The sequence below is a fragment of the Pseudoxanthomonas sp. J35 genome (assembly GCF_000513995.1).
Classification (GTDB): domain Bacteria; phylum Pseudomonadota; class Gammaproteobacteria; order Xanthomonadales; family Xanthomonadaceae; genus Pseudoxanthomonas.
Map to the genome: position 1 here is coordinate 1 of NZ_KI911335.1, position 56491 is coordinate 56491.

At 71.1% G+C, this 56491-nt stretch carries 49 protein-coding genes and 1 pseudogene (1 of these 50 cut by a window edge); 30 read left to right on the forward strand and 20 right to left on the reverse strand.

What is annotated here, in order from left to right; all coding sequences use genetic code 11:
- The first annotated feature begins 337 nt into the window (after positions 1-337).
- Positions 338-1108, forward strand: coding sequence for a rhomboid family intramembrane serine protease (locus PSEJ35_RS0113785; protein ID WP_028918282.1), 771 nt, complete (start codon positions 338-340; stop codon positions 1106-1108).
- 127 nt (positions 1109-1235) lie between these two features.
- Positions 1236-2099, forward strand: coding sequence for a phosphatase PAP2 family protein (locus PSEJ35_RS0113790; protein ID WP_028918283.1), 864 nt, complete (start codon positions 1236-1238; stop codon positions 2097-2099).
- A 15-nt stretch (positions 2100-2114) separates the two neighbouring features.
- Here PSEJ35_RS0113790 and PSEJ35_RS17065 read toward each other — a convergent pair whose 3' ends face one another.
- Together PSEJ35_RS17065 and PSEJ35_RS0113805 are read right to left on the reverse strand one after the other, a co-directional pair.
- Positions 2115-2888 carry a cupin domain-containing protein gene (locus PSEJ35_RS17065; protein WP_084635563.1) on the reverse strand — a complete coding sequence of 258 codons (774 nt, stop codon included), beginning with the start codon at positions 2886-2888 and terminating at the stop codon, positions 2115-2117.
- A 140-nt stretch (positions 2889-3028) separates the two neighbouring features.
- Positions 3029-3505, reverse strand: a complete 477-nt coding sequence (locus tag PSEJ35_RS0113805) for an Lrp/AsnC family transcriptional regulator (protein ID WP_028918284.1) — start codon at positions 3503-3505, stop codon at positions 3029-3031.
- Between the two features lie 125 nt (positions 3506-3630).
- Here PSEJ35_RS0113805 and phhA point away from each other — a divergent pair, with 125 nt between their 5' ends.
- From phhA to PSEJ35_RS0113830, 5 genes are all read left to right on the forward strand, one after another.
- The gene (gene phhA, locus PSEJ35_RS0113810) at positions 3631-4527 is read left to right on the forward strand and encodes a phenylalanine 4-monooxygenase (RefSeq protein WP_028918285.1); all 897 of its coding nucleotides are present in this window, start codon (positions 3631-3633) and stop codon (positions 4525-4527) included.
- A gap of 45 nt (positions 4528-4572) precedes the next feature.
- The gene (locus tag PSEJ35_RS0113815) at positions 4573-6678 is read left to right on the forward strand and encodes a TonB-dependent receptor (RefSeq protein WP_051412700.1); all 2106 of its coding nucleotides are present in this window, start codon (positions 4573-4575) and stop codon (positions 6676-6678) included.
- 89 nt (positions 6679-6767) lie between these two features.
- Positions 6768-7007, forward strand: coding sequence for a hypothetical protein (locus tag PSEJ35_RS0113820; RefSeq protein ID WP_028918287.1), 240 nt, complete (start codon positions 6768-6770; stop codon positions 7005-7007).
- A 48-nt stretch (positions 7008-7055) separates the two neighbouring features.
- Complete coding sequence (locus tag PSEJ35_RS17355) at positions 7056-7640, forward strand: hypothetical protein (protein ID WP_156924825.1); 585 nt, start codon at positions 7056-7058, stop codon at positions 7638-7640.
- Positions 7586-8788: an amino acid aminotransferase gene (locus PSEJ35_RS0113830; protein ID WP_024868434.1), complete on the forward strand. Its 1203-nt coding sequence runs from the start codon at positions 7586-7588 to the stop codon at positions 8786-8788. Before PSEJ35_RS17355 ends, PSEJ35_RS0113830 begins: the two co-directional genes overlap by 55 nt.
- 76 nt (positions 8789-8864) lie before the next feature.
- On the opposite strand, the gene PSEJ35_RS0113835 is transcribed toward PSEJ35_RS0113830, so the two are convergent.
- The gene (locus PSEJ35_RS0113835; protein ID WP_028918288.1) at positions 8865-9047 is read right to left on the reverse strand and encodes a hypothetical protein; all 183 of its coding nucleotides are present in this window, start codon (positions 9045-9047) and stop codon (positions 8865-8867) included.
- Between the two features lie 148 nt (positions 9048-9195).
- Between PSEJ35_RS0113835 and PSEJ35_RS0113840 the strand changes: the two genes are divergently transcribed.
- The 4 genes and pseudogenes from PSEJ35_RS0113840 (at position 9196) to PSEJ35_RS0113855 (ending at position 12975) form a co-directional block, all read left to right on the forward strand.
- Positions 9196-10131 carry a Ku protein gene (locus PSEJ35_RS0113840; protein WP_028918289.1) on the forward strand — a complete coding sequence of 312 codons (936 nt, stop codon included), beginning with the start codon at positions 9196-9198 and terminating at the stop codon, positions 10129-10131.
- Between the two features lie 165 nt (positions 10132-10296).
- Positions 10297-11154 (forward strand): annotated as a pseudogene (gene ligD, locus PSEJ35_RS0113845) (non-homologous end-joining DNA ligase); the annotation flags it as partial.
- A gap of 85 nt (positions 11155-11239) precedes the next feature.
- Entirely contained in the window at positions 11240-12346 is a 1107-nt protein-coding gene (locus tag PSEJ35_RS0113850) for a histidine kinase (protein ID WP_028918291.1), read from the forward strand.
- The gene (locus tag PSEJ35_RS0113855; protein ID WP_028918292.1) at positions 12343-12975 is read left to right on the forward strand and encodes a response regulator transcription factor; all 633 of its coding nucleotides are present in this window, start codon (positions 12343-12345) and stop codon (positions 12973-12975) included. The genes PSEJ35_RS0113850 and PSEJ35_RS0113855 overlap by 4 nt, the downstream gene beginning before the upstream one ends.
- A 279-nt stretch (positions 12976-13254) precedes the next feature.
- Here the strand turns inward: PSEJ35_RS0113855 and PSEJ35_RS0113860 are convergent, their stop codons facing one another.
- Both PSEJ35_RS0113860 and PSEJ35_RS0113865 read right to left on the reverse strand, forming a co-directional pair.
- Positions 13255-13923: a glutathione S-transferase family protein gene (locus PSEJ35_RS0113860; protein ID WP_028918293.1), complete on the reverse strand. Its 669-nt coding sequence runs from the start codon at positions 13921-13923 to the stop codon at positions 13255-13257.
- A 153-nt stretch (positions 13924-14076) separates the two neighbouring features.
- Positions 14077-15093: a sugar kinase gene (locus PSEJ35_RS0113865; RefSeq protein WP_028918294.1), complete on the reverse strand. Its 1017-nt coding sequence runs from the start codon at positions 15091-15093 to the stop codon at positions 14077-14079.
- A gap of 249 nt (positions 15094-15342) precedes the next feature.
- Here PSEJ35_RS0113865 and PSEJ35_RS0113870 point away from each other — a divergent pair, with 249 nt between their 5' ends.
- From PSEJ35_RS0113870 to PSEJ35_RS0113890, 5 genes are all read left to right on the forward strand, one after another.
- Positions 15343-18105 (forward strand): TonB-dependent receptor, encoded by a 2763-nt coding sequence (locus PSEJ35_RS0113870; RefSeq protein ID WP_028918295.1) that lies wholly within the window; start codon positions 15343-15345, stop codon positions 18103-18105.
- A 218-nt stretch (positions 18106-18323) separates the two neighbouring features.
- On the forward strand, positions 18324-21488 hold the full coding sequence (locus PSEJ35_RS0113875) for a TonB-dependent receptor (protein ID WP_028918296.1): 3165 nt from the start codon (positions 18324-18326) through the stop codon (positions 21486-21488).
- A gap of 178 nt (positions 21489-21666) precedes the next feature.
- Complete coding sequence (locus tag PSEJ35_RS0113880) at positions 21667-22542, forward strand: pectinesterase family protein (RefSeq protein WP_232207675.1); 876 nt, start codon at positions 21667-21669, stop codon at positions 22540-22542.
- Entirely contained in the window at positions 22539-23645 is a 1107-nt protein-coding gene (gene pelA / locus PSEJ35_RS16380; RefSeq protein ID WP_084635566.1) for a pectate lyase, read from the forward strand. Before PSEJ35_RS0113880 ends, pelA begins: the two co-directional genes overlap by 4 nt.
- On the forward strand, positions 23642-27463 hold the full coding sequence (locus PSEJ35_RS0113890; protein WP_028918298.1) for a LamG-like jellyroll fold domain-containing protein: 3822 nt from the start codon (positions 23642-23644) through the stop codon (positions 27461-27463). Before pelA ends, PSEJ35_RS0113890 begins: the two co-directional genes overlap by 4 nt.
- 92 nt (positions 27464-27555) lie before the next feature.
- On the opposite strand, the gene PSEJ35_RS0113895 is transcribed toward PSEJ35_RS0113890, so the two are convergent.
- Together PSEJ35_RS0113895 and PSEJ35_RS0113900 are read right to left on the reverse strand one after the other, a co-directional pair.
- Positions 27556-27816, reverse strand: coding sequence for a hypothetical protein (locus PSEJ35_RS0113895; protein WP_026010249.1), 261 nt, complete (start codon positions 27814-27816; stop codon positions 27556-27558).
- Positions 27817-27870: 54 nt separating this feature from the next.
- On the reverse strand, positions 27871-28725 hold the full coding sequence (locus PSEJ35_RS0113900; RefSeq protein ID WP_019397408.1) for a rhamnogalacturonan acetylesterase: 855 nt from the start codon (positions 28723-28725) through the stop codon (positions 27871-27873).
- 267 nt (positions 28726-28992) lie between these two features.
- Between PSEJ35_RS0113900 and PSEJ35_RS0113905 the strand changes: the two genes are divergently transcribed.
- Both PSEJ35_RS0113905 and PSEJ35_RS16385 read left to right on the forward strand, forming a co-directional pair.
- On the forward strand, positions 28993-30594 hold the full coding sequence (locus PSEJ35_RS0113905; protein ID WP_028918300.1) for a family 43 glycosylhydrolase: 1602 nt from the start codon (positions 28993-28995) through the stop codon (positions 30592-30594).
- A 23-nt stretch (positions 30595-30617) separates the two neighbouring features.
- Positions 30618-31835 (forward strand): sialidase family protein, encoded by a 1218-nt coding sequence (locus tag PSEJ35_RS16385; RefSeq protein WP_037083420.1) that lies wholly within the window; start codon positions 30618-30620, stop codon positions 31833-31835.
- Positions 31836-31871: 36 nt separating this feature from the next.
- Here PSEJ35_RS16385 and PSEJ35_RS0113915 read toward each other — a convergent pair whose 3' ends face one another.
- Positions 31872-33425, reverse strand: coding sequence for a carboxylesterase/lipase family protein (locus tag PSEJ35_RS0113915; protein ID WP_232207680.1), 1554 nt, complete (start codon positions 33423-33425; stop codon positions 31872-31874).
- A 110-nt stretch (positions 33426-33535) separates the two neighbouring features.
- Complete coding sequence (locus PSEJ35_RS16390) at positions 33536-34552, reverse strand: alpha/beta hydrolase (RefSeq protein ID WP_037083425.1); 1017 nt, start codon at positions 34550-34552, stop codon at positions 33536-33538.
- A 148-nt stretch (positions 34553-34700) separates the two neighbouring features.
- On the opposite strand from PSEJ35_RS16390, the gene PSEJ35_RS0113925 reads away from it, so the two are divergent.
- From PSEJ35_RS0113925 to PSEJ35_RS0113965, 9 genes are all read left to right on the forward strand, one after another.
- Complete coding sequence (locus PSEJ35_RS0113925) at positions 34701-35540, forward strand: 2-keto-4-pentenoate hydratase (RefSeq protein WP_198014193.1); 840 nt, start codon at positions 34701-34703, stop codon at positions 35538-35540.
- Complete coding sequence (locus PSEJ35_RS0113930) at positions 35537-36556, forward strand: TRAP transporter substrate-binding protein (protein WP_028918303.1); 1020 nt, start codon at positions 35537-35539, stop codon at positions 36554-36556. Before PSEJ35_RS0113925 ends, PSEJ35_RS0113930 begins: the two co-directional genes overlap by 4 nt.
- 10 nt (positions 36557-36566) lie before the next feature.
- Entirely contained in the window at positions 36567-37115 is a 549-nt protein-coding gene (locus PSEJ35_RS0113935) for a TRAP transporter small permease (RefSeq protein ID WP_028918304.1), read from the forward strand.
- A 1-nt stretch (position 37116) separates the two neighbouring features.
- Positions 37117-38397 carry a TRAP transporter large permease gene (locus PSEJ35_RS0113940; protein WP_028918305.1) on the forward strand — a complete coding sequence of 427 codons (1281 nt, stop codon included), beginning with the start codon at positions 37117-37119 and terminating at the stop codon, positions 38395-38397.
- A gap of 83 nt (positions 38398-38480) precedes the next feature.
- Positions 38481-39536 carry a LacI family DNA-binding transcriptional regulator gene (locus PSEJ35_RS0113945; protein ID WP_028918306.1) on the forward strand — a complete coding sequence of 352 codons (1056 nt, stop codon included), beginning with the start codon at positions 38481-38483 and terminating at the stop codon, positions 39534-39536.
- A 149-nt stretch (positions 39537-39685) separates the two neighbouring features.
- Complete coding sequence (gene kduI, locus PSEJ35_RS0113950) at positions 39686-40534, forward strand: 5-dehydro-4-deoxy-D-glucuronate isomerase (protein WP_028918307.1); 849 nt, start codon at positions 39686-39688, stop codon at positions 40532-40534.
- A 140-nt stretch (positions 40535-40674) separates the two neighbouring features.
- On the forward strand, positions 40675-41433 hold the full coding sequence (gene kduD / locus PSEJ35_RS0113955; RefSeq protein ID WP_028918308.1) for a 2-dehydro-3-deoxy-D-gluconate 5-dehydrogenase KduD: 759 nt from the start codon (positions 40675-40677) through the stop codon (positions 41431-41433).
- A gap of 147 nt (positions 41434-41580) precedes the next feature.
- Positions 41581-42711, forward strand: a complete 1131-nt coding sequence (locus tag PSEJ35_RS0113960) for a GDSL-type esterase/lipase family protein (protein WP_028918309.1) — start codon at positions 41581-41583, stop codon at positions 42709-42711.
- A 370-nt stretch (positions 42712-43081) separates the two neighbouring features.
- A complete protein-coding gene (locus PSEJ35_RS0113965; RefSeq protein ID WP_028918310.1) occupies positions 43082-44413 on the forward strand; it encodes a sigma-54 dependent transcriptional regulator in 1332 nt (443 codons plus the stop codon).
- A gap of 28 nt (positions 44414-44441) precedes the next feature.
- Here the strand turns inward: PSEJ35_RS0113965 and PSEJ35_RS0113970 are convergent, their stop codons facing one another.
- The 7 genes from PSEJ35_RS0113970 to PSEJ35_RS0114000 all read right to left on the reverse strand — a co-directional run bounded on the left by PSEJ35_RS0113970 (position 44442) and on the right by PSEJ35_RS0114000 (position 51444).
- Positions 44442-45800: a transporter gene (locus PSEJ35_RS0113970; protein ID WP_037083429.1), complete on the reverse strand. Its 1359-nt coding sequence runs from the start codon at positions 45798-45800 to the stop codon at positions 44442-44444.
- Positions 45801-45855: 55 nt separating this feature from the next.
- Entirely contained in the window at positions 45856-46641 is a 786-nt protein-coding gene (locus PSEJ35_RS0113975; protein WP_028918312.1) for a hypothetical protein, read from the reverse strand.
- Between the two features lie 12 nt (positions 46642-46653).
- Complete coding sequence (locus PSEJ35_RS0113980; protein WP_232207681.1) at positions 46654-47316, reverse strand: C39 family peptidase; 663 nt, start codon at positions 47314-47316, stop codon at positions 46654-46656.
- 196 nt (positions 47317-47512) lie between these two features.
- A complete protein-coding gene (locus tag PSEJ35_RS0113985; RefSeq protein ID WP_343122521.1) occupies positions 47513-48928 on the reverse strand; it encodes an adhesin in 1416 nt (471 codons plus the stop codon).
- Between the two features lie 57 nt (positions 48929-48985).
- A complete protein-coding gene (locus PSEJ35_RS0113990; protein WP_232207676.1) occupies positions 48986-49639 on the reverse strand; it encodes a hypothetical protein in 654 nt (217 codons plus the stop codon).
- Positions 49636-50124 (reverse strand): hypothetical protein, encoded by a 489-nt coding sequence (locus PSEJ35_RS0113995; RefSeq protein WP_028918316.1) that lies wholly within the window; start codon positions 50122-50124, stop codon positions 49636-49638. Before PSEJ35_RS0113995 ends, PSEJ35_RS0113990 begins: the two co-directional genes overlap by 4 nt.
- 222 nt (positions 50125-50346) lie before the next feature.
- Positions 50347-51444, reverse strand: coding sequence for a PA0069 family radical SAM protein (locus PSEJ35_RS0114000; RefSeq protein WP_028918317.1), 1098 nt, complete (start codon positions 51442-51444; stop codon positions 50347-50349).
- Between the two features lie 106 nt (positions 51445-51550).
- Between PSEJ35_RS0114000 and cls the strand changes: the two genes are divergently transcribed.
- The 3 genes from cls (at position 51551) to PSEJ35_RS0114015 (ending at position 54141) form a co-directional block, all read left to right on the forward strand.
- Positions 51551-52990, forward strand: a complete 1440-nt coding sequence (cls, locus tag PSEJ35_RS0114005) for a cardiolipin synthase (RefSeq protein WP_037083432.1) — start codon at positions 51551-51553, stop codon at positions 52988-52990.
- A gap of 117 nt (positions 52991-53107) precedes the next feature.
- Positions 53108-53386: a hypothetical protein gene (locus PSEJ35_RS0114010; protein ID WP_028918319.1), complete on the forward strand. Its 279-nt coding sequence runs from the start codon at positions 53108-53110 to the stop codon at positions 53384-53386.
- On the forward strand, positions 53383-54141 hold the full coding sequence (locus PSEJ35_RS0114015) for a pyridoxine 5'-phosphate synthase (RefSeq protein WP_028918320.1): 759 nt from the start codon (positions 53383-53385) through the stop codon (positions 54139-54141). Before PSEJ35_RS0114010 ends, PSEJ35_RS0114015 begins: the two co-directional genes overlap by 4 nt.
- A 127-nt stretch (positions 54142-54268) precedes the next feature.
- On the opposite strand, the gene PSEJ35_RS0114020 is transcribed toward PSEJ35_RS0114015, so the two are convergent.
- The 4 genes from PSEJ35_RS0114020 to PSEJ35_RS0114035 all read right to left on the reverse strand — a co-directional run.
- Positions 54269-54682 carry a biopolymer transporter ExbD gene (locus tag PSEJ35_RS0114020; RefSeq protein ID WP_028918321.1) on the reverse strand — a complete coding sequence of 138 codons (414 nt, stop codon included), beginning with the start codon at positions 54680-54682 and terminating at the stop codon, positions 54269-54271.
- Between the two features lie 3 nt (positions 54683-54685).
- The gene (locus PSEJ35_RS0114025) at positions 54686-55108 is read right to left on the reverse strand and encodes a biopolymer transporter ExbD (protein WP_028918322.1); all 423 of its coding nucleotides are present in this window, start codon (positions 55106-55108) and stop codon (positions 54686-54688) included.
- A 41-nt stretch (positions 55109-55149) separates the two neighbouring features.
- The gene (gene exbB / locus PSEJ35_RS0114030; RefSeq protein WP_028918323.1) at positions 55150-55905 is read right to left on the reverse strand and encodes a TonB-system energizer ExbB; all 756 of its coding nucleotides are present in this window, start codon (positions 55903-55905) and stop codon (positions 55150-55152) included.
- Positions 55906-55985: 80 nt separating this feature from the next.
- Positions 55986-56491, reverse strand: the 3' portion of a protein-coding gene (locus tag PSEJ35_RS0114035) for an energy transducer TonB (protein ID WP_028918324.1). Its footprint extends 52 nt past the window's final position; only the last 506 of its 558 coding nucleotides appear in the window; its start codon lies off the right edge, out of view; it ends in the stop codon at positions 55986-55988.

A 56491-nucleotide genomic window follows, 5' to 3' on the forward strand; every position in this document is an offset into this window, starting at 1 on the left:
GCCGCACCGCGCGGTCGTGGATCGCCGCCACGGGCTGGCCGCAGCCGCTGCAGCAACGCCGCACGCCCTCCTGCGGATCAAGCTCGATCACCAGCCAGCGTTGGCCGCCGCGCGGCTCGCGATGCCAGCGGCTCACGCCATATCCCGCCCAGCCTCCCAGCGGGAACATACAATCCAACTCGGCCACGGCCGGCCCCAGTTTGTTGTCTAGACACCAGCAAGTCTGCCGGGTCGGCCGTGTGCCTCTCTCCCTCACTTGGGAGAAGAACCTCTTTTTTGGCCCTTGATTCCCCCGCCCGCGGTCGCCATGGAGGAGGTTCGAACCATGGGAGCGCCCATGCCCGACCATCCAACGCAGCCTGCGCCCGATCCCGCCAGCGACCGCCGGCGCCTGCTGTTCGCCTTCAACTGCAGCCTCGGCTTCGTCCTGCTGCTGGTGGTGGTCGCGGCGATGCAGGCGCGCCTGCCGGTGGTGGCGATGTCGGTCACGCCCGGCACGCTGGCCGGCCTGCTCGGCCTGCTCACCGCCCCGCTGCTGCATGGCTCGGCCGCGCACCTGGCCGCCAACGCGACCGCGCTGCTGATCCTCGGCACCCTCGCCGGCAGCGTCTATCCGCGCGCCACGCTGCGCGCGCTGCCGGTGATGTGGCTGGGTTCGGGACTGGGCGCCTGGCTGCTGGGCGAACCCGGTTCGCACCACCTCGGCGCCAGCGGCGTGACCCATGGCCTGATGTTCCTGGTGACCACGCTGGGCCTGCTGCGCCGCGACCGTCCATCGATCGCCGCGGGCATGATCGCGATGCTGTTCTATGGCGGCTCGGTGCTGACCGTGCTGCCGCATGGCGACGGCATTTCCTGGCAGTCGCACCTGGGCGGCGCCATCGCCGGCACCGTCTCCGCACTGCTGTTCCGCCGCCTCGATCCGCTGCCGCCGCGCAAGCGCTACAGCTGGGAAATCGAGGAAGAGGAGCAGGCACTGCAGGCACGCGAGGAGCGCGACACCTTCGAACTGCCGCCGCCGCGCGACGTGCCGGTGCTGTGGCACCGCGACGAAGACGACGGCCGCGGCCAGGTGCTGCCGTTCCGCCCGCGCACGCCGCCCGACTGAGGCGCATCCGCCGCGATGGATGCGGCCACCGCGCTTCCCTCCATTGCCGCACACGCGGCATCATTCCGCCCGGATGAGGCCGGGACCGTCCGCGGTCGCGGCCTCCTTGCTACCCGGAGAACCCCGCATGTCGTCCCGTCCGTCGCGCCTGGCCGCGGCTTCGCTGCTCCTTGTCCTGGGCGCCTGCGCCACCACCGCCGCGCCGCCCGCGGCGGAGTCCGCCGCCGCGGCCACGCCCGCCGCAGGCATGCCCGAGCTGCGCCCCGGCTTCATCGCCGGCTACCTGGCCACTGCTGCGCTGCCCGACAGCCTCGCCCTGGTGCCGGCGCCGCCGGCCGCCGGCAGCGCCGCGCTGGAACAGGACCACGCGGTGATGCGCGCGGCGCTGGCGCTGCGCGGCACCCCGCGCTTCGAGCAGGCCCGGCTCGACGCCGACCTGCACTTCCCCTTCGCCGCCGGCACCTTCGCCTGCACGCTGGGCACCGACATCACCGAGCAGGACACCCCGGCCACCTGGCGCCTGCTGCGCCGCTCGCTGGCCGACGCGGCCGCGTCCACGCGCAAGGCGAAGAAGCACTACGAGCGCCCGCGCCCGTTCGTGGAGAACGCCGCGCCGACCTGCACGCCGGAGGACGAGGAAGCGCTGCGCACGAACGGCTCGTATCCGTCCGGCCACACCGCGATCGGCTGGATGTGGGCGCTGGTGCTGTCGCAGGCGGTGCCGGAGCGCACCACGGAACTGCTGGCGCGCGGCCGCAACTTCGGCGAGAGCCGGCTGGTGTGCAACGTGCACTGGCAGAGCGACGTGCTGCAGGGCCGCTTCATGGCCGCCGGTACCTTCGCCCGGCTGCAGTCCCATCCGGACTTCCGCGCCGACATGGCCGCCGCCACCGAGGAGCTGGCCACGCGCGCCGGCCGCGGCAACGTGACCCAGCGCGACTGCGCCGCCGAGGCGGCGGCGCTGGCCCAGCCGCTGGAAGGCGTGCTCTGACGCGACGGCGCCGGCTCAGCCGCCGGCCGGCGCCTCGCACCAGGCGATGAAGGCTTCGCTGTTGTTGGCGAAGCCGCGCTCGCGCGCCAGTTCCCACGGCCGTTCGCAACGGCCGGTGCGCGCGCACCAGCGGAAGCCGGCCGCCGCCAGGCAGCCATGGGCGTCGCGCTGGCCGCCGATGGGTTCCCGTTTCGCCGCCGGCTCTCCGCGTTCCCCGCCCGCCTGCGCCGCTTCCGGGCGTGGCGCGTCGGCCTGCTGCAGCCAGCGTTCGTGGCGGCCAGCCAGTTCGATCATCCGTGGCAGGAATTCCGGGTCGCCGCGCTCGACCGTGCGGTTGAGCCAGGCGCGGTCGATGAAGAACTGCTCGAAGCCGGCCGGGGTGATGGTCAGCACCGTCTTCACCGGGGTGGCGCCGGTATTGCCCTGGGCGTGGACCGCGCCCGGCGGGATCACCACGTGCGAGCCGGCCGGATACTCGCGCGTGCCTTCGGCGGTATCCACCGTCAGCGTGCCCTCGACCACGTAATAGCGCTCCTCCATGGTGTCGTGGCGATGCCACGGCGTGCGGTAGCCGGGACCTTCGTCGAGCTCGATCACCGCGTAGCGACCACCGGTGGCCTCGCCCGGCACCAGCAGGCGGTAGGTGCCGGCGTCGTAGGCCACGGCCGCCGCGTCGGCCGGCGCGACGCCGTGCACCGCGACCGGCCCCGCGGCATCCGGTGCCTGCGCTGCAATCGCGCCACCCACGAGTCCCGTCGCCAGCAGCATTGCCAGTCCGATCCTGCGCATCGCCTTCCTCCGGTGGTGGGCATGAGTAGCGGGTCAACGCGCCGGCGGCCGGTTGCCAGCCAGCGTCCATGGCCTGTGCCCCAGGTACGCGAAGCGCGCCCGCAAACTGGCAGGCCGTAACCTTGCCGCCGCCGCGGCGCTCAGCCCGGCAGCGGCAGGCCGCCGGACGCCTTCACCGTGCGCAGCACGAAGCTGGAATTGACGTCGGCCACGCCGGAGGCGTTGAGCAGGCGGTCGAGCAGGAAGCGCGAGAAATGCTCGAGGTCGCGCACGTAGACGTGCAGCAGGTAGTCCATGTCGCCGGTCAGGGCGTGGCAGGCGACCACTTCGTCCCAGTCCTGCACCGCAGCGACGAAGCGCTCGATGCCCGGCGCGCCGTGCTTCTCCAGCTGCACGCGGACGAAGGCCTGCAAGCCCAGGCCGATCGCCTGCGGATCCAGCCGGGCGCCGTAACCGGTGACCACGCCGCTGGCCTCCAGGCGCTGGATCCGGCGCAGGCAGGCCGAGGGCGACAGGTTCACCTGCGCGGCCAGCTCGGCATTGCTGGCGCGGCCCTCGCGCTGGAGCAGGGCCAGCAGGCGCAGATCGGTGCGGTCGAAGGCGGGGGTCGTGGCCATTTGTTGCCTTGCAACATCGGTTTCGTGCAACAAGATTGCAGCCGGGCCGTGGTTTCCTGCAACTTTGCAATCCCGTTGCGCGGGTTCCGGCCTACGCTGGGTACTGCACCGGAGGAGCACCGTCCATGGCCGAAACCGCCACCCCCCGCCGCGTCGAACACCAGCAGACCGACAAGGGCTATGTCCCGGTCTACACCACGGCCGTGGTCGAGCAGCCGTGGGAGGAGTACAGCGCCGACGACCACGCCACCTGGGGCACGCTGTACACGCGCCAGCGCGAGCTGCTGGCCGGCCGCGCCTGCGACGAGTTCCTGCGCGCGCAGGACGCGATGGGCATGGACGCGCGCGCGATCCCGCGCTTCGACCAGCTCAACGAGGTGCTGGGCGCGGCCACCGGCTGGACCCTGGTCGGCGTGGAAGGGCTGCTGCCGGAACTGGACTTCTTCGACCACCTGGCCAACCGCCGCTTCCCGGTGACCTGGTGGATCCGCCGCCCCGAACAGATCGACTACATCGCCGAACCGGACCTGTTCCACGACCTGTTCGGGCACGTGCCGCTGCTGATGGACCCGATGTTCGCCGACTACATGCAGGCCTACGGCGCCGGCGGGGTGAAGGCGCACGCGATCGGGCCGGAGGCGCTGCAGCAGCTGACCCGGCTGTACTGGTACACGGTGGAGTTCGGCCTGATCCGCCAGGCCGACGGTCTGCGCATCTACGGCGCCGGCATCGTCTCGTCCAAGGGCGAATCGCTGTATTCGCTGGAATCGGATGCGCCAAACCGGATCGGCTTCGACCTGGAGCGGGTCATGCGCACCCGCTACCGGATCGACACCTTCCAGAAGACCTACTTCGTCATCGACAGCTTCCAACAGCTGATGCAGGCCACCGCGCCGGACTTCACCCCGATCTACGCGCGCCTGGCCGCGCAGGAGACGATCCCGGCCGGGGACGTGCGCGAGGACGACGAGGTGCTCCACCGCGGCACCGGCGAGGGCTGGGCCAGCGGCGGCGACGTCTGACTTCCGGCCCTGTACCGGGGCCGCGGCCCCGATACACTGGGCCGCATGCACCGGCCCCGCCGCCCCCACCGGCACCGCGGTGCGCTGCTGGCCGCCGCCTGCAGCGCCGTCGTGGCCGCACATGCGCAGCCGGCCACCGACCTGCCGGCCGTCTCGGTGACGGCGCGCGTCGAATCGGCGCCAGCCTTCGACCTGCCCGCCTCGATCGACGTGATCGCGCTGGACGGCACGTCCACCCGCGCACAGGCCACGCTGTCCGAAGCGCTCGGCAGCGTGCCGGGCGTGCTGGCGCGCGAGCGGCAGAACCTGGCCCAGGACACGCAGCTGTCGATCCGCGGCTTCGGCGCGCGCGCCACCTTCGGCGTGCGCGGCGTGCGCCTGTACGCCGACGGCATCCCGGCGACGATGCCCGACGGCCAGGGCCAGCTCTCGCACTTCGCCCTGGCCGCGGCCGAGCGGGTGGAGGTGATGCGCGGGCCGTTCTCGGCGCTGTACGGCAGTTCCTCCGGCGGCGTGGTGCAGCTGTGGAGCGCCGACGGCACCGACGAAACGCAGGCGGTGCTGCGCGCCACCGGCGCCCGCTATGGCAACCGTGCGGCCAGCGCGCGCCTGCTCGGCGAGGCCGGCGGCACCGGCTACCACCTGGCCGCAGCGCGCTTCGAAACCGACGGCTTCCGCGAGCACGGCGCCGCGCGCCGGGATTCGCTCAACCTCAAGCTGCACCGCGAACTGGACGGTGACGGCCGCCTCGAGCTGGTCGGCAACTTCCTCGATGCGCCGGACGCGCAGGATCCCCTGGGCCTCAACCGCGCGCAGCTGCGCGAGGAACCGCGCCAGGCGACGCCGCAGGCGCTGCAGTACGACACCCGCAAGTCGGTGCGGCAGGGCCAGCTCGGCGTGAACTGGAGCCAGCCGCTGGGCGGATCCACGCGGCTGCGCGTGAGCGCCCACGGCGGCCAGCGCGAGGTCGGGCAGTACCTGGCCGTGCCGGTGGCGGCGCAGGCCAGTCCGCTCAGCGCCGGCGGCGTGGTCGACCTCGACGGCAGCTACGGTGGTGCCGACCTGCGCCTGGCCTGGACGCCCGGCGACGGCGCGTTCGAACTGACCGTCGGCACCAGCGCCGAACTGCAGGCCCAGCAGCGGCGCGGCTACGAGAACTTCGTCGGCGACCGCCTCGGCGTGCGCGGCCGCCTGCGCCGCGACCAGGACGACCGCGTCCACGGCTTCGACCAGTACGCGCAGGCCTGGTGGCGGTTGGCGCCGCGCTGGTCGCTGCAGGCCGGCGCGCGCTACAGCCAGGTGCGCTTCCGTTCGCAGGACCGCTACGTCACCGCGACCAATCCCGACGACAGCGGCCGCGCCGGATACTCGGAATTCACCCCGGTGGCCGGCCTCGTGTTCGCCCCGGCCGTGGACCTGCGTGTCTACCTCTCCGCCGGCCGCGGCTTCGAGACGCCGACCTTCAACGAACTGGCCTACCGCACGGACGGCCAGGGCGGCCTGGCCTTCGACCTGCGCCCGGCGGTGAGCGACAACCTGGAGCTGGGCCTGAAGTGGCGCGGCGACGGCGGCCGCCTGGTGCAGGCGGCGCTGTTCCGCGCCGACACCGACGACGAGCTGGCGGTGGCGCGCAACAGCGGCGGGCGCAGCAGCTACCGCAACGTCGGCCAGGCGCAGCGGCAGGGCGCGGAGGTCTCCGCGCGGCTGCCGCTGGCGGAGGCCTGGTCGCTGGACCTGGCCGCGACCTGGCTGGACGCGCGCTTCCGCGAGGGCTTCTGCAGCGGCAGCTGCGCCACCCCTGCCGACGCGGTGCCCGCCGGGGCGCGCATTCCCGGCCTGCCGCGCCGCCACGGCTGGCTGCGCCTGCAGTACGCCGGCCCGGCCTGGGAGCTGGCGGCGGAGGCCAGCGCGGTCTCGGCGCTGGTCGCCGACGATCGCGGCACCGCGGTCGCGCCCGGTCATGGGCTGCTCGGGCTGGAAGCCGCGCGCGCATTCCCGGTACGGGACGGCCGCCTGCGCGCCTTCGCCCGGCTCGACAACCTGCTCGATCGCGCCCACGTCGGCTCGGTCATCGTCAACGAGGCCAACGGCCGCTACTACGAACCCGGCCCCGGACGCAGCCTGCTCGTCGGCCTGGAATGGCGGCCGTGAACCGGCGCGCGGCGGGCGTATAGTCGTTCCACCGGGCGTCCCGGTCCGCCCATGGCGGCCCCGGCAGCCCTTCCGGAAACGGGGGACGTATGCGCACCTCGCGTCGCTGGATGACCGCGCTGCTGCCGGCGCTGCTCGCGCCCGCCACCGCCACCGCCGCGGCCGTGGAGCCGCTGGACCGCTTCAGCTTCAGCATCGGCACCTGCCTCACCCGCTTCGATACGAAGCTGCGCGCCGATGGCGAGACCGGCCGCGGCACCGAGGTCGACCTGCGCCGCGACTTCGGCCTGGACGACGAGACCCGGATCGCCTTCGCCGGACTGACCTGACGACCCTTCGACCGCCACGAGTTCGGCGTCGGCTATTTCGCCGACAGCGTGGAAGCCGACCGCCGGCTGCAGCGCGACATCGTGTTCGAGGACAAGGTCTACGAGGCGGCGAGCACCGTGCACGCGCGCTACGACCTCGACAGCATCGAGGCGTACTACGTGTGGTGGGCCTTCAGCGAGGACACCTGGGCGCTGGGCCCGCGCGCGGGCCTGACCTGGTACCGGATCGACTTCGGCCTGAAGGCGACCCTGGAGATGGACGGCACGCCGGCCAGCGGCGAGCTGGAGGAGCACTACAGGGGCGACCTGCCCGCGCCCGCGCTTCGGCGTGCTGGTCGACTACAGCCGGTTCCAGATCGACGCCAGTACGCAACGCCGCGATTTCACCGGCCACCTGCGCATGCACAACAGCGGCTTGCGCCTGGGGCTGGTATTCCGCCACTGAGGCCGCGGCCCTCCGTCTCAGCCGAAACGGTCGAGGCCATCCGGGCGGCCTGTTACGATTGGGCGGTTTGCCGGCGCGCCATCCGCGTGGCCCGCGGGCCGACCCTCCTTCCCCCAGCATCCAGAGTGCAGCCGTGTCCTTCTTCTCGAACGTCGAACTGGTCCCCGGCGACCCGATCCTCGGCCTGACCGAGGCGTACAACGCCGATCCCCGCACCACCAAGGTCAACCTCGGCGTGGGCATCTACTACGACGAACAGGGTCGGATCCCGCTGCTGAAAGCCGTGCAGCAGGTCGAGCAGTCGCTGTCGGCGACCGCCCGCCCGCGCGGTTACCTGCCGATCGACGGCCTGCCGGCCTACACCCAGGCCACCCGTGAGCTGCTGTTCGGCAAGGATTCGCCGCTGCTGGCGGCGGGCCGCGTCGCCACGACCCAGACCGTGGGCGGTTCCGGCGCGCTGCGCGTGGGCGCCGAGCTGCTGCGCAAGGTGCTGCCGCACGCCACTCTGGCACTGAGCAACCCGAGCTGGGAGAACCACCGCGCGGTGTTCTCCGCCGCCGGCTTCGAGGTGGTGGACTACACCTACTTCGACGCGGACACCCACGGCGTCGACTTCGCCGGCATGCTCGCCGACCTGCAGAAGCTGCAGCCCGGCACCACCGTGCTGCTGCACGCCTGCTGCCACAACCCGACCGGCGCCGACCTCACCGTCGAGCAGTGGAAGCAGGTCGCGGCGGTGGTGAAGGAGCGGCAGCTGTTCCCGTTCATCGACATGGCCTACCAGGGCTTCGACAAGGGCCTGGCCGAGGACGCGGCCGCGATCGCGATCATGGTCGAGGCCGGCATCGACAGCTTCATCGTCGCCAGCTCGTACTCCAAGTCGTTCTCGCTGTACGGCGAGCGCGTCGGCGCGCTGTCGGTGGTCGCCGCCACCGCCGAGCAGGCCAGGGCGGTGCAGTCGCAGGTCAAGCGGATCATCCGCACGATCTATTCGAGCCCGTCCACGCATGGCGCGGCGCTGGTCGCCGGCGTGCTCGGCAGCGCCGAGCTGCGCGCGCTGTGGGAACAGGAGCTGGGCGAGATGCGCACCCGCATCCACGCCCTGCGCGCGGGCCTGGTGGAGAAGCTGGCCGCCGCCGGTGCGCCGGAGTTCGCCTTCATCAACCAGCAGGCCGGCATGTTCTCGTACTCGGGCCTGACCCGTCCGCAGGTGGACCGCCTGCGCGACGAGTTCGGCATCTACGCCGTGGGCACCGGTCGCATCTGCGTGGCTGCGCTCAACCAGGGCAACCTGGAATACGTGGCCCGCGCCGTGGCGACCGTCAGCCGCGGCTGAGCGTTCCGCCGGCTGCACGCAGGGAAGGCCCGGTTCGCCGGGCCTTCCGCGTTTCCGCAACCGGAAACGGACAGGATTACTCGGGCACCTTCGCCGGAACGAAGGGCGACACCGGATCGCTGGCCGGGAAAGTCTCCTCCAGCGCCTCGTCCTGGTTCTCGTCCTCGCGCTTCTTGCGCTGCTCGCGTTCGCCAGGGGTCTCGGGATGTTCGTGCTGCTCGCCCGGCAACGGGGGATCCTTGCGGTCTCGCTGGGCCATGCTGGCGGTCTCTCGGGGGACGGACGGCCATGCTGGCTCCGGCTTGGGCAAGGCGGCGTGATCGGCGGGGAAATGCCGGGTAAACGCCGTCACGGACAGGCGACGGACGGAGTGGAACGCTGGCGCTTCCGTCACCCGGAGTCCTGCCATGGCCCGCCCGATCTGGACCGGCACCCTGTCCTTCGGCCTGCTCAACGTGCCGGTGTCGCTGATGTCCGGCGAACGCCGCACCGACCTGCACTTCCGCATGCTCGACTCGCGCGACCGCAAGCCGGTGCGCTACGAGCGGGTCAACGCCGACACCGGCGAGGAAGTGCCGTGGAAGGACGTGGTCAAGGCCTACGAGTACGACAAGGGCAGCTACGTCGTGCTCGAGGAGGCGGACATCAAGGCGGCCGCGCCGGAAAGCCACGAGACGGTGGAGGTGGAGACCTTCGTCGACGCCGCCGAGATCGACCCGCGCTACTACGAGAAGCCCTACGTGCTGGTGCCGGCGAAGAAGGCCGAGAAGGGCTACGTGCTGCTGCGCGAGACCCTGCGCGCCAGCAACCGGGTCGGCATCGCCCGGGTGGTCATCCGCACCCGCGAGTACCTCTCGGCGGTGCTGCCGCAGGGCGACGCGCTGATCCTGATGCTGCTGCGCTATCCGCAGGAACTGGTCGACCCGGCCGACTATGCGCTGCCGGAAGGCAAGCCGTCCGACTACCGCGTCACCGCGCGCGAACTGCAGATGGCCGAGCAGCTGATCGATTCGATGAGCGGCAAGTGGAAGGCGGGCGACTACCGCGACGAGTTCCGCGAGCGCCTGCACGCGATCATCCGCAAGCGGGTCAAGAGCAAGGGCGGCACGGCGAAGATCGAGGAAGACGCCGAGGCGCCGGAGGAGGCCACCACCAACGTGGTCGACTTCATGGCCCTGCTGCAGCAGAGCCTGGACGCGAAGAAGCGCACGCCAGCGAAGAAGGCGGGCAAGGCGGCCAACTCCACGGCCGGCAAGTCCACCAGCAAGACCGCGGCCAAGACGACCCGGCGCGCGCCGGCGAAGAAGGCGCGCAAGGCGCCGGCCAAGCGCAAGGCCGGATGACCTGGCCTGCCCATTCGGACCATTGAGCCGAAGCCCGCCATGCCAAGCCGCAAACCAGCGAAAGCACCCCCGAAGCGTGGCGCCAAGCAGGCGGCAGCGGATACGCGTGCCCCGCGTTCACGCCGGCGCGGCGGACCCGCGGGCGAAGGCGGGCCGATGGCCGTCGGTGGGGTATCGATCAGCCATCCGGAACGGGTGGTATTCGCCGTCGACGGCATCACCAAGGGCGAAGTCGCCGCGTACTACGCCGCGGTGGCGCGCTGGCTGCTGCCGGAAGCGGCGCGGCGGCCGCTGTCGCTGGTGCGCTGCCCGGATGGCGCCGGCGGCGAATGCTTCTTCCAGAAGCACCATGGTCCGGGTTTCGGCAAGGCGGTACATGCGATCCCGCTGCGGCAGAAGAGCGGCGTCGAGAACTACCTGTACATCGAGGACGCGCCCGGGCTGCTGCAGCTGGTGCAGATGAACGCGCTGGAGCTGCATCCCTGGGGCGCGACGATCGACGATCCCGAACGCGCCGACCGGCTGGTGTTCGACCTGGACCCGGGCGAGGGCGTGCCCTGGGCCGAGGTGCGCGACGCCGCGCGCCTGGTGCGCGCGGGACTGCGCGCGGCCGGACTGGAGAGCTTCCTGCGGCTGAGCGGGGGCAAGGGCCTGCACGTGGTCGTGCCGCTGGCGCCGGCGGCGCCCTGGGAGCGCGCCAGCACGTTCTGCGAGGCGTTCGCCAGGGCGCTGGCCGCGGACAAGCCGGACCGTTTCGTCGCCAACATGCGCAAGGACCTGCGCGGCGGCCGCATCTTCCTCGACTGGCTGCGCAACACCCGCGGCGCGACCAGCGTGACCGGCTGGTCGCTGCGCGCGCGCGAACACGCCACCGTGGCCCTGCCGCTGCGCTGGGAGGAGCTGTCGAAGGTCGATTCGCCGGCCTGGCCGAGCATGGCCCGCGCCCTGCAGCGCGCGGTGCGCCTGCGGCGCCATCCGTGGGACGGCATCGCCACGCTGCGCCAGACACTGCCCGGCGGCTGAGCGTCCCGCCGTCGACGCAGTGCCGGAAGTCACGACCTGCGCCGCCGCCATTGCCACGCGCCTCCGGCGGCGGGAGCATCCGCCCATGCGCCAGGCTTTCGCCAACCTGTTGCGGCCCCTGCCATTGGCCGGGCTGCTGACCATCCTCACCGTCGGCTACGCGATGCGCTTCACCGCGCCCGGCCAGCGCCTGCTGGCGGGATCGGCGCTGTGCGCCTTCCTGGTCCTGTTCGTGCTGTTCAGCGTGGTGCCCGAGCGCATGCGCCGGGTCCAGCACGCGGTGCTGCTGCTGATGCCGGTGGTGATCGTGGTCCTCAGCGCAGCCAGCGCCAGGGTCGGCGCGGCGCAGGTGCTGATGGTGGTGTGGGTGGCTTGCGCGTTCACCACCTGGCCGCTGCCGCTCGCCACCGGCGCGGCGCTGCTGGCCAACACCGGGTTCTACCTCGCCCTGCGCGGCAGCAGCGAGGGCGACCCGCTGCCGATGGTGCTGATCAACATGGGCTTCCAGGCGCTGGCGGCGATCTGCGTGCACTACGCGCGGGCGGCGGAGGAATCGCGCGACGCGCTGGCCCGGGTCAACGCCGACCTGCTCGCCACCCGCGCCCTGCTCGCCGACAGCGCGCGCGACGCCGAACGCCTGCGCCTGGCCCGCGAGCTGCACGACGTAGCCGGGCACAAGCTCACCGCGATGCGCCTGAACCTGCGCGCGCTGGCCAACGACCCGGCGCTTGCCGACCATCCCGGCGTCGCCCTGGCCGAACGCCTGTCGGGCGAACTGCTCGGCGACCTGCGCCAGGTGGTGCAGTCGCTGCGCGACGACCGCGGCCTGGACCTGGCCACCGCGCTGCGCGCGCTCGCCGCGCCGTTCCCGCGGCCGACGCTGGAGGTGGACATCGCCCCGGGCGTGCGCATCGCCGACCCGGCCGTGGCCGAGGCGGTGCTGCGCCTGGCCCAGGAGGCGCTGACCAATGCCGCGCGCCACGCCAACGCCGAGCACGTGTGGCTGCGCATCGACGAGGACGACCGCCGCTTGCGCATCGAGATCCACGACGACGGCTGGTGCGGCGAACGCGTGCGCGAGGGCAACGGCATCGCCGGCATGCGCGAGCGCCTGGCCGCGCTGTCCGGCACCCTGGAACTGGACCGCACCGCCAGCGGCGGCCTGCGCCTGCTGGCGAGGCTGCCGGCATGAGCCGGTTGCGCGTGGCCCTGGCCGACGACCAGGCGCTGGTGCGCGCCGGCCTGCGTGCGCTGCTGGAAGGGCTGGGCGTGGACGTCGCGTTCGAGGCCGAGGACGGGCAGGGCCTGCTCGACGCGCTGCAGCTGCAGGCGGTGGACGTGGTGCTCAGCGACATCCGCATGCCCGGCCTGGACGGCATCGCCGCGCTGCGCCGCCTGCGCGAGGCGGGCGACGCCACCCCGGTGCTGCTGCTGACCACCTTCGACGACAGCGACCTGCTGCTGGATGCGCGCGCGGCCGGTGCGCAGGGCTTCCTGCTCAAGGACGCGGCGCCGGCGGAACTGCACGAGGCCATCGTCCGCGTCGCCGGCGGCGACACCCTGCTGGCGCCGGTGAGCACCGATCCGGTGCGCGCCCGCTACCGCTTCCACGACGAGACGCCACCGCACGACGGCTTCAACGAACGCGAGGTGGCGATCCTGCGCCTGCTCGCCGGCGGTTACTCCAACAAGGAGATCGCGCGCAGCCTGTTCCTGGCCGAGGGCACGGTGAAGAACTACGTGTCCAACATCCTCGACAAGCTCGGCACCCGCGACCGCACCCGCGCCGTGCTCAAGGCGATCACCCTGCGGATCATCTGAGTCGCGACCACCGGCGTGGCGCCATCGGCGCCACGCCGGCGATGCACTGCGCGCGCGCTGGCCGGCGCCTTCGACCCGCGCATCGAGGCCGACTTCGAAGGTGGCGCGCGCAGTGGCGTGAGCGGGACGCCCAGCCTGTTCGTCAACGGGCTGTGCTACGACGGCCCGCGCGACCTCCACGGCCTGCTGGCTTCGCCGGACCGGGCGTCCGGCGAAGCCAGCACACGCGACGCCGGCAACCGGACGTCGGCGGATCGCGCCGCGGCCGGTTGCCGGACGCTAGTTCGCGGCCGGGTCCTTCGCCGAGCGCGAACGCAGGAACACCGCGAACTGGGCGGCATAGGCGCGCTGGTACGCCGGACGCGCCTTGCCGCGCAGCAGGTAGGCGGCCAGGTTCGGGTACCCGCCGAGCAGGCCGCTGCCTTCCAGCCGCGCCAGCACCGACGCCATCAGCAGGTCACCGGCGCTGAAGTCGCCGTCCAGCCAGTCGGCGTTGCCGAGGCGACGCAAAAGTTCGCCGAGCCGCTGCCGCACCCGCGCGTCCAGCACGGACAGCCTGGCGGCGAACCAGGGTTCGTCGCGCTCCAGGACCGTCGCCAGCGAGCGCTCGAAGATCGGCGGCTCCACCGTGTCGAGCGCGGCGAACATCCAGCAGATGGCGCGGCTGCGCGCGTGCGCCTCCCCTGGCAGCAGGCCAGGATGGCGCCCGGCGATGTGCAGCACGATCGCGCCGGATTCGAACAGCACCAGCCCGTCCTCCTCCCAGGTGGGGATCTGCCCGAACGGCTGGATGGCGCGGTGGGCCGGCGCCTTCAGCTCGTCGAAGGACAGCAGGCGCTCCCCGTAGGGCTGCCCCACCTCTTCCAGCGCCCAGCGCACGCGTATGTCGCGGGCCAGGCCGCGGCCGCGGCCGGGGGAATCGGCGAAGGCGGTGATGGTCGGGGTCATCGACGGTCTCCAGCTGCGGGAAATCCCCGCTTTCCCCCTGCGACGGCCCGGGACGCCCGAATGTGACACGGACGGCGCTGCCGTCATGTGCATGGTTCGGCAAATGCAAAGGGCGGCCAGTGGCCGCCCTTCCATCCGCATGCCCCGCGGGGCTCAGCGCTTCACGTCGAAGCGGCCCTCGCCGACCAGCGCCTCGACGTCGGCCTCGGACACCAGGTTGAAGTCTCCGGGGATCGAATGCTTCAGGCAGCCGGCGGCCAGGCCGAAGCGGATCGTGCGTTCCAGCGCCCAGCCGCGGCACAGGCCATGCAGCACGCCGGCGGCGAAGGCGTCGCCGCCGCCGATGCGGTCCACAATCGGGCCCACTTCCTCCTGTGGCGCCAGCGCGGTGCCGGCCTGGCGCCCGACCAGCACGCCGGACAGGGCGTGGTGGTCGACGTTGCGCGGGGTGCGGATGGTGCAGGCCATCCACTGCAGGCGCGGGAACGCGGCGAAGGCGTCGGCCGCGGCGGCGTCCACGCGCGCCAGCGGTTCGGCCTGCGGGTACTGCCCGCCCAGGACCACGCCCATGTCGCGGTAGTCGGCGAACAGCAGGTCGGCCTCGGCCATCAGCTCGGACAGGATCGCCTTGGCGTCGCCCTTCCACACCTCCCACAGCCTGGGCCGGAAGTTGCCGTCGAAGGAAACCTTCACCCCGGCGGCGCGGGCGGCGCGGGCGGCGGCCAGCGCGGCGCCGGCGGTGTTGGCGCCCAGCGCCGGGGTGACCCCGGACAGGTGCAGCCAGTCGGCGCCGGCCAGCAGGGCCGGCCAGTCGTAGGCATCGGCCGGGGCCAGGGCGAAGGCCGAGCCGGCGCGGTCGTACAGCACCTCGGCCGGACGCTGCGCCGCGCCCGGGGCGAGGAAGTACAGGCCCATGCGGCCCGGCACCCGGCGCAGGCCGGAGGTGTCGACGCCGTGGCGGCGCAGCTCGCCGGCCGCGGCCTCGCCCAGGGCGTTGTCGGCCACGGTGCCCACCGCCGCAACCTGGTGGCCGAACTGGGCCAGCGACACGCCGACGTTGGCCTCGGCGCCGCCGATGCGGACCTCCAGCGACGGGCTCTGCAGCAGCCTTTCCCGGCCCGGCGCGCTCAGCCGCAGCAGGAGCTCACCGAAACACACGACACGCGCCATCTTTCCTCCCGGGTATGACGGCCTCCGCCGCGGGCATGGTGGCATGCAGGGGCGCCCGCGAGGTTGGCCAGCGGTGTCATTCTAACGTGGCCGGAACCGGCCCGACGGGCGGTGCGCGGACCGCTCGTGTTGCGCTGCAAGATGAACGTCACCATTCGGCGATGTTAGCGTCTTGTTTGACCAGCGGTGTCATCCGCTGGCTGCGCATTTCCGAAAACAATCTTGCGAGTTCTTCCTCTGGGAGGGGATATGAATACCCGGAACACCCGCCGTAAGACACCGGTTACCTTGCTGGCCGCGTCGATCGGCCTCGCGCTGTACATGCCGTCCGCGATGGCGCAGGACGCCGCCGCCGAGACGCAGGGCACCGCTACCGACCTGGACACCATCGTCGTCACCGGCTACCGGGCCAGCCTCGAGCGCGCCCAGGACATCAAGCGCGGCGAGATCGGCATGGTCGACGCGGTCGTCGCCCAGGACATCGGCAAGTTCCCCGACCTGAACCTGGCCGAGTCGCTGCAGCGCATCCCGGGCGTGGTCATCACCCGCGACGGCGGCGAAGGCCGCCAGATCACCGTCCGCGGCCTGGGCCCGGACTTCACCCGCGTGCGCCTCAACGGCCTGGAAGCGCTGAGCACGGTCGGCAGCACCGACGGCGCCGGCGGCACCAACCGCAGCCGCGGCTTCGACTTCAACGTGTTCGCCTCCGACCTGTTCTCGCAGCTGGTCGTGCGCAAGACCGCCTCGGCCGACGTGGACGAAGGCTCGCTGGGCGCCACCGTCGACCTGCGCACCGCGCGCCCGTTCGACTACGACGGCTTCACCGCGGTGACCAACATCCAGGGCAGCTGGAACGACGCCGCCCGCGCCGCCACCCCGCGCATCGCCGCGCTGATCGCCGACACCTGGGCCGACGGCAAGGTCGGCGGCCTGCTCTCGGTCGCCTACTCCGAGCGCGAGACGGTCGATGAGGGCAGCGGCACCGTCCGCTGGGCCAACGGTCCGGCCAACGGCAACTTCAGCGCCGCCTCGCCGTTCCAGGAAGCCCGTTCGGCCGACGTGTTCGCGCCGCGCTTCCCGCGCTACACGCTGATGGAGCACGACCAGAAGCGCCTGGGCGTCACCGCCTCGCTGCAGTTCCGCCCGACCGACAGCACCGAGATCAACTTCGACGCGCTGTACTCGAAGATCGACGCCGAGCGCGACGAGAAGTACATCGAGGCCAACGGCCTGAGCAAGTCGTCGGCCGACGGCAAGCGCCAGATCCTGGTCAACCGCGGCGAGATCCGCAACGGCGCGCTGGTCTACGCCGAGATGGACAACGTCGACATCCGTGCCGAGAACCGCCACGACGAGTGGACCACCGAGTTCACCCAGTTCAGCCTGGACGGCAAGCACGAGTTCAACGACAGCTTCTTCATGACCGCGAAGGTCGGCACCTCGAAGTCGGACCACAAGAACCCGGTCCAGGCCACGGTGATGATGGACAAGCTGGACGTCCAGGGTTACAGCTACGACTACCGTGGCAACATGAACAAGCCGGTCTTCAACTACGGCGTCGACCCGACCGACCCGAACGGCTGGACCCTGTCCACGATCCGCCTGCGCCAGAACTACGTGACCAACGAGTTCGACACCGGCCAGGTCGACTTCACCTGGCTGGCCACCCCGTCGTTCACCCTGCAGGGCGGCATCCAGGCCAAGGACTACACCTTCGACTCGATCGAGCGCCGCCGCACCGCGACCGAAACCATCGTCCCGAACTTCGCCGACGGCACCCGCATCGTCCCGGCCGACATGACCGAGATCGGCAAGCTGACCGGCGTCAAGGGCCACCCGGGCAAGTGGGTGGTGCCGGACTTCGACAAGATCGTGAACCTGTTCGGCGCGCTGGGCGGCGAGGGCACCTTCGCCCTGTCCAACTACGCCCCGAGCGACCGCAGCGTCGAGGAGAAGGACCGCGGCGGCTACCTGATGGGCAAGTTCTCGACCGACCTCGGCGCGATCCCGCTGTCGGGCAACTTCGGCGTCCGTTACGTCAAGACCAAGCAGACCTCCACCGGCATCGCCACCGCCAGCGGCCAGCCGGTCCCGGTCACCGTGTCGCGCGAGTACAGCGACACCCTGCCGTCGCTGAACCTGGTCGCCGAAGTCACCCCCGACTTCCTGGTCCGCTTCGGCGCCGCCAAGGTCATGTCGCGTCCGGGCCTGGGCAGCCTGACCCCGGGCGTCACGGTCAGCGTCAGCGGCAGCGCGCGCACCGTCAGCGGCGGCAACCCGATGCTGGATCCGACCCGCGCCAAGACCTACGACCTGGGCTTCGAGTGGTACTTCGACGAAGGCGCGATGCTGGGCCTGGCGGCGTTCTACAAGGACATCGACAGCTTCATCCAGAACACCCGCGAGTCGCGCGTGTACGCCCAGAGCGGCCTGCCGGCCAACCTGCTCGACGGCACCACCGCCACGGTCAACGACGAGTTCGTGTTCACCGTGCCGATCAACACCCCGGGCGGCAGCCTGCGTGGCCTGGAGTTCAACTACACCCAGCCGTTCACCTTCCTGCCGGGCTTCTGGCAGAACTTCGGCGTGCAGCTGAACTACACCTACGTCGATTCGGAGATCCAGTACCTGCTGTCCAGCGGCGCCGCGGCGCAGAAGGCGGCGATGACCGGCCAGTCGAAGAATTCGTGGAACGCCACCGTGTTCTACGAAGGCGAGCGCTTCTCCGGCCGCATCTCGGCGACCAACCGCAACGACTACCTGATCCAGGTCCCGGGCACCGAAACCGGCTTCAACAGCGCCGCCAACGGCGTGCACGGCCAGAGCGGCAGCACGGTCCTCGACGCATCGATCCGCTACAAGCTGAGCGAGAAGGCCGAGATCAGCCTGGAAGGCAGCAACCTGACCAACGAAGCCCAGGAATCGTGGGTGGCCAACCCGTACGTGTCGCTGCCGCTGGAGTACAGCGAGACCGGCCGTACCTTCCTGCTGGGCCTGCGCTACAAGTTCTGAGGTCCACCGGCTGCTGCGTTGGAAAGGCCGGGGCGGCGACGCCCCGGCCTTTTCCTTTGCGGCGCCCGGCGGGTGTTGCGATGCAAGATGCCAAGCGCCTGCGGGTGCTGCTAGTTTCGCCTTTGACCATCGGTGTCATCGGCCCGGTGGCTCCTTGGGCCACGTCCGTCCCGTCGCCCGAACCGATCCACACAGCCACTCCCTGGGAGGGATCTGGAATGCCGAAGTACGACCGCACCGGAAAGACACCGGTTACCTTGCTGGCCGCGGCCATCGCCGCCGCCCTGTCCCTGCCCGCCGCGGCCCAGGAGGCCGGCGCAGCGCAGGACGTCACCGAGCTGGACCGGGTGACCGTCACCGGCTACCGGCAGAGCCTGCAGAAGTCGCTGGACGAGAAGCGCTACTCGACCGAGCAGGTCGACGCGATCTTCGCCGAGGACATCGGCAAGTTCCCCGACCAGAACCTGGCCGAATCGATGCAGCGTATCGCCGGCGTCTCGATCGACCGCGAGGGCGGCGAAGGCCAGCGCATTTCCATCCGCGGCCTGGGCTCGGACTTCACCCGCGTGCGCCTGAACGGCCTGGAGGCGCTGGCCACCGCCGGCACCGGCACCGCCGGCGTCAACCGCAGCCGCGGCTTCGACTTCAACACCTTCGCCTCCGAGCTGTTCAGCCAGGTCAAGGTCAACAAGACCCAGTCGGCGCAGATGGACGAAGGCTCGCTCGGCTCGACCGTGGACCTGCGCGGCTCGCGCCCGTTCGACTTCGACGGATTCCGCGCCTCCGCCAGCGCCCAGGCGGGCTACGGCGAACTGGCCGGGGAGATCGACCCGCGCGTGTCGGGGCTGGTCTCCAACACCTGGGCCGACGGCCGCTTCGGCGCCCTGCTGTCGGCCTCCTACAGCAAGCGCAACGTGTACGAGGAAGGCTACAACCCGGTGCGCTGGGAGCACGGCAACCACCGCAACTCCAACCAGTCCAACGCCAACAACAACGGCACCTACGGCTTCTGTTCGCCGGTCGGCTACGTCCCACAGACCCCGCGCAACCCGCTGTCCAACGAGACCCCGGCCGGCACCGGCTCGCAGGCCAACCAGGACCGCAACAACGGCTGGGGCAGCTTCGGCATCGACGCCAACAACTGCGGCACCGGCCTGCCGCGCCCGGCCAACACGCCGGAGAACGTCGCCGCCTACGAGACCGCGACCAACGCCTGGCACCCGCGCTATCCGCGCTACATCCGCACCGCCAGCGAGATCGAGCGCATCGGCGTGACCGGCGCGCTGCAGTGGCGCGCCTCCGACGACACCCTGCTCAGCTTCGACGCGATGTACTCGGAGCTGTCCAAGGACCAGCGCGAGGACTCGCTGGGCGCGAACCTGCACCGCGCGGCGAACCTGGGCGGCAAGACCCAGATCGTGGTCCGCGAGGCCGAGGTCGACGCCATGAACCGGCTGGTCTACGGCGTGTTCGACAACGTCGACTTCCGCACCGAGTCGACCAACATCCAGGAGTCGACAAAGTTCCAGCAGTACAGCCTGAGCCTGGAGCACCGTTTCAACGACGACGTGCGCCTGGACGCGCAGCTGGGCCACTCCAGCTCCAACTACGAGCGCCCGGTGTTCTCGCTGGTCAGCTTCGACAACCAGAACCTGGACGGCTTCGTGCTGGACCTGCGCGGCGACCCCGACATGCCGCGCATGACCTTCCCGTTCGACCTCAACGACCCGTCGGCGTGGTCGTGGCTGGGCTACGGCGCCGTGCCGGTCAACAGCAACGGCACCGCGCGCGGCAGCAACATCAGCGAGGTCCGGCTCAACCCGCAGTACGTGGAGAACAGCTTCGACTCGGCCAAGGTCGACCTGCAGTTCGACATCAACCCGACCTTCACCCTCCGTGGCGGCCTTGCCTACAAGGACTACGACATGAGCACGGAGGAGTACCGCCACATCAGCTACGGGCGCCTGGCCCAGGCGCTGCCCGACGGGCTGAGCGTCGCCGACCTGAGCACCACGCTCACCGGGTTCGGCAAGAACCTCTCCGGCGCGCCGTCCAGCTGGCTGGTGCCGGACTTCGGCAGGATCGTCGACCTGCTCGACATCTACTGCAACTGCGACACTGGCGTGCAGGGCGGCGACTACCGCCTGGCCAGCGTCGGCCACTTCGGCGCCTCGAACAACAACTTCGAGGTCAACGAGCGCAGCCTGGGCAGCTACCTGCAGCTGGACTTCAACACCGACCTGCTGGATCGTGCCCTGCGCGGCAACATCGGCGTGCGCGTGGTCGAGACCCAGATCACCGCCAGCGGCTGGGCGCCCTGCACCGCCGCCAACGCCGCCAACAATTCGGCCAATTGCCAAGCCTTCTTCGGCGTGGCCAACGCCACCTCCGCGCCGGGCGACCGCTACCTGGTGCGCAGCGTGGTCGACCACCGCTACCGCGACGTGCTGCCGTCGCTGAACCTGGCCTGGGACCTGAGCGACGAGCTGGTGCTGCGCTTCGGCGCGGCCAAGACCATGGCCCGGCCCACGCTGGGCTACCTGTCGCCCAGCGTCAGCGGCGGACCGACGCAGTACTTCGACGACGGCCGCGTGTTCTCGATCAACCTCGGCAACCCCAAGCTCGATCCGTTCCGCTCGACCAACTACGACCTGAGCCTGGAGTGGTACTTCCAGGAGGGCGCACTGCTGTCGGCCGCGCTGTTCTACAAGGACATCGACAGCTACGTGCAGCGCACCCGCCTGCTGACCACCTGGCGCGACATGGGCTACTCGCTGGACCTGCTGCCGGCCGGGTTCACCGCCGACACGCTGTTCAACGTGCAGAGCTACTACAACACCCCGGGCGGCCCGCTGAAGGGCTACGAGCTGACCTACCAGCAGCCCTTCACCTTCCTGCCCGGCTTCTGGAGCAGGTTCGGCGTGCAGCTCAACTACACCCACGTCGAATCCAGCATCCAGTACATGTTCAGCACCGCGACCAACAACAACCGGACCGTGGTGACCACGTACACCGAGAACGACCTGGTCAACCTGTCGCCGAACTCGTACAACGCCACCTTGTACTACGACGACGGCAAGTTCAGCGCGCGCGTGTCCACCAGCTACCGCGACGGCTACATCAGCGAGGTACTCAGCCGCGAGAACGTGTGGGACCTGGACGGCAACGAGCTGGCCACCGCCGACGTGACCGGAAAGCACGACGTGCGCAACGTGGACTTCAACATGTCCTACCGCCTCAACAAGAAGCTGACGATGACCTTAGAGGCGATCAACCTGCTCGACACCCCCGACCGGCGCTACGTCGACTCGGCGCTGCAGATGCCCGATCGCTACACCGTCAACGGACGCCAGTACTACCTCGGTGTCCGCTATCGCTTCTGACGTGTCGCTCCGGCCCCGCCCATTCCCCTTCCTCTCCCGTGGGCGGGACCGGGCGGCCCGACCGGACCTCCCGCCGTCGCCCCGGCGCCGGCGGAGACTGGCCGGGCTTCTTCTCCTGACGCTTTCCGCCACCTCGGCGGCGGCCGCGGTCAATGCCGCGCCGGCGGTCGCATTCGACGTGGCCGCCGACGGCAGCGCGCAGTTCACGTCGGTGCAGGCCGCGGTCAATGCCGCGGTCGCGGCCGGGGCACCAGCCACGGTCCGCATCCATGCCGGGACCTACCGCGAAACGGTCCGGATCCCGGCCGGAGCGCCGCCGATGGAGCTGGCCGGCGACGGGCCGGAACGCACCGTCATCGTGTTCGGCAACCACGCCGCGCTGCTCGACCCGGCCAGCGGCCGGCCGTTCGGCACCTTCGGCTCGGCCACGGTGGCGGTGGACGCGGACGACTTCCGCGCCCGCGACCTGACTATCGCCAACGACGCCGGCCCGGTCGGGCAGGCCGTGGCGCTGCGGTTGAGCGGCACCCGCGCCGCGTTCCGCCACGTGCACCTGCGCGGCCACCAGGACACGCTCTACCTGCAGGGACGCGACAGCCTGGCCTGGTTCGGAGACTGCGCGGTGGAGGGTACGGTGGACTTTATCTTCGGCGCGGGCACCGCGCTGTTCGAGCGCTGCCGCATCCACTCCCTCGGCGACGGCTATGTCACCGCCGCCGCCACGCCCCATGGCCGGCGCTTCGGCCTGGTGTTCCGCGACTGCCGGCTGACCGCCGCGCCCGGCGTGCGTGCGGTGTACCTGGGCCGGCCATGGCGCGATCATGCCCGGGTGGCCTTCCTGGACAGCGTCCTAGGCGCGCACGTGCTGCCGGCCGGCTGGCACGACTGGGACCGGCCGGAGCGGCGCGCCACCGCGCATTTCGCCGAGGCCGGCAATACCGGTCCCGGCGCCGATGCCGGCGCGCGCGCGCCCTGGGCGCACCGGCTCGGTCCGCGGCAGGCCGCGGCCTACTCGCGCCAAGCCATCCTCGGCGATTGGAGACCGTACGAATGACCGCACCGGCCCTGCTGCGCCCGCTCCTGGCCCTGCTGTTCGCGCTGCCGGCGCTGGTCGCCGCAGCGCCGCCGCCGCAGGATCCCGTGGCCGAGAACATGCTGTTGCTGCAGACCGCATCGGGCGGCTGGCCCAAGCACTGGCACGGCCGTCCGGTGGACTACGAGCGGCCCTTCGACGAGGCCGAGCGCCAGGCCCTGGGTGCGCCGGACCGGGTCGACGACGCGACCCTGGACAACAAGGCCACCACCCGCGAGATCGCCCACCTGGCCCAGGCCTGGGAACGCACCGGCAATCCCGCCTACCTGAACGCGGCCCGGCGCGGGGTGGAATGGCTGCTGCGCGCGCAGTACCCCAATGGCGGCTGGCCCCAGTACTACCCGGACCGTTCCTTCTACCGGCACCAGATCACCTTCAACGACGACGCGATGGTGCGCGCCCTGCACCTGCTGCAGGACATCGCCGAGGCACGAGGTGCGCTGGCCGCGCTGACCCCGGAGTTCGGCGCGCGCGCGCGGCAGGCCCTGGCCCGCGGCATCGAATGCATCCTCGCCACCCAGGTCCGCATCGGCGGAAGGCCGACGATCTGGGCGGCGCAGTACGACGAGACCACCCTGCGGCCGGCCAAGGCGCGCGCCTACGAATTGCCCTCGCTGGCGGTGGCCGAGTCGGTGGGCGTGGTGCGACTGCTGATGCGCCAGCCCGCTCCGGATGCGCGCATCGTCGCCGCGGTCGAGTTGGCCGCTACCTGGCTGGAGGCGCACCGCCTGCGGGACCTGGCCCTGCGCCGGATCGAAGCGCCACACGAGGAAACCGGCCGCGACGTGCGGGTGGTGCCGCAGCCCGGGGCCTCGCTGTGGGCGCGCTTCTACGACCTGGAACGGCAGCAGCCGCTGTTCGTGAACCGCGAAGGCGAGCGCGTGGCCGAGTTCGGCCGCATGCCCAACGAGCGCCGCGTCGGTTACGCCTGGTACGGCACCTGGCCGGAGAAGCTGCTGGCGGTGGAGCTGCCGCGCTGGCGCCGGGCCCACGCCGCCGCCGTGACCGCCTACCGTCGTGCGACCGCCGACGCCTCCGATCCATCGCAAGTGGAAGACCTATGAAGACCCGCCACGCCCTGCTCGCCCTCCTCCTGGCCGCCGGCGCCGCATCACCCACCGCCGCACGCGCCGAGCCCCCGCAATTGCTGTTCCGGGTATCGGCCGACGCCGGCTTCGTCGCCGACCACGCCGTCGGCGATCCGGTGCCCAACTTCCAGGACAAGGTGAAGATCGTGCCCACGGGGGTGCAGGGCGGGGCGATCGAATGGGCCGACGACGGGGTGCTGGCCTGGAACGCGCCGGGCAACATCCAGGCGCAGCGCGGCACGCTGGCGTTCTTCTGGCGCCCGCGCTACGCGGTGGGCGAGGCGCCGTTCGTGATCTTCCGCGTCGGCTACGGTGACCACAGCAGCTGGGACATGGCCTGGCTGCGGATCGACTGGAACGGCCACGGCTTCGACGCCTTCGTCACCGATGCCAACCTGGCGCGCACCCGGGTCTCGTTCCGCATGGAGCGCACGCCCGGCCCGCAGGACTGGGTCCACCTGGCCTTCGCCTGGGACGAGACCGCCGGCGTGCGCCTGTACGTGGACGGCCGGGAGGCCGCACGGGTGGAGGCCGGGCCGGTGCCCTTCGACTACGACGCGGCGCTGGACCAGTTGGGCCTGGCCGGGCGGGTGATGGCGCCGTACCAGGTGCAGAGCCGCTACAACTTCCTGCGCGGCAGCGACTTCGACGAGATCCGGGTCTACGACCGCATGCTGGACGCAGCCGGCATGGCCACGCTGGCGCGGCGCGCCGATCCTGCCGGGGCCCGCCCGTCCAGCGCCGAGGCCGTGGATGCGCAGGCGCGGCGCCGGGCCTGGCTGCACCGCCACGGCTGGGACGGAGACTTGGCGCCCCCGGCGCTGGAGGCGGCCACGACCTCGATCCGCAAGCTCGAGTTCGCCGACGTCAAGGACAAGAAGCAGTGGATGTGGAAGGGGACCGACGGCATCCCCGAGACCACCTGGCCGGGCGTGTACAACCGCTCGCGCCTGCCCGGACGCGACGACTACTTCCAGCTGCCGGACTGGAACACCTACGTCGAGGGCGGGATGGCTCTGGACCTGGCCATGCCGGACGCGCCGTTCAACCGCGTCGAGATCCGCGGCGCTGCCTTCGGCCAGGCCCTCCACGGCGCCGATCCCGAGCGGCTGCAGCCGCTGTTCGAGCGCCCGCGCGGGGCGGTGCGCAGCGTGCATGCGTTCGGCGAGCGCCGCGGCGGCCACCTGCGCTTCGTCAACGAGGTACAGGAAACCCCGATCCAGGAGATCTGGGCCTACCACGTCAGCGACGCGCCCGAGCCGGAAGGCACGGTCAAGCAGACCTACGTGGTGGACAGCCGGGTCCTGCCGGACTACGGCAACGTGCAGGCCCTGCGCCGGTACATCGACGGGCGCTACCCGGCATCGGAGCGCAGCACGGTGATGGCCCTGCCCAAGGGCGCCGGCGCGCGCCGGCGCGCGCCCGACACGCTGCCTGCGTCGCCGGACCCCATCGTCCACATCCTGGTCCCGTCCGGCGTGGGCGACGCGCCGCCGGCCCAGCCGCTGATCCGCAGCTGGGCCTACAGCTGGGAGAACATGTACGACGGCCTGGACGGCATGGCCATCGACCTGCCGGCGCTGGACCTGCCGCCCACCCACGGCGACCTGATTCCGCTCAACATCCGGGTCAAGGACCCGATCTGGCCGGCGCGCGACATGATCGACGTGTCGGTCTCGGTGCGGCCCGGACAGGCGCGCACCCTGTGGCTGGACTTGCGCGACCGCATCCTCACCCCCGACAGCCTGTGGATCAGCGTGGCCGCGGCGGCGCCGGGCTTTTCCGCCGCCGCGCTGGACGGGACCGAGATCCGGCTGGTGTTCAAGGACCGCGCCGAGGCGCTGCGCGAGCACGTGGCCGACCGCTTCAACCAGGTGCGCGACAACTGGGGCTTCCTGGTCGAGGAGCACACCACCTCCAAGCGCCAACGCCTGTACGCGCGCGTCTACGCCGACATCAGCGACCTGCTGCGGGTGGACCCGGACCACGCGCTGGGGCGCCTGTACTGGAACTACATCAGCTACAACAGCCAGGGCCGGCCGCCGTTCGAGCAGCCGCAGCCGCCCAAGGGCGCGCCGCTGTGGGCCTTCCGCCAGGTCGAGGACCTGAAGTACGTGCGCCGCTTCGTCGAGTGGTGGATCGACCACCGCCAGGTCGAATACGGCGACTTCGGCGGCGGCATCTCCGACGATTCGGACCTGGTGCAGCAATGGCCCGGCCTGGCGCTGATGGGCGTGCTGCCCGACAAGATCAACGCTTCCCTGACCGCGCTGGCCGAGGCTGCCTACCGCAACGGCATGTTCACCGACGGCCTGAGCACCATCGAGACCGACGAGCTGCACGCCTACGAGGAGGGCATCAACATCAACAGCGCCATGCTCTACCTCAACTGGGGCGATCCATTGACCCTCGAGCGGCTGATGGAGACCGTGCGCGCCTTCGACCAGCGCATCGTGCTGCCCAACCCACAGGGCCACCTGCTGTTCTCCAGCAACTGGTTCGGCGGGCGCAAGGTTTACCGCGAGCCGAACTGGCAGTGGCAGAAACCGTACTCGTTCCCTGCCCTGCACCCGGCCTTCCTGCTCGGCGACTGGAACGCCGACCCCACCGGCCGCAAGCTGGTGGTGGGCCTGGCCGACGGCTACCTGGCCCATGCCTACACCGCCGAGGACGGGCAATGGGCGCTGCCCAACGAGATCCACTGGGCCACCGGCCAGACCCGCGGCGGCGAACTGGTCATGGGTTCCGGCGGCGGCGACACCATGCATCTGTTCTGGGCCGCCTGGCGCTGGACCGGCGATGCGCGCTACCTTCGCGCGCTGGACTACCGCGCCATGCGCAGCGGTCCGGCCAGCCTGGGCAACCTGGGCGAGAACTTCCTCGGCGTGCTGGGCCGCCAGGACGACTGGGGCAAGTCCCTGGTCCAGGCCGCGGACAAGGGTGCCACCGGCTTCCCCAGCCTGGTGGCCTGGCAACTCACAGGCGACAAGTCCTACCTGGAGGCGCTGCACGCCGAGGGCATCCGCGCCAAGGCCCAGCGCGAGTACATGAACACCGAGGGCCACTGGTGGTCGGACCGGGTGGAAGCGCCCAGCGAATTCCTGCAGCGCGCGCGCCTGGGCGGCATCGCCCTCAAGCGCAACCAGTCCTATCCGGGCCACACGGTGAGCTGGCGCTTCGCCGAAGCCGACGGCGCCGAGCAGGTGGCGATCCTGGTACCCGACCCGCGCCGCGACCGCTTCAAGGTGATCGCCTACAACCTCGGTTCGAAGCCGCAGCACGCGAGCATGACCGGCTGGAACGTCGAAGCCGGCACCTGGCGCATGACCTCCGGCATCGACCGCGACGGCGACGACCGCATCGACGGCAAGGCCAGCACCCGCGAGTTCGCGTTCGAGAAGAGCGGTTCCGTCGACGTCGTGTTCCCCGCCGGGCGCACCGTGGTGATGGAGTTCGAGCTGGTCCAGCCGGGCACGCCGGTGGCGACGCGCGCGGACCTGGGCATCGGCCGCGGCGACGTGCGAGTGTCCGGCGACGCGGTGGAAGCGACCGTGCACAGCCTCGGCCACGCCCCCACCGGCGCCGGTTACGCGGTGCTGGAGGACGCCCGCGGCCGCGAACTGGCGCGGGTGGCGGTGCCGGCAATGGAGGCGCCGCTGGACCTGCGGCCACGCACCACCACCGTCTCGCTGCCGCTGGGCGGGCGCAAGGCCGAGGGCCTGTACGTCCGGGTCGGCCTTGAAGGCGACGCCGAGGAAGTGACCCGGCTCAACAACCGCCGCGCCGTGCGCTGAGCGGCGCGACCTTGGTGCACGCGAAAGGGCCGGACCTCGTCCGGCCCTTTCCTTTTCCGGTCATGCGATGCCGCGGACCGGTCTCCGGCGGTTTACAGCGGCAGCGCCTGGCGCAACGCGACCATGGCGATCGCCGCCGCCAGCCATGCCACCACGCGCCGGGCCAGGCCGCTGTCCCCCGGCGGGCGTGCGAAGCCGACCACGAAGGCATGCGCCGGCAGCGCGATCACCAGCAGGAAGGCGGCGATCCAGTACAGCGTGTCGTCGCCCAGCCGCGGCCACAGCCAGGGCATGACCACGCCGGTGAACATTCCGGCGAGCGCGGCGGTCAACGGTGTCGGTGCGATCTTCATGCAGTGCTGCCCTCCCCGAGGCGCCACCGAGTCTAGCGCGGCGGCCGGCGCGCCTCACGGGATCAGCTGGCGGCGCAGCGCCGGCACCTGCCGCGCCAGTTCGTCGGCGACGATCGCGGCGAAGAAGGCCGCGCCTTCGTCGCCCAGGTGCGTGTAGTCGAACGCCAGCTTCGGCGTGCCCATCGGTTCGACGGCGGCGTTGTCCTGCGCGGCCGGGATGACCGGTGCCGGACCGGCGGCGGCCGGGGGCGCACCGATCGTGGTGCCGGCCTGCGCGGCGGCGACCTGCTCCGGCAACGGCCGTGCCTGGGCGAAGCGCATCGCCTGCACCGGACCCATGCCCCGCACCGCCGCGGTGCTGCGCGCGTGCAGGTCCACCAGCGGCACGTCCAGTTCCCGGGCGACGCGGCGGATGGATTCCGCCCACGGTGCGAGGTCGTCGAGCAGCTCGCCATCCTTGAACTGGCGCCGGGTCAGCGGCGTCAGCAGCACCGGCACCGCGCCGGCCGCACGCACTTCCTCCACGTAGCGGCGCAGGTTGTCGGGGAACTCGCGCTCCAGGTCGGTGGAGCGCCCCGGCTTGCCCGGCTGGTCGTTGTGGCCGAACTGGATCAGCACGTACACGGCCTGGTACGGGCCCGGGCGCATCTCGTGCAGGGCGATGTCCCAGGAACCTTCGGCGCGGTAGTTGTAGGTGCTGCGGCCGCCACGGGCCAGGTTCACGCAGGCCAGGAACGAGGTGACGTGGTCGGCGCAGAACGCCGGGCCCCAGCCGCCCTGCACCGCGGTGGTCGAATCGCCGACCAGCACGATCTTGCTGGCGCGCACCGGCGTCACCGGCGGGCGGGCGCTGATCGACGGGTCGACCGCGGAGTGCACGCTCCCGGCGGCCAGGAGCAGGGCGAGCATAGCAGCGGGCGGGAGCAGGCGCGGGGGTCCGGGGTTCATGGCGGGTCGTCGTTGGGTGCGCGAAGGCGAAGGAGGTGAATGGCTGGCCATCGGTGTCATGCAGGCAGGACAGGCGATTGCACCACTTCGCACTGTAGCGGTGAGCGGGCGCCTGGCCTTGCTGCGGCGCAAGATGGCCGCAACGGCGGCGGTCTGCTAGCTTGCCTTGACCATCGGTGTCATCGCGCATGGCACCCCATCCCCGCGAACCGAAACCGAAGGACTGCCATGGCCCTGCGCCGCTTCCGCGCCCTCGCCCTCGCCCTGTCCACGCTGCTGCTGCCGCTGGCGGCCGCCGCCGCCGAGCCGCCCGCCAGCCCGTGGAAGCGCGGCATCGAGAACCAGCGCCAGGCCGACCTGGGCGACGGCACCTTCCTCAACCCGGTGTTCGCCGGCGACCGGCCCGACCCGTCGGTGCTGAAGGACGGCGACGACTATTACCTGACCCTGTCCTCGTTCGACGCCTATCCCGGCCTGCCGATCTGGCATTCGCGCGACCTGGTCAACTGGGTGCCGCTGGGCCACGCGATCACCAGGAACGTCGGCTCGATCTGGGCGCCGGACATCGTCAAGCACGACGGCCGCTACTTCATCTACTTCCCGGCGCGCACCGGCGGCACCGAGGGCAGCACGCGCAGCAACTGGGTGGTGTGGGCCGACGACATCCGCGGCCCGTGGAGCGAACCGGTGGAGCTGGGCCTGGGCCAGTACATCGATCCCGGCCACGCGGTCGGCGAGGACGGCAGGCGCTACCTGTTCCTAAGCGGCGGCGACTACGTGCAGCTGTCCGACGACGGCCTGCGCGTGGTCGGCGAACCGAAGCACGTCTACGACGGCTGGCGGTACCCCGAAGAATGGGACGTGGAGGCCTATGCCCAGGAAGGCCCGAAGATCCACAAGCGCGGAGACTGGTACTACATGACCACCGCCGTCGGCGGCACCGCCGGCCCGCCGACCGGGCACATGGTGATCACCGCGCGTTCGAGGTCGATCCACGGGCCGTGGGAGAACTCGCCGCACAACCCGATCGTCCGCACGCAAAGCCGCGAGGAGCCGTGGTGGTCGCGCGGCCACGCCACCGTGGTCGAAGGCACCGACGGGCGCTGGTGGATGATCTACCACGGTTACGAGAACGGCTACTGGACCCTCGGCCGCCAGGCGCTGCTGGAGCCGATCGAGTGGACCGACGACGGCTGGTTCGTGGCCAGGGGCGGCGACCTCGGCCAGCCCCTGCGCAAGCCCAGCGGCACGAAGGTCGGCACGCACGGGATGGCGCTGTCGGACAGCTTCGACGGGAAGGCGCTGGGCCACCAGTGGTCGTTCTTCAACCCGGCCCGGGACGAGTACGCGCGCCTGTCCTTCGGCAACGGCGCGATGAGCGTGCAGGGCAAGGGCCGCACCCCGGCCGACAGCTCGCCGCTGACCGTGATCGCCGGCGACAAGGCCTACCAGTTCGAAGTGGAGATGGAGATCGAGCCGGGCGCCATCGGCGGCGCCCTGCTGTTCTACAACGACCGCCTGTACGCGGGCGTCGGCAGCAACGGCGAGCGTTTCGTCATGCACCGCTACGGCCAGGAGCGCCCGGCCGGCGGGCTGCCGCCGGGCAAGGGCGGACGACTGTGGTTGCGGGTGACCAACGACCGGCACGTCCTCACCATCCATACCAGCAGCGACGGCAGGCGCTGGGAGAAGTACCCGGTGCAGATGGAAGTGTCCGGCTACCACCACAACGTGGCCGGCCAGTTCCTCGCGCTGAAGCCGGCCATCTACGCGGCCGGCGACGGCAAGGTGCATTTCCGCGACTTCCGCTACCGCGCGCTCGACTACTGAGCACGGCAGGACACCTGGCGACGATGGGTTTTCCCGCACGGACGGCGACGACGCTGTTGCTGCTGGCCATCGCGGCCGGCGGCCACGCGGCGCAGGACGAAGGCGAAGCGACGACGCCTCCGTACACCATCGCTCCGGGCCTGTTCGATCCCGGCGCGCCCGACCTGGGGCTGCGCCCGGCGGCAGGCACGCGCAGCGCCACCGTGTTCCGGGCCACGCCGGAGCAGGGCATGTTCAACAACGGCGCCGTGCCTGTGGTGTTCAGGGGCCGCCTCTATGTGCAGTGGCAGAACTCGGCGCGCGACGAGGATTCGCCGGACACGCGCGTGCTCTACAGCTACAGCGACGACGGGCAACACTGGAGCGCGCCGGCGGTGCTGATGGAAGCCGGCACCGGTGGCGCCATGCACTCGGCCGGCGGCTGGTGGACCGATGGCGGGACCCTGGTCGCCTACATCAACGTCTGGCCGACCGGCTTCCAGTCGCACGAAGGCGGCTTCACCACCTACAGGCTCAGCCGCGACGGGGTGACCTGGTCGGAGCCGCTGCCGGTCACCGGTGCCGATGGCGCACCCGTGCCCGGGGTGGTCGAGCAGGACCCGCACCGCCTGGACGACGGCCGCATCCTCACCGCGTTCCACCTGCAGCCCGGCATCGTCGCCGCGCCGTTCTACACTGACGATCCGCTGGGCGTGTCCGGCTGGCGGCGCGGGGCGATGCGCAACCTGCCGCACGAGGGACACGCCAGCCGCGAACTGGAACCGAGCCTGTTCCTGCGCAGCGGCCCGGGCGGGCACGCGTGCGCGGTGATGGTGTTCCGCGACCAGGGCGACAGCTATCGCCAGCTGGCCAGCGAAAGCTGCGACCGCGGCGCGAGCTGGACCGCGATGCCGGACTCGCGCGCCAAGCAGAGCGCCGGCAACCTGCCCGATGGCAGCGCCTTCCTGGTCAACGCGCCCAGCGGCAACCGCGAGCGCATCCCGCTGGCGGTGACCCTGTCGGCCGATGGCCGCTGCTTCGACCGCGCCTTCCTGCTGCGCGGCCGCGGCGAGCTGCCGGCGCTGCGCGCCGGGGGCCGCTATAAACGACCCGGCTACCACTATCCCAAGAGCGTGCTGTGGGACAACCGCCTCCTCGTGGCCTACGCGGCGAACAAGGAGGACGTGGCGGTCAGCTGGGTGCCGGTGGCATCGCTGCTGGCGGACGACGCGCGGGGCGGCTGCCCGGACGCGTCGCACTGAGCGCGGACGCCACGGGAGGGGCCCGCAGCCACCGGCTCACATCGTCCCGCGCTGCACGAACGGCGCCTGCTGCCAGAACGCGCGCTCGGCGCCGCGCGGATCGTCGGCCAGCGCGGGCGGCACGTCGAACAGCAGCGTCTGCCGCCGCGGCAGCGAGTACGGCTCCCAGCGCGGGATGCCGGCGTGGTTGGGGTCGCCGTGCCGGGCCAGCGCCAGCAGCGCCCCGCTCATCGCGTCGGCCACCGCCTGCGCGTCGGCGCCGTCGCCGGTGCGCGAGCCGGGCTGGCGGATGTTGTCGAACACCAGCGGGATGTCGAGGGTGTGGAAGGCGCGGAACGTCCCGCCATCCAGCGGCGACCCCCAGTCCAGCTGGTACGCCCAGGTCGGCGCCGCGCCCTGCGGCTGGCGCGCACGCGCCTCCAGCTCCTCGACCGCGCCGCGCCAGGAACGCCCGGCGGTGGTCGCGGCGAAGAACACCTCCGACGGCGTGTAGTGCGGATACAGCGCGCGGTAGTGCGCCACCACCAGGTCGGCGCGGATGTCCACGTATTGCTGCTTCTCCAGCCGCGCCGGCAGTTCGTCCCAGACCAGCTCGAAGTTCTTCGGGTCGCCGCCGAGGAAGGCGCGGGTCTCGTCGCGGGTGTTGCCGATCACCATCGGGATCGCCGCCGACTGCGCCGGCGCGTCCGGCCAGAACGGATGCCGCGGCAGTACCTCGCCGTCCATCACCGGGCCGAAGTACAGGCGGGTGTCCTCGATGCGCGAGAAGTCGCGCGCGGCCGTGCCCTCGAGCACCTGCTCCAGCGGCAATGCGCGCAACTTCGCCAGCGCGTCGCCCGCCTCCGGATCGATGCCCACGGTGCGCAGGAACAGCTGCGCCCGCTGCGTCGCCGCGCGCGGGCCGGCGGCGGTGACCTGCTGGCCGCTCATGGTCCAAGCCTTGTGGAACAGGCCGCGCGCGGCCGGCATCGCCATCAGCGTGGCGATCTTGGCGCCGCCGCCGGACTGGCCGAACACGGTGACGTTGCCCGGGTCGCCGCCGAACGCGGCGATGTTGTCGCGGACCCACTGCAGCGCCAGCACCAGGTCCAGCTGGCCGGCGTTGCCGGAGGCCGCGTATTCGGCCCCGCCAAGCAGGCCCAGGTAGAGGTAGCCGAAGGCGTTGAGGCGGTGGTTGACGGTCACCACGACCACGTCACCGCGCTCGCACAGGCGGCTGCCGTCGTACAGCGGATCGCTGCCGGAGCCGGTGTCGTAGCCGCCGCCATGGATGTAGACCAGCACCGGCCGGCGCGCGCGCGCATCCAGGCCCGGCGTCCATACGTTGAGGAACAGGCAGTCCTCGCTGCCCGGACCTTCCTTGCCGCGCTGCGGCGCCGGCGCGCCGTAGCCGGTGGCCTCGACCACGCCGGGCCATGACCTGGCGGCGAGCGGCGCCCGGAACCGCACCGGCGCGGTGTCCTCGCCGTAGCGGATGCCCCTGAACACATGCACGCCCTGTTCGCGTAGCCCGCGCACGCGTCCGGCGCGCGTCGCGGCAACGCTCGACGCCGGCTGCGCGGCGAACGCCGCCGGCAGCACGCCGGCCATGGCCAGGCCCGCGCCGAGGCCGGCGGCCTGCAGCAGGCGGCGCCGCGCCGGATCGGCGGGCGCGGACGCCGTGGTGGACAGGGAAGGGTGCTTGCGATCGCCGGCCATGCTTACTCCCGTGCAGGTTCGTTGTCTGTCGCAGCCGGCACCGCAGGCAGCGGCGCGTGCGCGCGGATCCACTCCACCGCCAGCTTCGGCCACAGCGCCAGGGTGCCGTGCGCGCCGCGCACGCCGAAGCCGTGGCCGCCACTGGCGTAGAGATGGACTTCGTGTTCGATGCCGGCCTCGCGCAGCGCCGCTTCGAACAGCAGGCTGTTCTCCACCGGTACCACGTCGTCGTCCTGGGCGTGCAGCAGGAACACCGGTGGCGTGCGCGCGTCGACCCGGTTCTGCGCCGAGTACGCGCGCACGGCTTCCGCATCGGGCGCCTCGCCCAGCAGCTTCTGCCGCGAGCCCGGATGGGCATGCGCGCCCATGTCGATGACCGGGTAGACCAGCACGGCGTAGGCCGGGCGCGCATCGACGGCATCGGCGCCATCGACCGGCGCGTAGACGCGTTCGCCATGGCGCGTGGCCAGGCTGGCGGCCAGGTGGCCACCGGCGGAAAAGCCCATCACCCCGACGCTGTCCGGATCGATGCCCCATTCGCCGGCGCGGCTGCGGATCAGGCGCATCGCCCGCTGCGCGTCGGCCAGCGGCACGTCGCGTGCGTTGGCGTGGCCTTCGCCCGGCAGCCGGTAGTGCAGGACGAACAGGGTCAGCCCGGCCTGTTCGACGAACGCCGGCAGCAGGGCCGTGCCTTCCTTGTCCAGGACCACGCGCTGGTAGCCGCCGCCCGGCACCACCAGCAGGGCGCGGCCGTCCGGCCGGGCCGGGCGGTACACGTCCAGCCAGGGGCGGGCGACGCCGTCGACGTAGCGGTCGGGCAGGGCAGGGTCGCTGCTGCGTTCGACGATCCGCTGCGGCAGGTCCAGGCCTTCGGATCCGGGCGGGGTGCCCGGCCACAGTGGTACCTGGCGGTCGGGAGCCGGGGGCGCCGCGCCGGCGCCGGCAGCGGCCGGCAGCAGCGACAGCGCGACCAGGGCGGCACCGAGGCGGCGGCGCAGGCGGCGGATTGGCACAGGCATGGAACCCTCCGGTTGTTGCGTTGCAGCGTGCAGTAAGGCCTTGGCGCGGTGCACATTGCTACATGACACCGGTTTACCATATACAGCTTCCGCGCCCGCTGTCGATCCGCGGCGCAACACGTTACGGGCCCGCTCCCGGGGAGACACCTTGAGTACTGCTACTGGCCACCAGGACGCCACGCCGCCGCTGCCCGAACTGGCGGGCATCGCCGACCGCTTCGTCGCCGCCCGGCGCGCGGGCGCCGCACTGGAAGCCTTTCCCGGCCAGATCCCGGCCGACCTGGTGACCGCCTACCAGGTCCAGGACCTGGCCATCGCCCGGTGGCCGGACCGGGTGGTCGGCTGGAAGGTCGGCTTCATCGCTCCCGAGCGCCGCGACGTGTCCGGCGACGAGCGCCTGCTGGGCCCGATCTTCGCCCGCCAGCTCTGGAATGCCACCGGTGACAGTACCGCGATCCCGGTGTTCGTGGGCGGCTTCGGCGCGGTCGAGGCCGAGTACGTGCTGCGCCTGGATGCCGACGCGCCGGCCGACAAGCTCGAGTGGACCCCGGAGGAGGCCGCGGCGGTGCCCAGTACCCTGTTCGCCGGCGTCGAGGTGGCCAGCAGCCCGCTGGCCACGATCAACGAGCTGGGTCCGCGCGTGGTGGTGTCCGACTTCGGCAACAACAACGGCCTGGTCCTCGGTCCGCAGATCCCGGACTGGGCCGCGCTGGACGAAGCCACGCTGCTGGCCGAAACCTTCATCGACGGCGCCAGCGTCGGCACCGGCGGCGCAGGCCGCCTGCCCGGCGGCCTGCGCGCCGCGTTCGCCTTCGCCCTGGCGCGTTCGGCGCGCCGCGGCCGCCCGCTGAAGGCCGGCGAGTACATCGCCACCGGCAACGCCACCGGCATCCACGACATCGTCGCCGGCCAGGTCGCGCGCGTGGTGTTCGACGGCTACGCCACCCTGGACTGCCACGCCGTCCCGGCGGGGAATGCCGACGCATGAGCGGGCTGACCCGTCGACGCCTGCTGCTGGGTGGCGCCGGCGCGGCCTGCGCGCTGCCGCTGGCGATGGGCGGAAGCGCCTTCGCCGCCGGTGGGGCCAATCCCGCCGCGCGCCACCTGCTGACCGCCACCGACGTCCACGTCTCCGACTACCCGACCGTGGAAGCGGTGCGCTGGATCGGGCAGACGCTGGAACGCGAGACCGGCGGCCGGCTGTCGATCCGCCTCTACCACTCCGGCCAGCTCGGCCGCGAGTCCGAGGCCATCGACATGGCCCGCTACGGGGTGATCGACATCACCCGCGTGTTCGCAGGCGCGCTCAACAACGCCTTCCCGCTGACCCAGGCGCTGTGCCTGCCGTACGTGTTCGATTCGGTCGAGCACATGCGCCGGGTCATCGACGGCGAGGTGGGCGAAGCGGTGCTGCGCGGCTTCGAGAGCCGCGACCTGGTCGGCCTGGCGATCTACGACTCCGGCGCCCGCTGCTTCTACAACACGAAGCATCCGATCGTGGAGCCGAAGGACCTGCACGGCATGAAGATGCGCGTGGCGGCCTCGGACATCTTCATCCGCCTGGTGCGCCTGCTCGGCGCCAACCCGACGCCGATGTCGCTGGGCGAGACCTTCTCGGCGATGGAAACGCGCATGATCGACGGCGCCGAGAACAACATGCGCAGCTTCCACTCCAGCCGCCACTTCGAGGCGGCGCGGTACTGGTCGGAGACGCGCCATTCCTACGCGCCGGACGTGCTGCTGATGTCGCGCGCCAGCTTCGAGGCGCTGGCCCCGTCCGACCGCAACCTGCTGGTGCGCGTGGCCCGCGAGTCGGTGCCGGTGATGCGCGAGAAGTGGGACGCCTCCGAGGGTGCCGCGCGCAAGGCCGTGCTCGCCCATGGCATCCAGGCCAACGAGTCCGACCTCGAAGCCTTCCGCGCCGCCGCCCGGCCGCTGCTGGACGAATACCAGCGCAAGCCGGGCATCGACGACCTCTACCGTCGCATCCGCGACCTGGCCTGATCCGGATCCAATGACCGAGACCGCTTCCCCCGTCCCGGCCAGCCCCGTGCAGCGCGCGCTGGACCGGCTCGCCGGCATCGTCATCGCCATCGCCGCCACCGCCCTGGTCGGGCTGGTGGTGGTGCAGGGCTGGCAGGTGTTCACCCGCTACGTGCTCAACGATTCGCCCAGCTGGACCGAACCGGTGACCCTGCTGCTGCTGGCCATCGCCATGGGCATGGGCGCCGCCGCCGGCGTGCACACCAACCGCCACTTCGGCTTCTTCCTGCTGCACGACCACGTGCGCCCGGCCGTGCGCCGCGCCATCGACGTGGTCGTGCCGCTGGTGATCGCCGGCATCGGTGCGGTGGTGGCGTACTGGGCCGGCGTGCTGCTGCTGGACGGCCTGGACATCCGCGCCGCCGGCGCCAACCTGCCGCAGAGCATCAACTACCTGCCGCTGTCGCTGGGCGGCGCGCTGATGGTGGTGTTCGCGCTCAACCGGCTGTTCCTCGCGTTCGCTCCGGCAGCGGAGGCCACCCCGGCCGCGCAGCCGGCGCCGCAGGACGGAGACCTCTGACATGGCCATCGCCCTGCTCTTCCTCGTATTCGCCATCCTGCTCGTCATCGGCGTGCCGGTGGCGTTCGCCCTGGCCGCCGCCTCGCTGGTGACCCTGCTGTACCTGGACCTGCCGTCGGTGGTGCTGGTCCAGCAGATTTCGGCCGGCTCCGGCTCGGCCTCGCTGATCGCGATCCCGCTGTTCATCTTCGCCGGCGAGATCATGATGCGCGGCGGCATTTCCGAGCGCCTGATCGCGCTGGCCTCGTCGCTGGTCGGCCGCCTGCGCGGCGGCCTGGGCCAGGTCTCGGTGCTGTCCTCGCTGTTCTTCGGCGGCGTGTCCGGCTCGGCGATCGCCGACGTCTCGGCGGTCGGCGGCACGATGATCCCGCAGATGGTCAAGCGCGGCTACGACCGCGACTTCGCCGTCAACGTCAGCATCACCGCCGCGCTGGTGGCGCTGCTGGTGCCGCCCTCGCACAACCTGATCCTGTTCTCGGCCGCGGCCGGCGGCGGCCTGTCGATCGCGCGGCTGTTCGCCGCGGGCATCGTCCCGGCGCTGCTGATGACCGTGGCTCTGATGTTCACCGGCTACGTGGTGGCACGCCGCCGCGGCTACGGCACCGAGCCGTTCCCGGGCATGCGCGCGGTGATGGTGCGCCTGGTCTCCGCGCTGCCGGGCCTGGGTCTGGTCGCGCTGATCTTCGTCGGCATCCGCGCCGGCATCTTCACCGCGGTCGAGTCGGCGGCCATCGCCGTGGTCTACGCGCTGCTGGTGACGGTGGTGCTGTACCGGCAGCTGCGCCTGCGCGAGTTCCTCGACACGGTGGTGCACGCGGCGCGCAGCACCGGCGTGATCCTGTTCGTGATCGCCACCGCGGCGGTGTTCGGCTGGCTGCTGGCCTACCTGCAGGTGCCGGCGGCGGCGGTGGAGTTCCTGCAGTCGTTCGCGCACAGCAAGTACATGGTGCTGCTGATGATCGTGGTCATGCTGCTGCTGCTGGGCACCTTCATGGACCTGGCGCCGATGATCCTGATCTGCACCCCGATCTTCCTGCCGGTGGCCAGGGCCTACGGCATCGACCCGGTCCACTTCGGCCTGGTGCTGGTCCTGACCGGCGGCCTGGGCCTGGTCACCCCTCCGGTGGGCTCGGTGCTGTTCATCGGCACGGCCATCGGCAAGATCAGCGTCGGCGAGAGCATGCGCACGATCTGGCCGTTCTGGCTGGCCGGCCTGGCCGTGCTGCTGGTGGTGGCGTTCTTCCCGCAGCTGTCGCTGTGGCTGCCCGGGATCCTGGCCTGACCGCGTCCCGGCCCGGCCGGGCGGGGCAGTCCGCCGGCCGGCGCTGGGGCTAGAATCGACCCAACCCTCCACCGAAAGCTTCCATGCCCGCGCGTCCTTCCCAAGCCCCGCAGACCCCCCGGGCCGCCACCGGCAAGGCGGCGACCATCAACGACATCGCGCGGCTGGCGGGCGTTTCCAAGAAGACGATCTCGCGGATCATCAACAACTCGCCGCTGGTGCGGAAGGACACCCGGGAGAAGGTCGAGGCGCTGATGCGCGAGGTCGGCTACGTGCCCGACCCGCTGGCGCGCGGCCTGGCCTTCCGCCGTTCGTTCCTGATCGGCATGGTCTACGACAACCCCACCGCGCAGTACATCGTCGACATGCAGTACGGCGCGCTGGACGCGCTGCGCGAATCGGGCTTCGAGCTGGTGGTGCATCCCTGCGACACGCGCAGCCCCGGCTACATCGACGGCGTGCGCCGCTTCGTCCAGCAGCAGAAACTGCACGGGGTGATGCTGGTGCCGCGCGCCTCGGAAGACCAGAACCTGGCCGACATGCTGGCCGAGATGGGCTGCCGCTACACGCGCATCGTGCCGGTCGGCTTCGAGGACACCGACGGCCGCATGATCGTGACCCACGACCGCGACGGCGCGGCCGAGGCGGCCGACTACCTGCTGACCCTGGGCCACCGCGACATCGCCCTGATCACCGGTCCGCAGGCCTACCGTTCGGCGGTGGAGCGCACCGGCGGCTTCGTCGAGACCCTGGCCCGGCGCGGAATCGAGGTGCCAAAGGAACGCATCATCGAGGCCAGCTACACCTTCGAGTCCGGCGTGGCCGCGGCGGAGAAGCTGCTGGCCGGCAAGCAGCGGCCGACCGCGATCTTCTGCGGCAACGACGAGATGGCCGCCGGCGTCTACAAGGTGGCCATGCGCGCCGGGATCAGCATCCCCCGCGACCTGTCGGTGATCGGCTACGACGACAGCCCGCTGGCCTCGCGCCTGTGGCCGTCGCTGACCTCGGTCCGCCGCCAGACCCGCGACACCGGCCGGATCGCGGCGAGCATGCTGATCCGCACCGACAACGCGCCGCTGCCGGTGGCCAGCGTGCGCCCGCACCTGATCGTCCGCGACTCCTGCCAGCCCCCTGCCTGAGCCCCGCGGAGGCGGCCTCCAGCCGCACCGCCGTTTGCCGCATTGCGGTATGACACCGGTTACCATCGTCCGCTAGAATGCCGCTTCAATGCACCACCCTGGCCGGGAATCCCAAGCCCCGGCCTTGCGTACCGAGGAGCCCCGAGCCGATGTACCAGAAGACCTATTACGCGACCCACCCCGGCGTGATGCAGGGCGCCAGCAACGACGAGCTGCGCGACCTGTACCTGATCGGCGACCTGTTCGCCGCCGACGAGGTGCGCCTGAACTACACCCACTACGAGCGCTTCGTGATCGGCGGCGCCGCCCCGGTCGACAAGGTCGTGTCGCTGCCGAAGCAGACCGAGCCGGCCTCGGCCGCCGGCAAGCCGTTCCTGGAGCGTCGCGAGCTGGGCGTGATCAACGTCGGTGCCGGCACCGGCACGGTGACCGTCGACGGCACCGAGTACGTGCTCGGTCCGAAGGACGGCCTGTACGTGGCGATGGGCAGCGAGGAGGTCAGCTTCGCCTCGGCCGACGCCGCCAACCCGGCCAGGTTCTACCTGACCTCGACCCCGGCGCACGCCCGCTTCGAGACCAAGCAGCTGTCGATCAAGGACGCCGTCGCCCTGGACCGCGGCGCGCTGGAGACCAGCAACGAGCGCACGATCTACCAGTTCATCGTGCCGGCCACCTGCAAGTCCTCGCAGCTGCTGCTGGGCCTGACCGTGCTCAAGCCGGGCAGCGTGTGGAACACCATGCCGCCGCACCTGCACGACCGCCGCAGCGAGGTCTACTTCTACTTCGACCTGGGCGAGAACGACCGCGTCTACCACTTCATGGGCCAGCCGGACCAGCAGCGCCACATCGTCATGCAGAACGACGAGGCCGTGGTTTCGCCGCCGTGGTCGATCCACATGGGTTCGGGCACGTCCAACTACGCCTTCATCTGGGCGATGGGCGGCGAGAACCTGGACTACACCGACATGAACGTGCTGGACATCTGCCAGCTGAAATGACCTGACGCGCCGCCCCGCGGCGCGCCTCCCTGTAAGCGGGGCTTGCCCCGCTCCTCCCCTCCGGAACGCCGGCCGAACCCGGCCTTCCCCGCAATGCGCCCGGCGGGCCACCCCCGCCCCACGTACAACGAGGACCGCTCATGGCAAACAACCCGTTCAGTCTGGAAGGCAAGGTCGCCCTGGTCACCGGCGCCAACACCGGCCTAGGCCAGGGCATCGCCCTGGCGCTGGCCGAAGCCGGCGCCGACATCGCCGCCGCCGGCATCGTCGAAGCCACCGAGACCGGCGAGAAGGTGCGCGCCCTGGGCCGCCGCTTCCTCAACCTGGAAGCCAACCTGATCTCGATCGAGCCGGTCCAGCGCCTGGTCAAGGAAACCGTCGCCGGCCTCGGCGGACTGGACATCCTGGTCAACAACGCCGGCCTGATCCGGCGCGCCGACGCGGTCGACTTCAGCGAGAAGGACTGGGACGACGTCATGAACGTCAACCTCAAGTCCGCCTTCTTCATGTCGCAGGCCGCCGGCCGCCACTTCATCGCCCAGGGCAGCGGCAAGATCATCAACATCGCCTCGATGCTGTCGTTCCAGGGCGGCATCCGTGTGCCGTCGTACACCGCCTCCAAGAGCGGCATCGCCGGCATCACCCGCCTGCTGGCCAACGAATGGGCGAGCAAGGGCATCAACATCAACGCCATCGCCCCCGGCTACATGGCCACCGACAACACCGCCCAGCTGCGCGCCGACGAGCAGCGCAGCGCCGAGATCCTCGGCCGCATCCCGGCCGGGCGCTGGGGCACGCCGGCCGACCTGGGCGGCGCCGCGGTGTTCCTGGCCAGTCGCGCCTCCGACTACGTCAACGGCGCGATCATCCCGGTCGACGGCGGCTGGCTGGCGCGCTGACCCCCACGTCGGGATGTTCCCGGCGCCGCGGGCAGGCGGCGCTACGCCAACGAGCGCCCTCTCTCCACGCCCGCGACCCGGAAAGATACCGGCAACCTTTGCCCCGTCCCGGCCTGCCGACGACGGGGCTTTTTTTGGAGCATGCCCATGACGACCACCAGGCTGCTGTCGCTGCTGCTGACCCTCGCCGGCATCGCCGGCTCCGCACAGGCCGAGGCTCCGCGGCGCGTCTTCCTCGCCGGCGACTCCACCGTCGCCGAATACGGTCCGGAACGGGCGCCACGCAACGGCTGGGGCCAGCAGCTGCAGTCGTTCCTCGATCCGGCCGCGCTGGAAGTACGCAACCACGCCATCGGCGGGCGCAGCTCGCGCAGCTTCATCGAGGAAGGCCGGCTCGACGCGATCGCGAAGGAACTGCGCAAGGGCGACGTGCTGCTGGTGCAGTTCGGCCACAACGACGCCAAGGTCGAGGACCCGACGCGCTACACCGACCCGGCGCAGGCCTATCCGCAGTGGCTGATGCGCTACGTGGAACTGGCGCGCAGCCGCGGCGCCACGCCGATCCTGGTCAGCCCGGTGTCGCGGCGGGTATGGGACTTCGGCTCGCTGCTGGACACCCACGCGCGCTACACCGACGCGATCCGCGCGCTCGCCGCGCGCGAGCAGGTCGCACTGATCGACCTCAACGCCAGCAGCAGCGCCTGGATCCGCGCCCTCGGCGACGAGGCCTCGAAGGCCTACTTCGAGCACGTGCCCGAACGCGGCGTGCGCGACGACACCCACCTGAGCGTCGCCGGCGCCACCCTGGTCGCCTGCCTGGTGGTGCGCGACTGGAAGGCGCTGGACCCTTCGCTGGGCAGGCACGTGGTCCGCGATACCGACTGCGGCGCGCCGCCGACCGCGCGCGCCGACAGGGCCGCGCAGGCGCATCCGTCCTCGGTGGTGCACGAGAGCGACTTCGCCCGCGAGCAGCCGGGCCCGCACGGCGGCGCCGGGCGCACCACCGGCTACACACTGTTCGCCGACGCTCCAGGCCTGCCGTTCGTGATGCGCAAGCGCGTGCTGCATCCGGGCGCGGGCATCGGCCTGCACCAGCACCACAAGGACGAGATCTACTACGTACTCGAAGGCCGCGGACGCTACGTGCTCGACGGCCAGGCCTACGAAGTCGGTCCGGGCCACGCGATGCTGACCCGCCCCGGGAGCACGCATGCGATCGAGCAGGTGGGCGAGGAACCACTGGTGCTGATGCTCGCGTACCCCGCGAGCACGCCATGACGCCGTCGTCACATGACTGAATGAATTATGGGCAGTGAGACGCGGGCTGTCCCTTGCGCGCGCCGGTCGTCGTTTCTTCCCGATACAGAAGAGACATGCGCGAAGCCTCGCACATCCCGGGGGACCATATGAACTGCCCGATCCAAGAAGCACCGCCAGGCCGATGCCGGCCCTGCCTCCCTGAAGCCAGGCCCCGCCGTCGATGCTGAAGGCCGGCGCGCACTCGCGCCGCGGCGGAGGTTCCGCCGCGCGGCCTTCCCGACCACGCCCACCCACTGTCACCGGACGATGACGGCCTGACGGCGCGCCCGCGCGCCGCCGGCGGTCCTCCGCCGGTCGGCATGCGGAGCGACGCAGGGAGCAAGGAACGATGGCGGTAGTTCCCGAAATCCGACCACGCTGCATGATCTGGCTGGGGCAACCCACGCCACGCGAACGCGAACTCCTGGCCGCGGCCGGCTGGGAACTCCGCGTGATCGACGATCCCCATGGCGCGCGCATCGGCCTGCGCGGCGGCGACCGCGTCGCCGTGCTGCTGGACCTGCGCGAAGCCGAACCGGCCTGGGCCGACGCGATGCGCGCCCTGCTCGGCCCGCATTCGGACCTGCCGCTGGTGCTGCTCGGCGGCCCGCGCGAAGGCTCCCGCGGCGAAGGCCTGCTGCAGCTGCGCGAACCGCTGGACCTGGAGCAGATCCAGCAGCTGGCGCAGATCGTCGACGGCGGCTCCCATGGCCACGACCGCGGCGGCACCGACTGCCTGGTCGGCAACAGCGCGCCGATGCTGGCGGTGCGCGCGGCCCTGCACAAGTTCGCGCCGGTGGACCTGCCGGTGCTGGTCACCGGCGAGACCGGCACCGGCAAGGAGCTGGTGGCGCGCGCCCTGCACGAGATGTCCACCCGGCGCGGCCGCCCGTTCATCCCGGTCAACTGCGGCGCGCTGCCGGCGACGCTGGTGCAGGCGGAACTGTTCGGCCACGAGAAGGGCGCGTTCACCGGCGCCACGGCGCGCAGGATCGGCCTGTTCGAGGCGGCCGACGGCGGCACCATCTTCCTCGACGAGATCGGCGACCTGCCGCTGGACGCGCAGACCAACCTGCTGCGCGTGCTGCAGGAAGGCACCCTGGAACGCATTGGCAGCCACCACACCATCCGCATCGACGTGCGCGTGGTCGCCGCCACCCACGTCGACCTCGAGGAGGCGGTGGCGCAGGGGCGGTTCCGCGAGGACCTGTTCTACCGCCTGGACGTCCTGCGCCTGCACATGCCGCCGCTACGCGAACGCGGCGACGACGTGGAGCTGCTGGCCAGGCACTTTGTGGCGGCGTTCCGCGAGCAGCACCGGGTGCGCGCGCGCGGCTTCGACGCCTCCGCGCGCCGCCAGCTGCGCGCCCACGCCTGGCCGGGCAACGTGCGCGAACTGCTCAACCGCGTGCGCCGCGCGGCGGTGGTCTGCGAGAGCGAGCTGATCGACGCCGCCTCCCTGCAGCTGCACGAGGCGGCGCCTGCACCGGCCGGATCCGCCGCGCACGGCGACGGCCTGGACGACGTCCGCGTGCAGGCCGAACGCGAGGCGATCCTCGCCACCCTGCGCGAGTCTGGCTTCAACGTCAGCGAATGCGCGCGGCGCCTGCGCGTGTCGCGGGTCACGGTGTACCGGCTGTGCCGCAAGCACCAGCTGGAACTGGAGTCGCTGCGCACCTGAGCCGGCCGCGCCCGGGGTCGTACACCCCTTACAGGCTGTACGGGATCTTGAAGCCGAGGCTGAAGTCCGGCGCGTCCGGGGTCAGGCCGATGCCGAGCAGGCCGACCATGGTCGCGTGAGGGTTCAGCGCGTAGGTCACGCCCAGGTTGAACATCGCCGCGTTGGCGTCGCTGCCGATGACCTTGGTCCACGGCTGCCCCTCGTAGCGGGTACGGGCGCGGGCGCTCATGCGGTTGCTCAGCGACATGCTGAAGCTGGTGCGCTCGTTGAACGCGAAGGCCACGCCGGCGCCGTAGTAGAACGAGTCGCCGAGCTTCACGTCGCCCGGGTTGACCGTGTCGGGGTTGTTGTCGATGTCGTCGAAGCTGGACTCGAACGAGTAGGTGTAGCCGATGTTGCCGAACAGGATCGCCGGGTCGCTGGTCTTCACCATCGACATGCCGACGCTGGCCTGCCAGGCGCCGTTGCCGGTGGGCTGCTCCTCCGGCACGGCGAAGCGGATGAAGTCGTCGTCGTCGCGCTCGAGCACCCGCCACGGGATCCCGTAGGGTTCCTGGCCGGTCGGTGCGGTGACGCCGAAGTTCAGCACCATCTCCGGGCGCGCGCCACGTTCGGGCAGCAGGCGGAAGTTGGCGCTGGCGGTGATGTCGCCCAGGCCGCTGCCGGTGGTCTCCTCCTGCGCGATCGCCGCGGCCGCGCCGCCGGCGCCGCCCTTCTGGTAGACGGTCTTGCGCGCCAGGTAGGGCACATCCAGGTTCAGGGTCAGTCGCGGGCTCACGCCCCAGCGCGCGGCGAGGTTGTAGTTGAGCGTGTCGGACTCGACGTTCTCCACCGCGATGCTGCCGAGGAAGATCGCGTCCAGGGCGAGGAAGCCGTTGAGGGTGAGCTGCTTGCGGTCGTAGCGGTTGTAGGTGAGGCCGTTCTCGATGGTCAGGCGCTGGTCGAACAGCGCGCGCGCCTGCTGCTTCACGTCGGCCACACTGCGCGACTCTTCCGCGCGCGCCTTCTCGGCGTCCGCGGCGGAACTGGCATAGCCTTCCTGCGGCTGCGCCGGCGCGCCGGAGGGCTCGGCCGGGGGCTCGGCCCGCGCAGCAGCAGCGGCCGCGGCGGTGGCGGCCGGCGTCTGCGCCAGCGGGGTGCCGGCCGCCGGTACCTTGCCGGCCAGGCGCGCCTGCAGCGCCTGCACCTGCATGTCCAGTTCGCGCAGGCGCCGCACCTCCTGGGCGTAGCTGGCCTTCAGTTCGGCCAGCTGGGAGGCGAGCTGGCGCAGTTCGGCCTCGTCCTCCGGGGCCGCTGTGTCGGCCTGCTGGGCCAGGGCGCCCGGGGCCGCGGCCCCCAACGCCACGGCGATCGCGATACGCAGTGCGGAAGCGGATGCCGCCGGCATCTTCCTGATCACGTGCTTCTCCTTGCTCGCTGCGGTTGGCAGGCCGGAGCCTGCGTCAGTAGCCGACGGCGATGCCGCGGCTGAGTGCGATCGCCTGGGCGACGTTCTGCCCGAGCGGGGCGCGTCCCTGGGCGCTGCTGCGGACCAGGTCCAGCTCCAGCCAGTTGCTGGCCATCTGCCCGTCGCTGGCCAGCTGGATGCTCTGGCCCATGCCACTCCGGCCGATCCACTGCTCCACCGCGCCGTGGCCGTCGATCTGCAGCAGCACGCGGGCGGCGTTGCCGTCCAGCGCGGCCAGCGCGGTCATGCCGTTGACGCTGGTGGAGGTGACCACCGATGCCGAAGGGTCGGGGTCCGGCGTGGTCGGCACATCGCCGTCGCGCATGTTGATCGAGGCGACGTTGATCGCACGGTTGCCGTCGCCGGCGACCTGCACGCTCTGCACCATGCCGCTGGCGTTGGCCAGGCCGGCGGCGTCGACGTGGCGGTCGCCGTCGGGCGTGGGCATCGCCGCGTTGGCCGCGGTGATGCTCACGTGCGGCTGGAAGGTCACCTTGGGCGCCTGCGGACGGCTCACGTCCACGCCCAGGGTCATGGTGCTCTTCAGCTGCGCGCCGGCCTGGGTCTGCCAAGTCGAGACCATGGTCACCCCGAACCAGGCCACCTTGTTGTCGCCGACCGTGTAGCGGCCGCGCATGTCGCCCATCTCCTCGTCGCTCAGCTCCACCAGCCCGTTGGCCGGGGGCGGTGGCGGCGCCTCCTCGACGTGTGCCAGGGCGGGCAGCGCAACCGGGCTGGTGGCCAGCCCGAGGGCGATGCAGAGCCTGCGTTTGGTGGTCATGGCGGAGTCCTCTCAGAACAGGTCGGCATGGGAGAAACCGAAGTCGAGCAGCTCGGCGTCGGTGATCGGACCCTGCCGCGCGTACAGCGCCCGCGCACTGGGCTTGGTGGTGGGTTGCAGGAGCACGGTGTTGCGGTCGAAGTCGGTGCCGATAACGACGAACACCGCGCGCGACGGCCAGGCGGCCATGAACTCGGGCAGCGGGATCACCCGGTTGCCGAGGATCGGGTCGCCGACCTCGACGGCCTCGCCGCGCACCTGCTTGAGCACGACGAAGTGGCGGAAGCCGTTGACGTCCATCAGCGCCAGCGACGGCACGCGCAGCTGGCGCAGCCGGTTCTCGTCGATCCGGTAGCCGCGGCCGCGCATGCCCAGCGACTCGACATAGCGCTTGATGTCCAGCAGGGAGAAGCCGCGTTCCTTCACGACTTCCGGGTCGGCCAGCGCGAGCATGCCTTCGATGACCGTGTCCTCGTCCGCATCCAGGTGGTATGCGTAACGCAGGATCGTGGCCAGCGAGGCCGCCCCGCAGCTGTAGTCCGTCTGCTGGCGCACCAGGTGGCGGAAGCGCGATTCGCGCATGCTCTCCACCGGCGCGTGGTACAGCGCGCCGTTGGGCAGCACCCCGCTGAAGGCCACCTCCGCCGCGCGCGCCTGGGCAGGCAGCGTGGACATCAGCGGCAGGGCCAGCAGGGCCAGGCTCGGGAGCAGCGTGCGCGACATGGCGGGTCCTGGTGCGAAAGGGGAATGGGGCGCCGTCAGGGAGTTGGAACACCCCGCCCCGGGGGGGCGGAGCGGGGTGTTCCGTGATTTCCCGGCCACGGCGGATGGCCGGGAGTCACTCCTTTGCCCTTGCGGGCCTGACCGTGGATCACTCGCCGGTCGGCGGCGGCGGCGGCGGGGTCTCGCCACCACCACCAGCGGACGGCTGGGCGACGGCCATCGCCAGGCTGTTGGCCTGCTGGTTGCCGGTGCCGGCCGAGACGTTCACGCCGATGTTGCCGGCAGCGCGCGCGAAGGCGTCGCCGGACAGCGACGCGGTGTTGGTCGTGTAGGTATCCACGACGTTGCGGGCGATCTGCACATAGCCGCTCAGGCTGGCCCACAGGTCGGCATAGCCGAGCTCCAGGAAGCCGAGCTCGCCGCTTTCCTCGCCGGCGTAGGTGCCGCTTTCGGTGTTGTCGAAGCCGATACCACCGACGCCGGGCTTGTCCGGGTTGGCGACCGCGTTCTGGATGGCGGCGTCCATGTCGATATGGCCGGTCACGTTGCCACTGCTGTGCGGCAGGGCGCCACTCCACGTGTCGAGGTAGAAGTTGTCGGACTGGTAGGAGTTGCCGGTGCCGGCGTAGGTGCCGCTCTCGCTACCGCTGTAGCTGCCACCGCCGACGGCGACGGTGCCACCGGACACTCGGCCGCGCAGCTCGATGCCGATCCGGTCGTACTGCACGTCACGCTTCGGCGCGTTGAGCGTGAAGTTGTCGTGCGACTGCTGGTTGGAGCTGACCGCAGCGGAGGCATACCGCGAGGTCGCGACCGAGGCGGCCAGCGCGTTCTTCTGCTGGTTGTTGTTGCCGGCGGTGACGTTCACCCCGATGTTGCCGCTGGCATCGGCGAAGGCCATGTCGCCAACGCTGGCGGTGTTGGTGTTGCCGATGTTCTTGGTCAGGTTGTCCTTGCCGAACTGCTGCACGAACACCTTGGAGTCGGCCAGGCCGAACGCGAAGGCGGCATCGACGGCCGACAGGGCGGCGGCGTTGTCCTGCTGGTTGTTGTCGCCGGCGGCGACGTTGAAGCCCAGGTTGCCTTCGGCCGCGGTGGCGGTGTTCTCGGAGATCGACGCGTCGTTGGTCAGGACGTCGTTCCAGCCCACGTTGCCGCTGTTCTTCTGCCGGTTGTCGACCACGGCCAGCGAGGCCGAATCGATCGGCAAGTCGCCGGACACGGTCGGGTCGCCGCTGAAGTCGATGTCGGAGGTCAGCGACAGGTCGGACTCGAGCTCGGCGGAGACACCATGCTCATCCACTTCCTTGTCGATGTCGGTGTCCGAATCGTAGTTGATGTCGGTATCGATATCGGTCTCGATGTCGGTCCTGGCCTTGTACGAGCCGTAGTACTTGCTCTTGACCTCGGTCGAGAACTCGTTCTCGACCTTGTTCTTGGTCTCGTTGTGGAGCTTGTTGTCGATGTGCGTGTCGATGTGGGTATGGATGTCGACATCGACGGCAGCGGCGTTACCGGCGGCAGTCGCGGCCACGACGGCCACGGCGAGCACGGTCCATTTCATGTTCCCTTTCATGATGTCCTCTCTCTCTTGCTCTGGTTGGGTGGATTTCCTACCGCCTCACGGGCCCGGCGGGAGCGACAACGTCAGGACGTTGCCGGTCTCGTTGGCCGAGCCCGCGATCTGGTTGAGCTGCAGCGCACCCTCGAACCCGCGCAGCGCGGTGGCCTCGACGGCCACGTTGCGGCTTGCGGTCCTCCCCGCCGGGTACGGGGCGCGCTGACGCTCCGCCGACGCGAACTCGACGGTCGACAGTTGTTGCCTGTCGGTCGTCGACTCGCGCATGCCCTGTTGCGCCAGCACCATCGACACCGCGTTGACTTCCGCGTTGCCGCTGCCGCTGGCCTGGTTGATCGAAGCGAGTCCACCGGCGCCGGCCAGGGCCGAGCCGCCGATCGTGGCGCTGGCTTGGACCGGGACGTCGTAGACATCGCCACTGGCGCGCTGGCGCGCGTCCACGTGGGTGCTGGCGTCGGGGCCGACCGCGATGGCGCGCAGGTTCGCCTGCCGGTTGTGGTCGCCGGCGGCCTGGTTGACCGCGATGGCGCCCTGGCTGCCGGACAGCGCGCGGTCTTCGATGCGCGACTGCGCCAGGTAGCCCAGCATCTCGGTGTATTCATCCGCGGCGCGCGCGGCCGACGCGCCGACCAGCAGCACCAGCAATACCGCCACGGTGAAAGCGAGCTGGCGGAACTGGAGCAGCGCGCGCCTCACGGCCCGGTCCCCGGGTTGCCGCCGACCGGGAACTGCGAGAGCGCGCCGGAGATGGTCGGCGCGATGCCGCGGGTGGCGCCGGTCACCGCGCCGGTGACGCCGCCGACGCGGCCGCTGATGCTGCCGCCGGAAAGCATGCCTTCGCCGCCCACGCGGCCCAGCGAGCCCTGCAGCGCGCGTTCGGTGGCGGCCGTGGCGAACGGCACGGGGCCGCCCGAGGGACCGGCGGACAGCAGCCCGGAGATCTCGTCGTCGGACATCTCGCCGGTGCCCAGGGTCGCGTTGATCTCCCGGTTCGGCTTGGGATCGGCGATCAGGGCGATGCCAGGCGGCACCTGACGGTAGGCATGGCGCGCACTGACGTCGCGCATCACGATCATCTCGCCGCGATTCGGATACACGCCGATATAGGCGTCCGCGGCGAAGGCCCCGGCGGCCGGCATTGACGCCAGCAGGAGGCAGGCCAGGATCCGGGTCGGTCGCATCGCGGGTCTCCCATGGAAGGGTGGGAGAACAGGAGCACGACCCGTGCCAGCTGTTTTTTTCCAGCAGAATCAGCGTGTTGCGAAGAAACGGTGCGCGCGATCGACAACCGGGTGTTACACCGCGGTTGCGGCGGAAGCGCCCTTGCACCGCGCAAACCCGCGCCAGCACTGCGTTTGCGCCGGTGTATCGCGGTTGTTACAGCCCCGGGCGCGTTTACAGCTTCAGAACAATTCGCCCTGCGGCGAGGCCGCGCGCGGCGGTGCGAAGCGGCTGCTATCGAGCCGGTGCCCGCGCAGGCCGGCGTAACCGGAACGGCGCCAGGCAAGGACGAAGCGCTGTTCCAGCAGGTCGGCATAGCGGCCGCGGCCGCGCATGCGCGTGCCGAAACCGGACTCGTAATCGCGTCCGCCACGCATCTGCTGCAGCGTGCTCATCACGTGCGCGGCACGATCGGGCACGTGTGCCTGCAGCCAGTCGCGGAACAGCGGCGCCACTTCGTGCGGCAGGCGCAGCAGGATGTAACTGGCGCTGCTTGCGCCGGCGTCGCGCGCGACTTCCAGCACCGCCTCCATCTCGTGGTCGTTGACCCACGGGATGGTCGGCGCGAACAGCACGCCTACCGGTACGCCGGCCGCGTGCAGTTTCTCCATCGCCCGCAGCCGCGCGTGCGGTGCGGCTGCGCGCGGTTCCAGCTTCGCCGACAGGTGCGGATCGAGCGAGGTGACCGAGAAGTGCACGTGCACCAGGTTCTGTTCTGCCAGCGGCTGCAGCAGGTCCAGGTCGCGCTCGACCAGGGCGTTCTTGGTGACCAGGCTGACCGGGTGGCGGAACTCGAGCATCACCTCCAGCAGCTGCCGGGTCAGGCGCAGGCGCCGCTCCAGCGGCTGGTAGGCGTCGGTGTTGATGCCCAGCGCGATCGGGCTGGGCTGGTAACCCGTGCGCGACAGCTCGCGCCGCAGCAGTTCCGGCGCGTTGGTCTTGGCGAAGATCTTCGTCTCGAAGTCCAGGCCGGGCGACAGGTTGAGGTAGGCGTGGCTCGGCCGGGCGAAGCAGTAGCTGCAGCCGTGCTCGCAGCCGCGGTAGGGATTGACCGACTGCGAGAAGCCCACGTCGGGCGAACTGTTGCGGCTGATGATGCTGCGCGCGGTTTCCTCGCGGACCTCGGTACGCGGACGCAGCGGATCCGGCCCGGATTCGTCGTCGGCCGCGGCCGGGTTCCCCGGCACGGTCCAGCCATCGTCCACGGCCTCGGTGGTGGTGGTCTCGAAGCGGCCCGGCAGGTACTGGCGCGAGCCGCGGCCCTTGATCGTCGCGCCCATCGCCGCAGGGTACGCCGGCCCGGTCTCGCCGGGCGCGACGCGTCCCGCCCCCGTACGGGTGCCGTTCAAGCCGCCACCTGCGCCGGCGCTCGCCTAGAATCGGGCCATGACTCCACTGCTTGAGTTGTGGGACCGGCTCGTCGACCTGCCCCGCCTGGGCCTTTACCTGGGTCTCGCGTGGGTGTTGTACATGGTGGGACTGGGGGTGTGGATCGTGCTGCAGAAGCGCGAGCCGGTGGCCACCCTGAGCTGGCTGATGTCGCTGGCGCTGCTGCCGTACATCGGCTTCGTCATCTACTTCCTGCTCGGCCCGCAGAAGATCCAGCGGCAGCGCCTGCGTCGCGGCCGTTCGCGCACGGGCATGGAACAGTTCAGCGGGCTGGCCGGGGAGGAGCTGAAATCGGTGGAGCTGGCGCGCCTGGGCCAGTCGGTCACCGGCCTGCCGCCCTCGACCGCCACCGCGGTACGGTGGCTGGTGGACGGCAGCGGCAAGTACCCGGCGCTGCTGGAGGCAATCGCCGCAGCCCGGCACCACGTCCACCTGCAGTACTACATCTGGACCCCGGACCGCACCGGCAAGGCCTTCCTCGCGGCGCTGGTCGAGCGCGCCCGCGCCGGCGTGCAGGTGCGGCTGCTGCTGGACGCGGTCGGCTCCGGGAAGATGCGGCGTCGGCACCTGCAACCGCTGGTCGACGCCGGCGGCCAGGTGTGCTGGTTCCACCCGACGAAGTTCCGGCCGTTCACCCGGCCGTGGCTCAACCTGCGCAGCCACCGCAAGATCGCGGTGATCGACGGCGACATCGGCTTCATCGGCGGGATGAACATCACCGACGAGGAGGACGAACGCCTGCTGCCGGAGGCCTACCGCGACCTGCACCTGCGCGTGGACGGCGAGGTCGTGCGCAGCCTGCAGCTGGTGTTCGTCGAGGACTGGATCTACGCCGGCCGCTGCCCCGCGTCGGACTTCGGCGCGCCCGAGTACTGGCCGGCCTGCGCACCGGGCCCGGTGCGCGCGCAGGTGCTGGTGTCGGGCCCGGATTCGTCCTGGGAAGCGATCCATCGGCTGCACGTGGCCGCGATCCACGAGGCGAAGCGGCGGGTGTGGCTGGTCACGCCCTACTTCGTCCCCGGCGAGGCCGCGCGCATGGCGCTGACCTCGGCGGCGCTGGGCGGCCTGGACACGCGCCTGCTGGTGCCGCGCTGGAGCGATTCGCGGCTGGTGACGCTGGCGGCGCGCTCGTACTTCGACGAGCTGCTCAAGGCCGGCGTGCAGGTCTACGAGTACGGTCCGCGCATGCTGCACACCAAGGCGCTGCTGGCCGACGACGTGTGCATCGTCGGCAGCGCCAACTTCGACCACCGCAGCTTCCGCCTGAACTTCGAGGCCTCGCTGATGCTGCAGGACGCCGGCGCCTGCGCCGGGCTGGAGCAGCTGCTGCAGGGCGAGTTCCTGCGCGCGCGGCGGGTGCGCCTGGACCGGCCGTCCGGCCTGTGGCGGCACCGCCTGCCCGAGGCCTGCGCGCGCCTGATGTCGCCGCTGCTGTAGGCCGCGGCGACGGGCGGACGGCCGCCGCGGATGCGCGGTGGCCGCCGGGGCCCGCGTCGCGGCATCATGGCGACCGACCGCGGCACGGGGCCACGGTGCCCCACCGGGAGGCTATCGATGCACTGGCTCTACCTGCTGCTGGCCGTCGGCGCGCTGCTGCTGGCGATGAACGCATCCCATGTCTGGCTGGTCATGCTGGCGCTGCTGGCCACGCTGGGTTTCCTCGCCCTCTGGGCGCGCGGCTGGTACCTGGAGCGCATCGGCGAGAGCCAGCGCGACGAGTCGGCGATGATCGATCCGGTCGAACTGCGCCGCCTGCGCGAGCTGGCCGAGGTCCGCAAGCGCGCCGCCGCCGCCGCCGCCGGTGCGCATGATGCGGGGCCACCGCAGGCATGAGCACCCGGCTGAGCGTCAACGTCAACAAGGTCGCGGTGCTGCGCAACTCGCGTGGCGGCCGCGAGCCGGACGTGGCCGCTGCCGCGCGCGCCTGCCTGGAAGCCGGCGCGCACGGCATCACCGTGCATCCGCGCCCGGACCGCCGCCACATCGTCGCCGAGGACCTGCCGCCGCTGGCCGCGCTCACCGCGGAGTTCGGCGTGGAACTCAACATCGAGGGCAATCCGTTCGCGCCGCCGCGCCCGGGCTACCCGGGCCTGCTCGAGCTGTGCCGGCAGGTGCGTCCGGCCCAGGTCACCCTGGTGCCCGACAGCGACGGCCAGCTGACCTCCGACCACGGTTTCCGCTTCGACGGCGACACCGGCGCGCTGGCCGCGCAGGTCGCGGACTTCGCCGCGCTCGGCTGCCGGGTGAGCCTGTTCGTCGACCCGGACGTCGAGCACCTGGAACGCGCCGTGGCCCTCGGCGCGCACCGCATCGAGATCTATACCGGTCCCTACGCGGAAGCCTTCGCCGCCGGCGACCCGGGCCAGGCCGTGGCGGCCTGCGCCGCCACCGCGCGCCGGGCCAGCGCCGCCGGGCTCGGGGTGAACGCCGGCCACGACCTCTCCCAGGCCAACCTCGGCCTGTTCCTGGACACGGTGCCTGGGGTGGAGGAGGTCTCGATCGGCCACGCGCTGGTCGGCGAGGCCCTGTATGCCGGGCTGGACGCCACCGTGCGCGGCTACCTGTCGATCCTCGATCGCGCCGGCTGAGCCTGCTGGCGGCGCGCCGCTCCGTTCCCGCCACGCATAAAAAAAACGCCGCCCCGGAGGGCGGCGTCATCGGCTTGCCTTGCGGTCCCGCCGCTGCAGGAAGCGGGACCTGCGAGGCGTGCCAGTCTTACTGGTTGACGAAGTTGATCTTCATCATCTGCGCGTTCTTCGCGGCCGCCAGCACCCGGGCCGTGGTCTCGTACTCCGAGTCGGCGCTGGCGTCGATGCGCAGCTCCGGCTGGTTGGTCGGATCGCGCTGCACTTCGGTCTCCATCATCTGGGGCAGCGCGGCCAGCGAGACCGGGCTGTTGTTCCAGAAGACCTGGTTGGAGGCATCGATGCGCAGGTCGATCGGCGGCGGCGGTTCCTTCGTCACCGGCGGCGGGTTGATGACCCGCTGCGGCAGGGCCACGTCGATCGGGTAGGTCGTGATCGGCGCGGTGACGATGAAGATGATCAGCAGCACCAGCATCACGTCCACGAGGGGCGTGACGTTGATGTCGGCCATCGGGCCCTTGCCGGATCCGGAACTGAAAGCCATGGCTTAGTGACCCTTCTCTTTGGTGGCGACGAAGCCCACGTCGAGCATGCCCTGGTTCTGCGCGATCTTGGTGACGTCGTTGATGATGCGCATCTTCGTGGTCTTGTCGCCACGCAGATTGAGCTTGGGCTGCGGCGTCTGCTGGGCGACGCTGGAAAGACGCGACTCGATCACCTCGCGGGTGACCGGCTCGTCGTTCCAGAACAGCGAGCCATCCTCCTTCACCGAGATGGTGATGGGCATGACCCGCGGTTCGTCCTCATTCTTGGCGACGACGTCCGTTTCCGGCAGCTCGATCTTCACTTTGTGCTGCATCAGCGGCGCAGTGATGATGAAGATGATGAGCAGCACCAGCATCACATCCACGAGGGGCGTGACGTTGATGTCGGCCATTGGGCCGCCGCTGTTGTCGGAACTGAAGGCCATGCGGGCTCTCCGTTACTTGCCTGCGACTTCTGGGAACCGGCTCAGCGCACGCGCGAGCCGGTGGCGAAGAAGTCGTGCAGATCGTGAGCGAACGAGTCGAACTTGGCGATCGTGGCGCTGTTGATCTTGCTGAAGAAGTTGTAGGCGAACACGGCCGGGATCGCGACGAACAGGCCGATGGCGGTCATGATCAGCGCCTCGCCCACCGGGCCGGCGACGGCGTCGATCGAGGCCGAGCCGGTGGCACCGATCTTGATCAGCGCGCCGTAGATGCCCCACACGGTGCCCAGCAGGCCCACGAACGGAGCGGTCGCGCCGACGGTCGCCAGCAGGATCATGCCCGACTGCAGCTTGCTGCTCTCGCGGGTGACGGCCTGGCGCAGGGCGCGGTCGACGAACTCGGAGCGGCTCAGCGACTCGCCCAGGCCGGTGCCGGCGCCTTCGGCGCGCTGGTGGTGCGCGGCGGCCTGCGCGGCGTCCAGGGCGATCTTCGAGAACGGCTCGCTACGCGGCTGCTCTTCCATCGCACGGATGGCTTCCTGGGCGTTCGGGGCATCCCAGAACGCGTTGATCACGCGGTCGGCGGCCGCCTTCAGGCGGGTGTTCCTGATGGCGTTGAAGATGGTCCAGTACCAGGACGCGGCCGACATCAGGACCAGGGTGAGGAGCACGATCCACGAGACGGCGAACTCGCCCGGATTGGCGACCATCTCGCTCAGCAGGTGGTCGAAGCCCATCTGCGTGAGGGCGGAGGCGTTGCCCCCGGCGGCGGCGGCGATGAAGAGTTCCTGCAGCATGACGCTTACCTTTGGTTTGTTTGGTGGAGAAGGAAGGCGGAAACGCTAGGCCCGGTTTCCGTCGGGGAAACAAACGGACATCAACCCAGGGTGAAGTTCACCGGGACCCGAACGCGACCGGCCGCCTTCTGGCCGTTCACAGTCGCGGGATTGAAACGCCACTTGCGGGCGGCCTCCATGGCGGCGCGGTCCAGGTCACGGTTGCGGCTGGACTTCTCGACCGACACGTTGGTCACGTTGCCGTTGGCGTCGACATCGATGACCAGGATGACCTCGCCCTCGATGCCGGCGCGCGCGGCGGCCGGCGGATAGCGCGGCGGATTCATGTTCTTCGACGAGATGTCGACGCTGGCGCCGATGTCGGCGACCGGGGCCGGCGGGGCCGGCGGAGCCGGCTCCTGGTACACGTCGGTCGGGCGCGGCTCGGCCACGTCGACCGGCGGGGCTTCCGGCGGCGGCGGAACCGGGGACGGCTTCGGCGGCGACAGCTCCTTGATCGGCGGCGGCGGCTTGTCCTGCGGCGGCGGCGGCGGCGGCGGCGGCGGGGGCGGCGGCGGGGCGTCGACCAGGGTGACGAGGACGTTGC

Bases quoted from the DNA above. Each gene is read 5' to 3' on its own strand.
- PSEJ35_RS0113785 (WP_028918282.1), top strand. From the start codon at position 338: ATGCCCGACCATCCAACGCAGCCTGCGCCCGATCCCGCCAGCGACCGC.
- PSEJ35_RS0113790 (WP_028918283.1), top strand. From the start codon at position 1,236: ATGTCGTCCCGTCCGTCGCGCCTGGCCGCGGCTTCGCTGCTCCTTGTC.
- PSEJ35_RS17065 (WP_084635563.1), bottom strand. From the start codon at position 2,888: ATGCGCAGGATCGGACTGGCAATGCTGCTGGCGACGGGACTCGTGGGT.
- PSEJ35_RS0113805 (WP_028918284.1), bottom strand. From the start codon at position 3,505: ATGGCCACGACCCCCGCCTTCGACCGCACCGATCTGCGCCTGCTGGCC.
- phhA (WP_028918285.1), top strand. From the start codon at position 3,631: ATGGCCGAAACCGCCACCCCCCGCCGCGTCGAACACCAGCAGACCGAC.
- PSEJ35_RS0113815 (WP_051412700.1), top strand. From the start codon at position 4,573: ATGCACCGGCCCCGCCGCCCCCACCGGCACCGCGGTGCGCTGCTGGCC.
- PSEJ35_RS0113820 (WP_028918287.1), top strand. From the start codon at position 6,768: ATGCGCACCTCGCGTCGCTGGATGACCGCGCTGCTGCCGGCGCTGCTC.
- PSEJ35_RS0113835 (WP_028918288.1), bottom strand. From the start codon at position 9,047: ATGGCCCAGCGAGACCGCAAGGATCCCCCGTTGCCGGGCGAGCAGCAC.
- PSEJ35_RS0113840 (WP_028918289.1), top strand. From the start codon at position 9,196: ATGGCCCGCCCGATCTGGACCGGCACCCTGTCCTTCGGCCTGCTCAAC.
- PSEJ35_RS0113850 (WP_028918291.1), top strand. From the start codon at position 11,240: ATGCGCCAGGCTTTCGCCAACCTGTTGCGGCCCCTGCCATTGGCCGGG.
- PSEJ35_RS0113855 (WP_028918292.1), top strand. From the start codon at position 12,343: ATGAGCCGGTTGCGCGTGGCCCTGGCCGACGACCAGGCGCTGGTGCGC.
- PSEJ35_RS0113860 (WP_028918293.1), bottom strand. From the start codon at position 13,923: ATGACCCCGACCATCACCGCCTTCGCCGATTCCCCCGGCCGCGGCCGC.
- PSEJ35_RS0113865 (WP_028918294.1), bottom strand. From the start codon at position 15,093: ATGGCGCGTGTCGTGTGTTTCGGTGAGCTCCTGCTGCGGCTGAGCGCG.
- PSEJ35_RS0113870 (WP_028918295.1), top strand. From the start codon at position 15,343: ATGAATACCCGGAACACCCGCCGTAAGACACCGGTTACCTTGCTGGCC.
- PSEJ35_RS0113875 (WP_028918296.1), top strand. From the start codon at position 18,324: ATGCCGAAGTACGACCGCACCGGAAAGACACCGGTTACCTTGCTGGCC.
- pelA (WP_084635566.1), top strand. From the start codon at position 22,539: ATGACCGCACCGGCCCTGCTGCGCCCGCTCCTGGCCCTGCTGTTCGCG.
- PSEJ35_RS0113890 (WP_028918298.1), top strand. From the start codon at position 23,642: ATGAAGACCCGCCACGCCCTGCTCGCCCTCCTCCTGGCCGCCGGCGCC.
- PSEJ35_RS0113895 (WP_026010249.1), bottom strand. From the start codon at position 27,816: ATGAAGATCGCACCGACACCGTTGACCGCCGCGCTCGCCGGAATGTTC.
- PSEJ35_RS0113900 (WP_019397408.1), bottom strand. From the start codon at position 28,725: ATGCTCGCCCTGCTCCTGGCCGCCGGGAGCGTGCACTCCGCGGTCGAC.
- PSEJ35_RS0113905 (WP_028918300.1), top strand. From the start codon at position 28,993: ATGGCCCTGCGCCGCTTCCGCGCCCTCGCCCTCGCCCTGTCCACGCTG.
- PSEJ35_RS16385 (WP_037083420.1), top strand. From the start codon at position 30,618: ATGGGTTTTCCCGCACGGACGGCGACGACGCTGTTGCTGCTGGCCATC.
- PSEJ35_RS0113915 (WP_232207680.1), bottom strand. From the start codon at position 33,425: ATGGCCGGCGTGCTGCCGGCGGCGTTCGCCGCGCAGCCGGCGTCGAGC.
- PSEJ35_RS16390 (WP_037083425.1), bottom strand. From the start codon at position 34,552: ATGCCTGTGCCAATCCGCCGCCTGCGCCGCCGCCTCGGTGCCGCCCTG.
- PSEJ35_RS0113930 (WP_028918303.1), top strand. From the start codon at position 35,537: ATGAGCGGGCTGACCCGTCGACGCCTGCTGCTGGGTGGCGCCGGCGCG.
- PSEJ35_RS0113935 (WP_028918304.1), top strand. From the start codon at position 36,567: ATGACCGAGACCGCTTCCCCCGTCCCGGCCAGCCCCGTGCAGCGCGCG.
- PSEJ35_RS0113940 (WP_028918305.1), top strand. From the start codon at position 37,117: ATGGCCATCGCCCTGCTCTTCCTCGTATTCGCCATCCTGCTCGTCATC.
- PSEJ35_RS0113945 (WP_028918306.1), top strand. From the start codon at position 38,481: ATGCCCGCGCGTCCTTCCCAAGCCCCGCAGACCCCCCGGGCCGCCACC.
- kduI (WP_028918307.1), top strand. From the start codon at position 39,686: ATGTACCAGAAGACCTATTACGCGACCCACCCCGGCGTGATGCAGGGC.
- kduD (WP_028918308.1), top strand. From the start codon at position 40,675: ATGGCAAACAACCCGTTCAGTCTGGAAGGCAAGGTCGCCCTGGTCACC.
- PSEJ35_RS0113960 (WP_028918309.1), top strand. From the start codon at position 41,581: ATGACGACCACCAGGCTGCTGTCGCTGCTGCTGACCCTCGCCGGCATC.
- PSEJ35_RS0113965 (WP_028918310.1), top strand. From the start codon at position 43,082: ATGGCGGTAGTTCCCGAAATCCGACCACGCTGCATGATCTGGCTGGGG.
- PSEJ35_RS0113970 (WP_037083429.1), bottom strand. From the start codon at position 45,800: ATGCCGGCGGCATCCGCTTCCGCACTGCGTATCGCGATCGCCGTGGCG.
- PSEJ35_RS0113975 (WP_028918312.1), bottom strand. From the start codon at position 46,641: ATGACCACCAAACGCAGGCTCTGCATCGCCCTCGGGCTGGCCACCAGC.
- PSEJ35_RS0113980 (WP_232207681.1), bottom strand. From the start codon at position 47,316: ATGTCCACGCTGCCTGCCCAGGCGCGCGCGGCGGAGGTGGCCTTCAGC.
- PSEJ35_RS0113985 (WP_343122521.1), bottom strand. From the start codon at position 48,928: ATGAAATGGACCGTGCTCGCCGTGGCCGTCGTGGCCGCGACTGCCGCC.
- PSEJ35_RS0113995 (WP_028918316.1), bottom strand. From the start codon at position 50,124: ATGCGACCGACCCGGATCCTGGCCTGCCTCCTGCTGGCGTCAATGCCG.
- PSEJ35_RS0114000 (WP_028918317.1), bottom strand. From the start codon at position 51,444: ATGGGCGCGACGATCAAGGGCCGCGGCTCGCGCCAGTACCTGCCGGGC.
- cls (WP_037083432.1), top strand. From the start codon at position 51,551: ATGACTCCACTGCTTGAGTTGTGGGACCGGCTCGTCGACCTGCCCCGC.
- PSEJ35_RS0114010 (WP_028918319.1), top strand. From the start codon at position 53,108: ATGCACTGGCTCTACCTGCTGCTGGCCGTCGGCGCGCTGCTGCTGGCG.
- PSEJ35_RS0114015 (WP_028918320.1), top strand. From the start codon at position 53,383: ATGAGCACCCGGCTGAGCGTCAACGTCAACAAGGTCGCGGTGCTGCGC.
- PSEJ35_RS0114020 (WP_028918321.1), bottom strand. From the start codon at position 54,682: ATGGCTTTCAGTTCCGGATCCGGCAAGGGCCCGATGGCCGACATCAAC.
- PSEJ35_RS0114025 (WP_028918322.1), bottom strand. From the start codon at position 55,108: ATGGCCTTCAGTTCCGACAACAGCGGCGGCCCAATGGCCGACATCAAC.
- exbB (WP_028918323.1), bottom strand. From the start codon at position 55,905: ATGCTGCAGGAACTCTTCATCGCCGCCGCCGCCGGGGGCAACGCCTCC.